General features: G+C 66.6%; 54 protein-coding genes and 4 riboswitches (1 of these 58 only partly in view). Of the genes, 11 read left to right on the forward strand and 43 right to left on the reverse strand.

Going from position 1 to position 56130, the window contains the following annotated elements; all coding sequences use genetic code 11:
• The 7 genes from cbpB to QMB55_RS01835 all read right to left on the reverse strand — a co-directional run.
• The coding region (cbpB, locus tag QMB55_RS01805; RefSeq protein WP_497586951.1) for a peptide-modifying radical SAM enzyme CbpB at positions 1-832 on the reverse strand (832 nt) is incomplete at its 3' end.
• A 147-nt stretch (positions 833-979) separates the two neighbouring features.
• On the reverse strand, positions 980-1132 hold the full coding sequence (cbpA, locus tag QMB55_RS01810) for a modified peptide precursor CbpA (RefSeq protein WP_497586952.1): 153 nt from the start codon (positions 1130-1132) through the stop codon (positions 980-982).
• A gap of 84 nt (positions 1133-1216) precedes the next feature.
• A riboswitch (cobalamin riboswitch) is annotated at positions 1217-1400 on the reverse strand.
• Between the two features lie 74 nt (positions 1401-1474).
• Positions 1475-2047: an NADPH-dependent FMN reductase gene (locus QMB55_RS01815; RefSeq protein ID WP_497586953.1), complete on the reverse strand. Its 573-nt coding sequence runs from the start codon at positions 2045-2047 to the stop codon at positions 1475-1477.
• 14 nt (positions 2048-2061) lie between these two features.
• Positions 2062-2700, reverse strand: coding sequence for an alpha/beta hydrolase (locus QMB55_RS01820; protein WP_497586954.1), 639 nt, complete (start codon positions 2698-2700; stop codon positions 2062-2064).
• A 7-nt stretch (positions 2701-2707) separates the two neighbouring features.
• Positions 2708-3016 carry a (2Fe-2S) ferredoxin domain-containing protein gene (locus tag QMB55_RS01825; protein WP_497586955.1) on the reverse strand — a complete coding sequence of 103 codons (309 nt, stop codon included), beginning with the start codon at positions 3014-3016 and terminating at the stop codon, positions 2708-2710.
• A gap of 92 nt (positions 3017-3108) precedes the next feature.
• Positions 3109-4194, reverse strand: a complete 1086-nt coding sequence (locus QMB55_RS01830) for a VanZ family protein (RefSeq protein ID WP_497586956.1) — start codon at positions 4192-4194, stop codon at positions 3109-3111.
• Between the two features lie 123 nt (positions 4195-4317).
• A complete protein-coding gene (locus QMB55_RS01835) occupies positions 4318-5757 on the reverse strand; it encodes a high affinity choline transporter 1 (protein WP_497586957.1) in 1440 nt (479 codons plus the stop codon).
• Between the two features lie 225 nt (positions 5758-5982).
• Positions 5983-6192: riboswitch (cobalamin riboswitch) on the forward strand.
• Between the two features lie 131 nt (positions 6193-6323).
• Here QMB55_RS01835 and QMB55_RS01840 point away from each other — a divergent pair.
• From QMB55_RS01840 to bluB, 6 genes are read left to right on the forward strand one after another with little or no spacing between them, the layout of a single operon-like run.
• Positions 6324-8183, forward strand: coding sequence for a TonB-dependent receptor domain-containing protein (locus tag QMB55_RS01840; RefSeq protein ID WP_497586958.1), 1860 nt, complete (start codon positions 6324-6326; stop codon positions 8181-8183).
• A gap of 12 nt (positions 8184-8195) precedes the next feature.
• Entirely contained in the window at positions 8196-9197 is a 1002-nt protein-coding gene (locus tag QMB55_RS01845) for a FecCD family ABC transporter permease (protein WP_497586959.1), read from the forward strand.
• Positions 9194-9988, forward strand: coding sequence for an ABC transporter ATP-binding protein (locus tag QMB55_RS01850; RefSeq protein ID WP_497586960.1), 795 nt, complete (start codon positions 9194-9196; stop codon positions 9986-9988). Before QMB55_RS01845 ends, QMB55_RS01850 begins: the two co-directional genes overlap by 4 nt.
• A gap of 46 nt (positions 9989-10034) precedes the next feature.
• Complete coding sequence (gene cobO / locus QMB55_RS01855; protein WP_497586961.1) at positions 10035-10655, forward strand: cob(I)yrinic acid a,c-diamide adenosyltransferase; 621 nt, start codon at positions 10035-10037, stop codon at positions 10653-10655.
• A gap of 5 nt (positions 10656-10660) precedes the next feature.
• Positions 10661-11950, forward strand: coding sequence for a cobyrinic acid a,c-diamide synthase CobB (locus tag QMB55_RS01860; protein ID WP_497586962.1), 1290 nt, complete (start codon positions 10661-10663; stop codon positions 11948-11950).
• Between the two features lie 10 nt (positions 11951-11960).
• Positions 11961-12665: a 5,6-dimethylbenzimidazole synthase gene (bluB, locus tag QMB55_RS01865; protein ID WP_497586963.1), complete on the forward strand. Its 705-nt coding sequence runs from the start codon at positions 11961-11963 to the stop codon at positions 12663-12665.
• A 4-nt stretch (positions 12666-12669) separates the two neighbouring features.
• Here the strand turns inward: bluB and QMB55_RS01870 are convergent, their stop codons facing one another.
• The 26 genes from QMB55_RS01870 to QMB55_RS01995 form a co-directional block, all read right to left on the reverse strand.
• Complete coding sequence (locus QMB55_RS01870) at positions 12670-13398, reverse strand: energy transducer TonB (RefSeq protein ID WP_497586964.1); 729 nt, start codon at positions 13396-13398, stop codon at positions 12670-12672.
• Positions 13395-14138, reverse strand: coding sequence for an ABC transporter ATP-binding protein (locus QMB55_RS01875; RefSeq protein ID WP_497586965.1), 744 nt, complete (start codon positions 14136-14138; stop codon positions 13395-13397). Before QMB55_RS01875 ends, QMB55_RS01870 begins: the two co-directional genes overlap by 4 nt.
• Positions 14135-15112, reverse strand: coding sequence for a FecCD family ABC transporter permease (locus QMB55_RS01880; protein ID WP_497586966.1), 978 nt, complete (start codon positions 15110-15112; stop codon positions 14135-14137). The genes QMB55_RS01875 and QMB55_RS01880 overlap by 4 nt, the downstream gene beginning before the upstream one ends.
• The gene (locus QMB55_RS01885; protein ID WP_497586967.1) at positions 15105-15923 is read right to left on the reverse strand and encodes an ABC transporter substrate-binding protein; all 819 of its coding nucleotides are present in this window, start codon (positions 15921-15923) and stop codon (positions 15105-15107) included. The genes QMB55_RS01880 and QMB55_RS01885 overlap by 8 nt, the downstream gene beginning before the upstream one ends.
• 116 nt (positions 15924-16039) lie before the next feature.
• A complete protein-coding gene (locus QMB55_RS01890) occupies positions 16040-18124 on the reverse strand; it encodes a TonB-dependent receptor (protein WP_497586968.1) in 2085 nt (694 codons plus the stop codon).
• 209 nt (positions 18125-18333) lie between these two features.
• A complete protein-coding gene (locus QMB55_RS01895; protein ID WP_497586969.1) occupies positions 18334-19167 on the reverse strand; it encodes a class I SAM-dependent methyltransferase in 834 nt (277 codons plus the stop codon).
• Positions 19168-19389: 222 nt separating this feature from the next.
• Positions 19390-19646, reverse strand: a riboswitch (cobalamin riboswitch).
• Between the two features lie 46 nt (positions 19647-19692).
• On the reverse strand, positions 19693-20694 hold the full coding sequence (gene cobJ, locus QMB55_RS01900; RefSeq protein ID WP_497586970.1) for a precorrin-3B C(17)-methyltransferase: 1002 nt from the start codon (positions 20692-20694) through the stop codon (positions 19693-19695).
• On the reverse strand, positions 20691-21095 hold the full coding sequence (locus QMB55_RS01905) for a cobalamin biosynthesis protein (RefSeq protein WP_497586971.1): 405 nt from the start codon (positions 21093-21095) through the stop codon (positions 20691-20693). Before QMB55_RS01905 ends, cobJ begins: the two co-directional genes overlap by 4 nt.
• Before the next feature lie 271 nt (positions 21096-21366).
• Positions 21367-22248 (reverse strand): cobalamin biosynthesis central domain-containing protein, encoded by an 882-nt coding sequence (locus QMB55_RS01910; protein WP_497586972.1) that lies wholly within the window; start codon positions 22246-22248, stop codon positions 21367-21369.
• Positions 22233-23042: a precorrin-2 C(20)-methyltransferase gene (gene cobI, locus QMB55_RS01915; RefSeq protein WP_497586973.1), complete on the reverse strand. Its 810-nt coding sequence runs from the start codon at positions 23040-23042 to the stop codon at positions 22233-22235. The genes QMB55_RS01910 and cobI overlap by 16 nt, the downstream gene beginning before the upstream one ends.
• Positions 23043-23064: 22 nt before the next feature.
• A complete protein-coding gene (locus tag QMB55_RS01920) occupies positions 23065-23622 on the reverse strand; it encodes a GNAT family N-acetyltransferase (protein WP_497586974.1) in 558 nt (185 codons plus the stop codon).
• Positions 23619-24935 (reverse strand): precorrin-6y C5,15-methyltransferase (decarboxylating) subunit CbiE, encoded by a 1317-nt coding sequence (gene cbiE, locus QMB55_RS01925; protein WP_497586975.1) that lies wholly within the window; start codon positions 24933-24935, stop codon positions 23619-23621. The genes QMB55_RS01920 and cbiE overlap by 4 nt, the downstream gene beginning before the upstream one ends.
• Complete coding sequence (locus QMB55_RS01930) at positions 24932-26071, reverse strand: cobalt-precorrin-5B (C(1))-methyltransferase (RefSeq protein WP_497586976.1); 1140 nt, start codon at positions 26069-26071, stop codon at positions 24932-24934. The genes cbiE and QMB55_RS01930 overlap by 4 nt, the downstream gene beginning before the upstream one ends.
• A gap of 40 nt (positions 26072-26111) precedes the next feature.
• Positions 26112-26780, reverse strand: a complete 669-nt coding sequence (locus tag QMB55_RS01935) for a precorrin-8X methylmutase (RefSeq protein WP_497586977.1) — start codon at positions 26778-26780, stop codon at positions 26112-26114.
• Positions 26781-26786: 6 nt separating this feature from the next.
• Positions 26787-27719 carry a sirohydrochlorin chelatase gene (locus QMB55_RS01940; protein ID WP_497586978.1) on the reverse strand — a complete coding sequence of 311 codons (933 nt, stop codon included), beginning with the start codon at positions 27717-27719 and terminating at the stop codon, positions 26787-26789.
• A complete protein-coding gene (gene cobM / locus QMB55_RS01945; protein ID WP_497586979.1) occupies positions 27712-28509 on the reverse strand; it encodes a precorrin-4 C(11)-methyltransferase in 798 nt (265 codons plus the stop codon). The genes QMB55_RS01940 and cobM overlap by 8 nt, the downstream gene beginning before the upstream one ends.
• On the reverse strand, positions 28499-29401 hold the full coding sequence (locus QMB55_RS01950; protein WP_497586980.1) for an energy-coupling factor ABC transporter ATP-binding protein: 903 nt from the start codon (positions 29399-29401) through the stop codon (positions 28499-28501). Before QMB55_RS01950 ends, cobM begins: the two co-directional genes overlap by 11 nt.
• Before the next feature lie 2 nt (positions 29402-29403).
• Complete coding sequence (gene cbiQ, locus QMB55_RS01955) at positions 29404-30147, reverse strand: cobalt ECF transporter T component CbiQ (RefSeq protein WP_497586981.1); 744 nt, start codon at positions 30145-30147, stop codon at positions 29404-29406.
• Entirely contained in the window at positions 30141-30527 is a 387-nt protein-coding gene (locus QMB55_RS01960; RefSeq protein ID WP_497586982.1) for an energy-coupling factor ABC transporter substrate-binding protein, read from the reverse strand. Before QMB55_RS01960 ends, cbiQ begins: the two co-directional genes overlap by 7 nt.
• A complete protein-coding gene (locus tag QMB55_RS01965; RefSeq protein WP_497586983.1) occupies positions 30524-31201 on the reverse strand; it encodes an energy-coupling factor ABC transporter permease in 678 nt (225 codons plus the stop codon). The genes QMB55_RS01960 and QMB55_RS01965 overlap by 4 nt, the downstream gene beginning before the upstream one ends.
• Before the next feature lie 127 nt (positions 31202-31328).
• Positions 31329-31536: riboswitch (cobalamin riboswitch) on the reverse strand.
• Positions 31537-31593: 57 nt separating this feature from the next.
• Entirely contained in the window at positions 31594-32265 is a 672-nt protein-coding gene (locus tag QMB55_RS01970) for a Crp/Fnr family transcriptional regulator (RefSeq protein WP_497586984.1), read from the reverse strand.
• 171 nt (positions 32266-32436) lie between these two features.
• Positions 32437-33942, reverse strand: coding sequence for a tripartite tricarboxylate transporter permease (locus tag QMB55_RS01975; RefSeq protein ID WP_497586985.1), 1506 nt, complete (start codon positions 33940-33942; stop codon positions 32437-32439).
• Positions 33943-33954: 12 nt separating this feature from the next.
• Positions 33955-34419, reverse strand: a complete 465-nt coding sequence (locus tag QMB55_RS01980; RefSeq protein ID WP_497586986.1) for a tripartite tricarboxylate transporter TctB family protein — start codon at positions 34417-34419, stop codon at positions 33955-33957.
• Between the two features lie 201 nt (positions 34420-34620).
• Positions 34621-35604 (reverse strand): Bug family tripartite tricarboxylate transporter substrate binding protein, encoded by a 984-nt coding sequence (locus tag QMB55_RS01985; RefSeq protein WP_497586987.1) that lies wholly within the window; start codon positions 35602-35604, stop codon positions 34621-34623.
• 160 nt (positions 35605-35764) lie between these two features.
• A complete protein-coding gene (locus QMB55_RS01990; protein WP_497586988.1) occupies positions 35765-36697 on the reverse strand; it encodes an NAD(P)-dependent oxidoreductase in 933 nt (310 codons plus the stop codon).
• Positions 36694-37392, reverse strand: a complete 699-nt coding sequence (locus tag QMB55_RS01995) for an RraA family protein (RefSeq protein WP_497586989.1) — start codon at positions 37390-37392, stop codon at positions 36694-36696. The genes QMB55_RS01990 and QMB55_RS01995 overlap by 4 nt, the downstream gene beginning before the upstream one ends.
• A 202-nt stretch (positions 37393-37594) precedes the next feature.
• On the opposite strand from QMB55_RS01995, the gene QMB55_RS02000 reads away from it, so the two are divergent.
• Entirely contained in the window at positions 37595-38539 is a 945-nt protein-coding gene (locus tag QMB55_RS02000) for a LysR substrate-binding domain-containing protein (RefSeq protein WP_497586990.1), read from the forward strand.
• 88 nt (positions 38540-38627) lie between these two features.
• Here the strand turns inward: QMB55_RS02000 and QMB55_RS02005 are convergent, their stop codons facing one another.
• From QMB55_RS02005 to aspA, 7 genes are all read right to left on the reverse strand, one after another.
• A complete protein-coding gene (locus QMB55_RS02005; protein ID WP_497586991.1) occupies positions 38628-39359 on the reverse strand; it encodes a nucleoside phosphorylase in 732 nt (243 codons plus the stop codon).
• A complete protein-coding gene (gene pnuC / locus QMB55_RS02010; protein ID WP_497586992.1) occupies positions 39356-40072 on the reverse strand; it encodes a nicotinamide riboside transporter PnuC in 717 nt (238 codons plus the stop codon). The genes QMB55_RS02005 and pnuC overlap by 4 nt, the downstream gene beginning before the upstream one ends.
• Before the next feature lie 102 nt (positions 40073-40174).
• The gene (locus QMB55_RS02015) at positions 40175-42178 is read right to left on the reverse strand and encodes a bifunctional metallophosphatase/5'-nucleotidase (RefSeq protein WP_497586993.1); all 2004 of its coding nucleotides are present in this window, start codon (positions 42176-42178) and stop codon (positions 40175-40177) included.
• Positions 42179-42412: 234 nt separating this feature from the next.
• A complete protein-coding gene (locus QMB55_RS02020) occupies positions 42413-43762 on the reverse strand; it encodes a sigma-54-dependent transcriptional regulator (RefSeq protein ID WP_497586994.1) in 1350 nt (449 codons plus the stop codon).
• A 2-nt stretch (positions 43763-43764) separates the two neighbouring features.
• Entirely contained in the window at positions 43765-45654 is a 1890-nt protein-coding gene (locus tag QMB55_RS02025; protein WP_497586995.1) for a sensor histidine kinase, read from the reverse strand.
• Between the two features lie 202 nt (positions 45655-45856).
• Positions 45857-47158, reverse strand: a complete 1302-nt coding sequence (locus QMB55_RS02030; RefSeq protein WP_497586996.1) for an anaerobic C4-dicarboxylate transporter — start codon at positions 47156-47158, stop codon at positions 45857-45859.
• An 89-nt stretch (positions 47159-47247) separates the two neighbouring features.
• Entirely contained in the window at positions 47248-48672 is a 1425-nt protein-coding gene (gene aspA, locus QMB55_RS02035) for an aspartate ammonia-lyase (protein WP_497586997.1), read from the reverse strand.
• A 725-nt stretch (positions 48673-49397) separates the two neighbouring features.
• Between aspA and QMB55_RS02040 the strand changes: the two genes are divergently transcribed.
• The 4 genes from QMB55_RS02040 to QMB55_RS02055 all read left to right on the forward strand — a co-directional run bounded on the left by QMB55_RS02040 (position 49398) and on the right by QMB55_RS02055 (position 53537).
• Entirely contained in the window at positions 49398-50513 is a 1116-nt protein-coding gene (locus QMB55_RS02040) for a polyamine ABC transporter substrate-binding protein (protein WP_497586998.1), read from the forward strand.
• 147 nt (positions 50514-50660) lie between these two features.
• Entirely contained in the window at positions 50661-51767 is a 1107-nt protein-coding gene (locus QMB55_RS02045) for an ABC transporter ATP-binding protein (RefSeq protein WP_497586999.1), read from the forward strand.
• 10 nt (positions 51768-51777) lie between these two features.
• Positions 51778-52698, forward strand: coding sequence for an ABC transporter permease (locus QMB55_RS02050; RefSeq protein WP_497587000.1), 921 nt, complete (start codon positions 51778-51780; stop codon positions 52696-52698).
• Positions 52695-53537 carry an ABC transporter permease subunit gene (locus QMB55_RS02055; RefSeq protein WP_497587001.1) on the forward strand — a complete coding sequence of 281 codons (843 nt, stop codon included), beginning with the start codon at positions 52695-52697 and terminating at the stop codon, positions 53535-53537. The genes QMB55_RS02050 and QMB55_RS02055 overlap by 4 nt, the downstream gene beginning before the upstream one ends.
• 31 nt (positions 53538-53568) lie before the next feature.
• Here QMB55_RS02055 and QMB55_RS02060 read toward each other — a convergent pair whose 3' ends face one another.
• The 3 genes from QMB55_RS02060 to QMB55_RS02070 form a co-directional block, all read right to left on the reverse strand.
• The gene (locus tag QMB55_RS02060; protein ID WP_497587002.1) at positions 53569-54009 is read right to left on the reverse strand and encodes a rhodanese-like domain-containing protein; all 441 of its coding nucleotides are present in this window, start codon (positions 54007-54009) and stop codon (positions 53569-53571) included.
• Between the two features lie 23 nt (positions 54010-54032).
• The gene (locus tag QMB55_RS02065) at positions 54033-55685 is read right to left on the reverse strand and encodes a phosphoethanolamine transferase (RefSeq protein ID WP_497587003.1); all 1653 of its coding nucleotides are present in this window, start codon (positions 55683-55685) and stop codon (positions 54033-54035) included.
• Between the two features lie 148 nt (positions 55686-55833).
• On the reverse strand, positions 55834-56130 hold the final stretch of the coding sequence (locus tag QMB55_RS02070) for an NADP-dependent malic enzyme (protein WP_497587048.1). It continues 1977 nt past the right edge of the window; the window shows 297 of its 2274 coding nt (coding positions 1978-2274); its start codon lies off the right edge, out of view; its stop codon occupies positions 55834-55836.

A 56130-nucleotide genomic window follows, 5' to 3' on the forward strand; every position in this document is an offset into this window, starting at 1 on the left:
CCATGTCGGCGTCGGCCGGCTTGACGCCACGCGCCCCGGGCAGCGTGCAGCGCAGCGTGTTGAGCATGCAGGTCGGCACCTCGAAGGCGTGGAACAGGTCGACCGTCTGGCTGAGGTAGGGCAGATTCTCGGTGGTGCAGGTGGTGATCACGCTCCACGAGCCGTAGCCGCGCAGCTTTTCCATCGCCAGGAGCACCTTGTTGTGCACGCTCTTGCCGCCCCAGGTCAGGCGCGTAGCGTCGGTCACGGCGGAGAGCGGGCCGTCCAGCGAGAGGCCGATACTGACGTTGCGCGAGGTGAGGAAGTCGACCGCCGCATCGTCGAGCAGGGTGCCGTTGGTCTGCACGCCGAAGGCGAAGTCGTCGCCGAAGGCGTCGATCGCCGCGAACACCGTTGCCTGATTCATCAGCGGCTCGGCACCGTGGAAGATGGCGCGCGGTTTGCGCCCCTCGGGCATCACCGAACGGAAGTAGGTTTTCAACGTTTCGAGCGACGCGAGCAGCGTCTCGGTCGACATGTGCTTGCCCTCGCTGCGCTGCTGGCTGGGCAGGTAACAATAGGTGCAGTTGAGGTTGCAGCGCTCGGTGGGGTTGAGATAGACGCCCGACGGCGTGAGTTCGAAACGCAGCGCGTGCAACTCGCGCGCAAACTCGTCGGCCTGGGCGCGGTAGCGCGTGAGCAATTCGCCGCCGGCGAGTTCATCGGCGACGCGGGTCTTGTCGACGAGGGCCCAGAAGGCGGTCTTGGGGTCGGTCAGGGCAGTGTAGGTGGAGTGACCGATGTCGACGCAGGTGAGGCCGCAAGCGGCCGGTTCAAGTACGGTGGAGGTCATGACAAATCCTTGGGCTCGGCCGCTCCGGAACGGTGCGCGCAAGGGCGCGCGAACGCCGGCAAACGCAGGCGCCTCGGGCGGAGCGGCGAATGAAATTCGAAAAGAAGAACCGCCCGCGGCGACGCGCGCCGCGGGGCGTTCAGGGCCTTACTTGGCGACCTTCTTGTCCATCAGCACGTAGTGCGACAGGCCGATGCCATCGGGATTGCAGCTCTTGCGGCTGGCGATGGTCGGCGCCACGGGACGGGCGGCGTTTTGGACGGGGGTTTGCGCGACGGTGGCTTGCTGGTTTTGCGACATGTTTCCTCTCCTCGGGAAAGACCAATAGAAAAGGGCTCCGGCTGAGCGCACGCGCAAGCATGCGTTCAGCCGGAGCCCTTGCCAAAGCTCCGCTTCACCCCGACACGTCTTCTGGCTCCCGGATCAGCCGAAGTGCAGCGCCTTCCCGGCGGGGTGGTCCCCGTCAGTGGCTGGCCTTACGGCCAAGCTGCCTTCGTCCCCGGATACAGCGGCGGGCCCGCCACGGAATTTCACCGTGTTCCGTTCCGTCGAGGCGAATGGAAACGTCATTCTCGCCGAGGCAGCGAAGCGCGGTCAAGCGCGCCCGCTACGCACGGGACGTGCGTGCCACCGAAAACCGCTTCAGGCGGGCTTGAAAGCGGTCAGCAAGGCCCCAACGACCTCACCCAGGGTTTTCTCCAGGCGCGCGTCGCGCAGGCTGCCGTCGTCGGCAAAGGCTTCGTGCGCCAGCGGCACCGCCAACTGGCCGGGCAGCACCAGCACTCCGAGGTTGCTGAGCAGGATGCGCAGCGCGGGCAGGCCGCGCACCCCGCCGAGCGCGCCCGGCGATGCGGCGAGCAGGGCCGCGAACTTGCCGGCGAAAGGCGAAGGCTGGCCGGGATCGGGACGGCTCGCCCAGTCGATGGCGTTCTTGAGCAGCGGGGTGAAAAAACAGTTGTACTCGGGCGAGGCGATGAGCAGGGCATCGTTCGCGCGCATCGCCTCGCGCAGGCGCTGCACGCCGGCGGGTGCACCGTGCGCGGCTTCGTCGTCGGCGTAGTAGAGCGGCAGATCGAGCGCGCCGAGGTCGAGCACGTCGACGTCGGCGCCGCGGGCGCGCAACAACTCGACCGCATGCGCCAGCAGGCGGACGTTATACGAGCCGGCGCGCGAACTGCCGGCAAAAGCGAGGATGCGGACGTTACGGGTGCTCATGCTGCCCCCTTCGATCAATGCCGCCAGGCGCGCGTCACGATGTCGCGGATGACGTGCAGGCGACGGTGGAAGAAATGGTCGGCGCCCGGAACCACGACCACCGGCAGGTCGAGCGGCTCGGCCCAGGCGAGAACGTTGGCCAGCGGTACGGTGGTGTCGACCGCGCCATGGATGACAATGGTATCGGCAGCGACGGCCTGGACGTCGTACTGGCGCGCGCCCTCGACGAAGCCGGCGGCCGTACCAACCAGCACCAGCCGTTGCGCCGGCTGTCCGGCAGCGGCCAGCGCCTGGGCGACGCGGGTCTGCACGTAGGCGCCGAAGGAGAAGCCGGCGAGCACCACCGGCAGGTCGCCGTAGGTCTGCCGCGCCGCATCGAGCACGGCGAGCATGTCCACAGCCTCGCCGCGCCCGTCGGCGTGCGTTCCGGCGCTGCCGCCGACGCCGCGGAAATTGGGGCGCAGGGCAACATAGCCCAGGCGGGTGAAGGTCCGCGCCAGCGTCTGCGCTACCTTGTTGGTGTTGGCGCCGCCGAACAGCGGGTGCGGGTGGCAGACGAGCGCAATGCCGCGCGGCGTGCCCGGGTCCTCGACGATGGTTTCGATGTCGCCGGCCTCGCCGGCAAAGCGGACGGTATGTTCCTCGATGCGCATGAAATCCTCAGAGCTTCAGGCGCTCGACGACGCGCCCGTGGATCAGGTGTTCCTGGATGATTTCCTCGATGTCGTCGTGATCGACGTAGGTGTACCAGGTTTCGTCGGGGTAGACGACGAGCACCGGGCCGTCGTCGCAGCGGTCGAGACAGCCGGCCTTGTTGATGCGGATGTTGCCCTTGCCCTTGAGCCCGAGTTGGCCGATGCGGTCCTTGGCGTAAGTCTGCGCCGCCGTCGCGCCGAGGTTGTTGCAACAGCCTTCGCCCTCGGCGCGCTGGTTGCAACAGAAGAAAACGTGGTGTTTGAAATAACTCATCGTGCGCCGTGCTCCAAAAAGGGAATGTCGGAAGGATCGCCCTCCCCATCGCGGTCAGACCGCGACCGCGCGGCGGAATTCCAGACGGGGCTTCAAGCCCGCCGCGCCAGCAGGATCAGCCCGGGCAGGGCGAGAAAGGGCCACAGGCTGGCGGTCAGCCGGGTCAGGCCGTTGAAGTTGAGGAAGTGCCCCTGGCGCCAGACCGCCAGCGCCGCGACCGAATAAGGATTGTAAGGCGTGAGGTTGACCAGCACCGTCCCGGCCATCAGCGCCAGCGCGGCGAGCGCGATGCGCCAGGGCCCGGGCAGCCACAGCGTCAGCGCCAGGGCGCCGCTGCCGGCCCCCAGCCCGAGCAGCGTGCCCGGGGTCAGCCAGCTGAAGGCGGCGGCGGGATTGACCAAAACCACCGCGGCCAGCGTGCGGATCGCCAGCGCGAGCAGGAAAAACACGGGCAGCACGAGAAAGGGCGAGCGCTGTCCGCCAAGCAGGGCGCGCACGATGAGGCCGATCGCCAGGGTATGGCAGGCGACGATCACCGTCTCCATCGCCGCGAAGGACGGCGGCCGGTAACTGAGCACGGGCGGGATCGGCAGCAGCTGGCGCAGGTCGCCGCCGGAGAAGAGGAAGATCTCGGGCGAAAGCAGGGTCAGCAGCCACAGGCCGATCAGGACCAGCCCGAGGTCAACGTGCGGCAACGGCGCGAGCAACTCGCGCTGGGCGCGTGCGGCCCGCAGCAGCACGCGGGCGCCGAACCAGAGGGTGAGGAAGGCGCCGAGCGCGCCGCCCAGGGCGTTGCTTGCCAGATCGAGGTTGGACGGCACGCGCGTCGGCAGCCACGATTGCGCGCACTCAAGGGCGAAACTGAGCGCCGCCGCGCTGAGCGCACCGCAGCACGCGGCCAGCCAAGCCGGAAGCAGCCCGCGCAGGGCGAGCGCGGCGAAAAAGCCGAGCGGCACGTAGGCCAGGGCATTGATCGCCAGGTCGAACCCGGTCCAGTAGCGCGGCCAGGCGGCGTCGAGAAAGACCCACGGCGGCAGGACCGGATCGCGCCAGCCGGTAAACGGATGCAGGCTGGCATAGACGACCAGAGCCGCGTACGCCAGCGCCAGATAGCCCGGCAAGCGGGTCTGGACGGCGTGCGGACGCACGGGCGCAGCGGAAGGAGCGTGAGCGGACATCGGTCGGGCACGGGCAAAGACGCACCATTCTAGCGCCCGGACGCCCGCCGCGGCAGAACGGGAGGCAGCGAAAGCCGCGCGCTCGAATCCACGGCCGCGGCAGGTGCCGCGGCCGTGGCCGGGTCAGTGCGTCGCCAGCGCCACGTCGGGCTGACGCAGGCCGATGCGCTGCGGTAGCAGCGAGCCGGCGACCATGCTGATGATGCTGACGCCGAGGCCGATCAGCTGCGGCGGCACGAGGCTCGCCTCGCCGACGAAGAACTCGATCGCCAGCCACGAGGACAAGCCGCCGAAGATGGCGAAGAGCGCGCCCTGCGTCGTCGCCCGCTTCCAGAACGCGCCGAAGAACAGCGGCACGAAGGCACCGGCGAGCGTGATCTTGTAGGCGTTTTCGACCATCTTGAAGATCGAGTGCTCGGTGTTGAGCGCGAACACCAGCACCATGCCGGTGAAGCCGACGATGCACAGACGCATCATGCGCAGGAAGGCGCGGTCGCTGATGTTCGGGTAGTAGTTGCGCACCACGTTCTCGGCGAAGGCCACCGAGGGCGCGAGCAGGGTCGCCGACGAGCAACTCATGATCGCCGAGAGCACCGCGCCGAAGAAGATCGTCTGCGCGAACACCGGGGTGTGCTGCAGGACGAGCGTCGGCAGCACCAGCTGGCTGTCGGTCTCGATCAGGCCGTTGAAGGTCTCCGGGTCGATCAGCGTCGCCGAGTAGGCGATGAACATCGGCACGAAGCAGAAGACGAAGTAGATCGAGCCGCCGGCCACCGAGGCCCAGATCGCGATCTTGGCCGACTTGGCCGAAGTCACGCGCTGGAAGACGTCCTGCTGCGGGATCGAGCCGAGCATCATCGTCACCCAGGCGCCGATGAAGGTCAGCCAGGCCGAGAGACCGTCGGTCGGGAAGAACTCGAGCTTGCCGGCATCGGCCGCGTGATTCACGACGACATCGACGCCGCCGGTCATGCCCGAGACGACGCTGGCGATGTAGAGCAGGCCGCCCATGACCACGCCCATCTGCACGAAGTCGAGGATGGCGACCGAGAACATGCCGCCGAAGACAGTGTAGGTCAGCACGATGGCGGCGCCGATGACCATGCCCATTTCCTGCGAGATCATGCCGTCGGTCACGACGCTGAACACGAGGCCCAACGCCTTGATCTGCGCCGAAACCCAGCCGAGGTAGGAGACCACAATGCACAGCGTGGTCAGCACTTCGACCGTGCGGTTGTAGCGCATGCGGAAGAAGTCGCCGAGGGTCAGGACGTTGAGCTTGTAGAGTTTCGAGCCGTAGAAGATGCCCGCGATGATCAGGCACAGGCTGGCGCCGAAGGGATCGGCAACGACACCGCCGAGGCCGTCCTTGACGAAGGTCGCCGACACGCCGAAAACCGCCTCCGCCCCGAACCAGGTGGCAAAAACGGTGGCCATCACCACGGGAAACGGCAGACTTCGTCCGGCGATGGCGAAGTCCTTGGCGTTATGTACGCGGGTCGCGGCGTACAGGCCGATACCGATGGAAATGAGTAGGTAGATTGCGATGGACCAGAGAAGCATGTCGGTAGGTTGATCAAAAGGTCAAAAAAAGGCGCGTGTTCGGCTCGGCCGGCGCCCGCGATTCGCTCTTACTCCAGGTTGTAAAAAAGCGGCGCAAAAGTACGACAAAAATCCGTTTCAAACAAGACCTTAAACCATTATTTTTTGGTATGCCGAGGATGCTGTCTGTTTTACGCACCCCGACCTCCCGAGGTACAATTGACCGTTCCGCCCGGCTTCGGGCGGAACACCGTACCAAGGTGCCGCAACCACGGGGTTTACGACCCCGTCGCGGTTAAACGGGAAGCAGGTGCGCGCCCTCCGGCGCAAGACCTGCGCTGCCCCCGCAACGGTAAGCGAGTGTGGGTCCGCCCTCATGCCACTGGGTGTTTCACCTGGGAAGGCGGCGGATCAAGACTCGCGAGCCCGGATACCGGCCTTGGCACACCACAATGGAAGTGCCGCGGGGAGGCGGTCACGAAATGTCACGTCCATCGAGACCGAAACCACTCTCCTTCCGGCGCTTCCGGTTTATCAACGCGGCCGAGGTGCGGGGACGCACACCGGCCAAAGGGAGAGTCCCGCACATGCATCCTCGCCACACCCTCGCCGCCGGCGCCCTCGCGCTGCTCGCGGCGTTCCCCGCTGCCGCCCAAACGGAACCCCAGGGCGAAGCGGTCGTCGTCACCGCCACCCGCCAGCCGGTGCGCGCCAACGAACTGCTCAACGACGTCGCAGTCATCACCCGTGACGACATCGAAAAAGCCGGCCCGCTGCAAACCCTGGGCGAACTGCTGACCCAGACCGGCGGCGTCGAATTCTCGAACGCTGGCGGCCGCGGCTCGGCGACCAGCGTCTACCTGCGCGGCGCCAACGCCGGCCACACCCTGGTGCTGATCGACGGCCAGCGCGTTGGCTCGGCGACGCTCGGCACGGCGTCGATCGAGAACATCCCGCTGGCACAGATCGAACGCGTCGAAATCCTCAAGGGCTCGGCTTCGGCGCTCTACGGCTCGGACGCCATCGGCGGCGTCATCCAGGTTTTCACCAAGCGCAGTGAAGGCCCGGCCCGCGTCTACGGCGACATCGGCTACGGCACCTACGGTACGACCGAGGCCAACGCCGGCCTCAGCGGCCAAAGCGGCGCCTGGCGCTACAGCCTGCGCGTCGGTGGCACCGACAGCGACGGGTTCAACGTCAACAGCAACCCGAAGAGCGCGGCGTACAACAAGGACAAGGACGGTTACGAAAACCTCAACGCTTCGGCCAAGCTCTCGTTCGACGTCGCGCCGGGCCACGAACTCGGCGTCCAGACCTTCTACAGCCGCAACAAAAACGAATACGACAGCACCGCCCCCTGGCCCGCCCCCGCCAACCCGGACTACAACTACCGCAGCACGTCCACGACCGAAAGCTACGCGGTTTACAGCAAGAACCGCATCACTACCGACTGGACGAGCTTAGTGCGCCTCGGGCGCAGCGTCGATGACAGCAAAAACCACAGCAGTCCGAAGGCGCGCGACGATTACCGCACCAATCAGGACCAATTCGTCTGGCAGAACGACATCCGCCTGCCGGTCGGTTCGCTGCTCCTCGCCGCCGAATCGCTGCGCCAGTCGGTCGACTCGAACAAGAAGTACACCGAGGACTCGCGCACGACCAACTCGTTGCTGGCCGGCTGGAACGGCTCCTTCGGCAACCACCGCCTGCAGGCCAACCTGCGCAGCGACGACGACTCGCAGTTCGGACACAAGAACACCGGCGGCCTGGCCTACGGTTACCAGATCAGCGACGCCTGGCGTGCCCGCGCGGCCGCTTCGACGGGCTTCAAGGCGCCGACCTTCAACGACCTCTACTGGCCCGGCGCCGGCAACCCCAACCTTCAACCCGAGGAATCGCGCAACCGTGAAATCGGCCTGAACTACGAGACGGCCTCGACCAGCGTCGCATTCACGCTCTACCGCAACGACGTCGACAACCTGATCGCCTGGGCGCCCGTCGATCCCAACAACATGTGGGGCGACTGGCTGCCGTACAACATCGGCAAGGCTCGTCTCGAAGGCGGTACGCTCAGCGGCAAGCACCGCATCGGCAACCTCACGCTGCGCGCCAGCCTCGACCTGCAGAATCCGAAGGACCGCGAAACCGGCAATTTCCTGACGCACCGCGCCCGTCAGCACGGCTCGCTCGGCTTCGACCACGTCTACGGGCGCCTGACCTGGGGCGGCGACGTGATCGCCTCGGGCATGCGCTACAACGACGCGGCCAACACGCAGGAGCTCGGCGGCTACGCCACCGTCAATCTGCGCGCCGACTACCGGCTGGAGAAAGACCTCTCGCTCTTCGCCCGCGTCGGCAACCTGTTCGACAAGGACTACGAGCTCAAGCGCGACTACGAGACGCCGGGCCGTACCGTCTTCGTCGGCATCCGCTACCAGCCGAAGTAAGCCCTCAGCCCCATGCCCACCCGCCGCCGCGCCCTGCTCATCCTCGCCGCCCTCGTCGGGCTGGCGATCCTGAGCCTGGCGCTGGCGCTCGCGGTGGGCAGCGTGGCAGTGCCCTTATCCTCGGTCTTCGCCGCGCTCTCCGGCGGCGATGCCGGGACGCACACCGACATCATCCTCAACCTGCGCCTGCCGCGCGCGCTCGCCGGTTTCGCCTGCGGCGGGCTGCTCGCCCTGGCCGGCGCCCTCCTGCAAGTTCTTTTGCGCAACCCGCTCGCCGACCCGTACGTGCTCGGCATCAGCGGCGGCGCCAGCGTCGGCGCCCTCTGCGCCATCCTCTTCGGTTTCGCCAGCGTCGGCATCCACGGCGCGGCCTTCGTCGGCGCCCTGGCCGCGATGTTCGTCGTCTTCGGCCTGGCGCACGGCGACGGCTCCTGGACGCAGACCCGCCTCTTGCTCACCGGCGTCATCGTCGCCGCCGGCTGCGGCGCGCTCGTCGCCCTGTTGCTCTCGATCGCGCCCGACCACAAGCTGCGCGGCATGATCTTCTGGCTGATGGGCGACCTCGCCCAGGCCGGCGACCCGCGCTTTGCACTCGCTGCGCTGGCTCTCGTTCTCGCCCTCGCGCTGCCCTTCGCGCGCGAACTCAACCTGCTCACCCGCGGCGCCGACCTCGCCCAGTCGCTCGGTGTCGAAGTCGGCCGCCTGCGCGCCGGCGTCTATCTCGGCGCCTCGCTGGCCACCGCCGCGGCGGTCACCCAGAGCGGCTCGGTCGGCTTCATCGGCCTGATCGTGCCGCACCTCGTCCGCCTCGCGCTCGGCAACGACCAGCGCCTGCTGCTGCCCGCCGCCGCGCTCGCCGGCGGCAGCCTGCTTTCGGTCGCCGACACCCTGGCACGCAGCGTCGTCGCGCCGCAGCAATTGCCGGTCGGCGTGCTCACCGCGCTGATCGGCGTCCCGGTCTTTCTCTTCCTGCTCGCCCGCGACGGGCGCACCCGCCCCGGAGAGCGCGCGTGAACGGCCTTCCAGCCAGCCTGCAGACCGCACCCCTGCTCGCGGTGCGGGGCCTGCACGTGGGCATCGGCGGGCGCAGCTTCTGCCGCAAGCTCGATTTCGAACTGCACCGCGGCCAGTCGCTGGCCATCGTCGGGCGCAACGGCGCCGGCAAATCGACGCTGCTCTCGACCCTTGCCGGCTTGCGTCCAGCGCAGGCCGGACAGATCGAGCTCGCCGGCCAGACCTACGCCCAGCTCGGCGCCCGGCAAAGCGCGCGCCTGCGCGGCTGGCTGCCGCAGACGCGCGTCGACGCTTTCAGTGCGACGGTGCTCGAAACCGCCCTCGTCGGCCGCCACCCGCACCTCGAACGCTGGGGCTGGGAGGGCGAGGCGGACGCGCGCATCGTGCGCGCCGCGCTCGCCGCGGTCGACCTCGCAGCGCTCGAGCAGCGCGACGTGCAAAGCCTCTCCGGCGGCGAACGCCAGCGCCTCGCCGTCGCCACCCTGCTCGCGCAGGACGCCCCGCTGATGCTGCTTGACGAGCCGCTCGCGCACCTCGACCTCAAACACCAGATCGCCGTGCTCGACCTCTTCGCCGCCGCCGTGCGGCGCGGCGCCGGCGTGGTCATGGTCCTGCACGACCCGGCGCTGGCCCGCCGCTACTGCGACCTGGCCCTGCTCGTCGACGGCGACGGCCATTGCGACTTCGGCCCGGTCGCCGAACGGCTCACCGCCGAACGCCTGTCGCAACTCTACGACTATCCGCTGCACGCCCTCGAAAGCGGCGGCCACGTCAGCTTCGTGCCGAAGTAAGCTCAACACCGCCTCACGCCGGCCCCGCTCCGAAGAAAGGCCCACGATGACCAGCCCCGACCAAGACGCCCGCCACACCGCCCGCATGGTCCGCAAGAAAGCCGTGATCGATGCGCGCATTGCCGCCGCACAGGACGCGCGCGGCGTACTGCTGGTCAACACCGGCAACGGCAAGGGCAAGTCCTCGGCCGCCTTCGGCGTCGTCGCGCGCGCGCTCGGGCACGGCCAGCGCGTCGCCGTGGTGCAGTTCGTCAAAGGCCGCACCGACACCGGCGAAGAAGCCTTCTTCCGCACCTTTGCCGAACGCGAACCCGGGCGCCTCGCCTGGCACGTCTCCGGCGAAGGCTTCACCTGGGAGACCCAGGACGCCGCGCGCGACGCCGCGGCGGCCCAGGCTGCGTGGGCCATCGCCGCGACCCATCTGGCCGACCCGGCGACCGACCTCGTGGTCCTCGACGAAATGACCTACGCCTTCAAGTATGGCTGGCTCGATCTGCCCGCCGTGCTCGCCGCCTTCGCCGCCCGCCCGCGCCCGCAGCATGTGATCGTCACCGGCCGCGCCGCGCCGGCGGCGCTGATCGAAACCGCCGACACAGTCACCGAGATGGCCATGGTCAAGCATGCCTTCCAGGCCGGCGTGCCGGCGATGCCCGGACTGGAGTGGTGAGCGCCATGGCCCAGGCTCAGCGCTGCCCCGCCCTGCTCGTCGCCGCCCCGGCCTCCGGCCAGGGCAAGACCACCATCGTCGCCGCGCTTGCCCGCCTGCACACCCGCCTCGGCCGGCGCGTGCGCGTGTTCAAGTGCGGCCCCGATTTTCTCGACCCGCAGATCCACGCCATCGCCAGCGGCGCCCCCTGCTACAACCTCGACCTCTGGATGTGCGGCGAGGACGACGCCCGCCGCCGCCTCGCCGAAGCCGCGGCCGACGCCGACCTGATCCTCGTCGAAGGCGTGATGGGCCTCTACGACGGCGAGCCGACGGCCGCCGACCTCGCCATTCGCCTGGGGTTGTCCATCCTGGCGGTGATCGACGGCGGCGCGATGGCCGGCACCTTCGGCGCCATCGCCCACGGCCTCAAGCACTACCGCCCCGGAACGCCGCTCACTGCGGTGCTCGCCAACCGCGTCGGCAGCGCGCGCCACGCCGAAATGCTCGCCGCCAGCCTGCCCGCGGGCATCGCCTGGTACGGCCACCTGCCGCGCTCGGCCGACGCCGCGCTGCCCGAGCGCCACCTGGGCCTGCTGCCCGCCGCCGAGATCGACGACCTCGTGCAGCGCATCGAGCGCATGGCCGACCTGCTGGCGCCGACCGCCGCGGCGCACCTGCCGCCGCCCGTCGACTTCTCCGCGCCCGCGCCCGCCGCCGTCGAACCGCTGCTGCGCGGGCGCACCATCGCGGTGGCGCGCGACGCCGCCTACTGCTTCCGCTACCCGGCCAACGAGGACTGCCTGCGCCAGCTTGGCGCCACCCTCGCCTTCTTCTCGCCGCTCGCCGGCGATGCCCTGCCGCCCTGCGACGCCGTGTGGCTGCCCGGCGGCTACCCCGAACTGCACGCCGAGCGCCTGGCCGCTCAACGGCCGTTGTGGGCCGCGCTCAAGGCCCACGTCGACGCCCACCGGCCGCTGCTCGCCGAATGCGGCGGGCTGATGAGCCTGTTCGAGACGCTGATCGACGGCGAAGGCCGCGAACACGCGCTCGCCGGCCTGCTGCCCGGCCAGGTGGTGATGCAAAAGCGCCTCGCCGGCCTCGGCCTGCAGGAGGTCGAGCTGCCCGAAGGCCGCCTGCGCGGCCACACCTTCCACTACTCGCGCAGCGAAACCCCGCTCGCGCCGCTGTGCATGTCCACGCATCCGGCCGGACGCGCGGGCGAAGCCGTCTATCGCCGCGCCCGCCTCACCGCCAGCTACCTGCACCTCTATTTTCCCTCCAACCCACAGGCGACCGCCCGCCTGTTCCTGTGAAGGACGCCCCATGAGCACGAGCACGCCCGATCCCCGCTACAGCGACGCCGAGATCGCCGCCCTCTGGCGGACCCTGCGCGAACGCCGCGACATGCGCCACTTCGTCCCCGCCGCCGAGGCCGAGCCGCTGCCCGAGGGCCTGCTCGAGCGCCTGGTCGAAGCCGCCCACCTCGCGCCCTCGGTCGGCTACATGCAGCCCTGGCGCTTCCTGCGCATCACCGATGCCGGGCTGCGCGAGCAGATGCATGCCCTGGTCGAGGCCGAACGCCTGGCCACCGCCGAAGCCCTGCCCTCGCGCAAGGAAGAATTTCTCGGGGTGAAGATCGAAGGCATCCGCGAATGCGCCGAGCTTTTGGTCGTGACGCTGATGCCGGGGCGCGAGAAACACCTCGTCGGCCGCCGCCTGCTGCCCGAGATGGACGTCGCCTCGGTCGGCTGCGCGATTCAGAACATGTGGCTCGCCGCGCGCGCCGAAGGCATTGGCCTCGGCTGGGTCTCGTTCTTCGCCCCCGAGCAACTCGCCGCCCTGCTCGCCTTGCCCGAGGGCGCCCGCCCCTTGGGCATCCTGTGCATCGGCCGCGTCCCGGCTTTCTACCCGCGCCCGATGTTCGAAGACGCCGGTTGGGGAAAACGCCTGCCGCTCGACCGGGTGCTGTTCGAGAACCGCTGGCCGGAAGACGCCGACGCCGCCGGCCCGACGCCAACGGCGTACTGAAAGCTCAATCCTCGAGCCGGAAGACGATCGGCACCTCGATGCGGCTGGCCAGTGCCACGCCGCCGTTTTTGGCTGGAACAAAACGCCAGCGACGCACGGCCTCGAGCGCGGCGCGATCCAGGCGCGTGCTGCCCGACCCCTGGCGCACGCTCACCTCGCCCGCGCGCCCGTCGGCTTCGACCCACACCGACAGCAGCACCGTTCCAGCCTCGCCGCGACGTCGCGCCACTGGCGGATACTCGGGCGGCGGGTTACGCAGGTAGGCGGCATCGTAACGCGCCGCCACCGCCGCACCGCCAACGTGCCCATCCGCCGCGCCACCGGCCCCATCCTGCATACCTGAGGAGGACTGGACGGCCTGCGCCCCGGGAGAGGCCGTTGCTCCGCTCAAGGGCCATTCCGCAGCGTGATCGAGCGACGTGTTCGCAATGCTCGCCGGCTCGGCCGCTGCGCTTGCCGCATTCGGCTGAGCGCGCGGCTGGGGGCGCGAGGCGGCAGGCCGTGCCGGCGGTGTTTTTGCAGGCGCCGCTGCGGTCAGCGCCAAAGCACCAGGGCCGGCCATAGCGCCGCCGGGCCACAATTCAACCGCCAGCGGCACGGCCTCGGTCGGGCGCGGCGCCCCCGTCCCGGCGGCGTGCAACAGGAAGAACAAGCCGGCGTGCGTCGCCAGCGCGGCGCACAGCGCCGGCCAGCGCAGCGTCGCCAGCGCACGGCGCAGGCCGGCGGCACTCATGGCAGCGAGAAATACGCCGTACCGTCGACGCGCAAGACCCGCACCGGTGCCGCGAAGGCCGGCCGCAGCACGTCCTCGCGCAACACTTCGGCGGGCGCGCCCGTAGCCACGCAACGCCCGCCGGCAAGCACACTGACGCTGTCGCAATAGCGCGCCGCCAGGTGCAGATCATGCAGGACCACCAGCACCGCACAGCTCACCGCCGTTTCCCGCAGCAGGCGCAACATGTCGTGCTGCTGCGCCAGGTCGAGGTGCGCCGCCGGTTCGTCGGCAAGGAGCAGACGCGGCGCGTGCGCCAAGGTCCGCGCGAGCGAAACGCGCGCCTGCTCACCGCCGGAAAGCGTGGAAAAGCGCCGCTCGAGCAAACTCCGGATGCGGCAGCGGGCAAAGAGGCCGGCAACGGCGGGAACCTCAGGATCGACGCGCAGATCGAGCATCTCGCGCACCGTCAGGTCCCAATGGCAGACGGGCTGCTGCGGCAGATAACCGAGGTGGGCGGCCAGAGCCCGCGGCGCCCACCCGGCGAGGGGACGGGCGCCGATTTCGATGCGCCCGCCGGACAAGGGCATGACCCCGAGCAGGGCCCGCAAAGCCGTGGATTTGCCCGCCCCGTTGGGGCCGATCAAGCCATGCACTCCGCATTCGGGAATGGCGAAGGAAACGTCGTCGAGCAGGCGGCACCCGCCCTCGACGGCAACGCGGATACCGAAGCATTGTGCCGCGAAAGCGCTCGCTTTCATCGCGCCCCCCGCAGCAGGAGAAAAAGAAAGAACGGGCCACCGAGCAAGGCGGTCAGCAGCCCGACGGGGATCTCGCTCGGCGCCAGCGCGCTGCGCGCCACGGCATCGACGCCGACCATCAGCACCGCGCCCCCCAGCGCGACCACCGGCGCCAGGCGGGCGTGCAGCGGCCCCACCCACCAGCGCGCGACGTGGGGCACCACCAGCCCGACGAAACCGATCAACCCGCCCCAGGCCACGGCGCAAGCCGTCGCCAACGCCGCGACGCCGAGGGTCGAGAACACCAGAGGGCGCAAGCGGTAGCCCATGCTGTGCGCAACCTCCTCGCCCAGGCCCAGAGCATCGAGTCCGGGCGCCAGACGCAGCGTCGCGACGAGGAGAGCCAGCGCGAACAGGAACAGCCCCCACCATTCGCCCCAGGTCGGCGTCTGGATTCCGCCCAACTGCCAGGAGACGAGCGCGCGCAGGTTGGTCGATTCGTCGCCGAAGAGCATCAGGAGCAGACTGCGCAAGGCCGACAGGATCGCCGCCAGCGCCACGCCCGCGAGGAGCAGGCGCGCAGGCGGCCCGCGCAGCCCGCCGACCGCCAGCACCAGGGCGCTGCTGGCAAGCGCGCCGATGAAGGCCAGTGCCGGCAGGCCGAGGGCTGGCGGCAAAGCTTCGGGCAAAAGAAAAACGAAAGCCGCACCGAGGCCCGCGCCGGCGGCACTGCCCAAGAGGTAAGGTTCAGCCAGCGGATTGCGGAAAACCCCTTGGCACAGCAGTCCGGAAAGTGCCAAACAGGCGCCGACGACCGCGGCGGCGGCCACCCGCGGGGCGCGCCAGACCCAGACCAGGGCGGCGGCGGCCGTCTCCCCGTCCCAGGCGCTCGGGAGAACCAAGGCCGCACCGCAGGCCAGGGCCAATCCCACGACTAGAATCAGCACCGCGAGGAGCACGCCCAGCGCAACGCCCGACGAAACGCGTTCAGACATCGAAAACCTCCGGATGGATGGCCCGGGCGTAGGCCCGCACCGCTTCGATCTGGCGCGGCCCGGGAATCAGCTTGTGGGCGCGCGGCAAAACCGCGACGCGCCCGGCGCGCACCGCGCGCAAGCTGGCCCAACCGGGACGGCACGCGATCTCGATGGAATCGCCCGGGCGTTTCTGCAGCGAAATGATGAGGTCCGGGTCGCGCGCAAAAATCGCCTCGCCGCTGACCTGCGCTGCGCCGGCCAGGTCGGCGAAGGCGTTTTCCCCGCCGGCCCAGGCCAAGGCATCGTGGGCGTAGTGTCCGCGACCGACGGTCTGGTAGACGCCGCGTGCCGCGGCTGCCGTTTCCAGATAGACGCGCGGCCGCGGCCGGCCGGCGACCTGCGCCGCCACGGCCGCAAGTTCGTCGCGCATGCCATCGACCACCGCCTGCGCCCTCGTCTCGCAGGCGGCGGCCTGACCGAGCAGGAGGATGTTGCGCAAGATCGAGGGCAGGTCGGGATGATGCAGCACCAGCACCGGAACGCCGATGCGGGCAAAAGGTTCGATCAGCCCCAGTGCGCTGCGATGCGAAGGCGTCACCACAATCAGGTCCGGCGCCAGGGCGGCGACGGCCTCGGCCGAATAGCCCAGCGGACCGCCCACCGAAGGCTTGTCCCGCGCCTCGGGCGGCCAGAAGACGCGCCCGCCAACCGCGGCGATGCGCGCTTCGAGCCCGAGGGCGAAGGCAATCTCGACGTTGCTCGGGAAGACCGCGACGATGCGTTGCGGCGCTTCCGCCAGGCGTACGCGCCGCCCGAGGGCGTCGTTCAAGGTCCGCGGGAATCCGCTCGCGGCCGCCGCCTGCGCCGTTCCCGGCCGGAGCGCAGCGGCCGCACCGGCGCAAACGCCGACCGCGAGGCCAGCAAAGACGCGACGCCGCAGCAGCTTCACAGGCTCAAGCGCACGCGCACGAACACGCTGCGCGGCGCCCCGGCGTTGCCGGCTTCCTGCGAGGACATGTCGTCGCCGATGTAGTACTCGTCGGTCAGGTTATTGACCCCGGCCTGCACGCTCAGCATCGACGACACCTGATAGCTGAGCGCGGTGTTGAGCAAGGTGTAGCTCGGCAGCTTCTGCGAATGGGCAACGTTGTCGCGCAGATAGCGGCTGCCGACGTAGTTGGCCGAAGTCGTCCACACCCAGCGTCCGTAGGCATAGGTCGCGCCCAGCCCGGCGATGTTGCGCGCCGACATGCGCACCCGGTTGCCACCGTAGTTCTGCGTCGGTTTGCCGGCGTTATCGTAGGTCTGAAAGTCGCGCAGCTTGGCGTCCTGGCGCGTGTAGTGCGCGTAGCCGCGCCAATGCTCGCCCAAGCGCCACCCTAACAGCGATTCGACCCCCTGGGTGCGCGAAGTGGCGTTGCTGAAGATGAAGCTGTCCGGCCCATTGCGGAAGGAACGCTGACCGTCGAGCTTGTCGGCCCGGAAGGCGCTCACCTGATAGGTCCAGCGCTGTTCCGGTCCTTCGCCCTTCACCCCGATTTCGAGACTGCGCGTCCGCTCCGGGCGCAGCAGGTCGGGCACCACCACGTTGTTGCGCGTATTGAGCGCCACCGCCTGGGGCCGGAAACCCTCGCTCCAGTTGAAGAAGGTCGAGTGCGCGCTGTCGCCGCGCCGGGCGTAGATCCAGTCGGCGCCGAAGCGCGGGCTGGTGCGGCTGTCTTCTTGGCGTGATTCGGCGTTCGTGTTCGAGCGCGTCAGACGCTGTTCGAAGGCGTCGTGGCGAATTCCGGCGACGAGGCCGAGATCGCCGATTTCGAGCCGGTCCTGCAGATAGAAGCTGCGCACCTCCTGGTCGAAGCGCGAGGCCACCGCCGGGCCGCGCACACCGCGCGGGTCGTTGTTCTTGTTGCTGACCGGCGTGTTGTAGTCCGGCCCGCGATAGGTCGGCGCATTACGGAAGGTCGGCGACACCTGATCCTGCCAGGCGTGTTCAAGATTGATGCCGAACTGCAGCGTATTGCTCCAACCCTTACCTTCATGCCGGTGGGTCAGGGCAAGATCGTGGAAGACGCCACGGTCGGAAGTGTCGGTCTCGGAATACCCCTTGCTCACCGCCGTCGGTCCGGGGACGATGGTCACGCCGCCCATGAACAGGCGGTCGTAGCACGCAAAGCTGGTGAGATGACGCAGCGACCACCCCTGAGCCAGGCGCAGCTCGTTCTTCCAGGCCACGGACTGGTAATCGCCGTCGATTTGCACGCCGGGAATCGCATAATTGTCGCGTGCGCTGATCCCGTACATCGGCTTGCCGTCCTTGAGCGGCACGATCGAGCCGCGCTCGGCGCGCACCTGGGTGTCGTAGATCTGCAGGCCGGTCGTCCAATCTGAACTCATCGCATGGTCGATGCCCAGCACGGTGGCCGGCTGGCGGCGCTCGGTATTTTTCTGGAAACCGTCGTTCTCGGCATGGGCAAGGCCGATGAAGACGTTGCCGCGCGCGTAGTCGAAACGCTGCCGGTAGCTGCCGTCGAGCCGCCCGAAGCTGCCGGCGGTGGCGGTGACGGTCGCCCCTTCCTTCTCCGGTCGCATGAAGAATTGGGCCACGCCACCGATGGCATTGCGCCCGTACAAGGCCGACGCCGGCCCCTTGACGAACTCGATGCGCTCGACCAGATCGGGTGCGATCAGGGTGACGTCGGCATTGCCTTGGAGCAGGCGCAAAGGCACGCCGTCGATCAGCACCAGGACGTCCTGCGTGTCGCGCAGGCCCCGCGTCTCGAAGCGCGTGTAGTAATTGCCCTGGGTGCCGTGCTGCAGGCCGGGAACGCTGCGCAGCGCCTCTTCGAGCGTGCGCGCGCCGCTGTTGTCCATCTCCTCGCGCGTCACCACTGCGGTGGAGAACGGCAGGCGCAGCGGATCCTCGTCGAGCCGGGTCGCGGTGCTGACGACGCGCGCCGCGCTCACCTCGACGCTGGGCAATCGAGGCGCTTCGTTTTCAGCCCGCAAGGTGGCGGGAAAGAGGCTGAACACGACCAGGGAGCACCAGGCCGCTGAGCGAGGGAAAGGCGGGGGAGAAAATTCGGAATGCATGGAAGTTAGCCTTGAAATGAGAAGAAAAAAGCCTCGCCGCCCGGGGTGACATCATTCGCCATGGGGGGAGAAAGACGGCGGAACGCTCATGGGGTAAGCGTGACGCAGCGCGACGAGGCGAAAAGGGAAATGGCGCAGCGGGCCAAGGTTCAGAACCTCCAGCGGAGCACTGCGCTGCGCTTGGCGCAGACGATACGGGCTTCCTCGCCGCCCGGCCCCAGGCGGTAGTCGAGGTAGTCGGCGACGGCCCGGCCGTGGGCACTGTCGGACGCCAGTTCGAGGCGCTCAAGAAAATGCCGGACGACCAATTCACGGGACTTGAACGTCAGGCGGCACTGCCAGTCGACGAAATCAATCGCCTGTGGCTGCTGTTCGCGCGCCAGGGCGGCCAGGGTGCGTTCGAACGCCGGCCCGGTGTCGGCGCCGTGCAATTCAGGCGGCAGGAAGCCGGCCAGGCAGAAGGTCGACGGGCCGTACTGCGCGGGCACCACCCAGACCATCTCGTGCCGGCAGCGCTCGACGAGGTCGTCAAAGAGCGCGCCGGCTTCGTGGTGCGTCGCACCGAGATTGAAGGCGAAGACGCTTTCGGCACAAAAGGACTCCGGCAGTCCCTGCCAGGTCGTCGCCAGGTGCGCCAAATCGACCCCGTCGCGTGCCAGTTGCGGCCGCAGTCGGGCCAGCGCCTCGCCCATCGCCACGTTCGGCTCGACCGCCAGCCAGCGTGCCGGACGGGCCAGGCAACGACGGCTCAGGGCGCCATTGCCGGCGCCGATGTCGAGCACGTCGCGATGATCGCCGCCGACCACCGGCGCCAAGCGCTCGGCGTAATCGGATTCTTCGAGGATTTCGAGGTAGAGACGGGCTTGCGCCTCAGGCGAAAGCGGGCCATGCCAGCCCGCTTCGCGCCGCGTGGCCGGTTGAACAGGGCGCGGCGCAAAAGCGGCCGGCGAATCGGGCCAGGACAGTGAAGAACGCTCGGACACTCGCGGCGCGGCACGCTGAGCGCGGCGCCCCACGGCGGGCGACGATGGCGCCGTTCCGAGGCGCGAGTCTACCGGAACAGGAGAAATGGGAAACGACATGCGAACCGCTCCTTCGTCAGGCCGTCCGCCACGGAACGACAGGCATGTGACCAAGGAATGATCGCCGCTTGCCGCCCTCCGCATCCCCGCAGACAGGCCATTGCAATCGCCGTCGCGCACGCGCGGCGGCACCGACGACAGGCCGGTCTCCGGGCTCGCAAGTCTTGGTGCATCGCCTTCCCGATACCGCCGTGCAAACTGCTGCGCACGGACGGACTTCAGTGGCTGGCGTTTCCGGGCGGAAACGCCGTGATGCACCCGCACTCGCTTACCGTTGCGGGGGCAGCCGGGGCATTGCGGTCGATTGAACCGCGCACCCCGTTCCCGTTTCACCCCGGCGTCTGGACGACGCCTGGGGCACCTGTCGTTGCTGTCCGGTACAACTCAAGCAGGGGACACCGGACCGTCCCGAATTCAAGATCTATTCTACTCGCATTCAGAATCCATGACGACGTCACTCTCCGTATCGGCGCTCTCAGCCAGCACGGCGGCAACGTAATCCTCGGGCAGCCGGTCGCGGCGGGCGATTTCGGCCAGCGACAACCCGGCGGCGTGGCGCGTGCGCACGTCCTCGAGCCAGCCCGTCAGGCCCGTCGACAGCGAACGCCCGGCCTGCTCGCCAAGGCGCGTGTTGCGCTCACCGTCTTCGACCGCGTATTTGTTGGCGTAACCGCGCGGGGTGATCATCAGCCCGTCGCGCACATAGGTGTTGGAGTTGCCGATCAGCACCGTCGACAGCATCCCGATCTCGGCTTCGCCCATCTTTTCCAGGGTGGTGAATTCGATCCGCTGCTTGGGCCGGAACGCCGACTTGACGACCGCGACCGGCGTCTGTGGATCGCGGTGGCGCAGGAAGATGCGCTGCGCTTCGAGCACCTGCCGGGTGCGGCGCCCGCTCTTGGGGTTGTAGAGGGCGACGACGAAGTCGGCGTAGGCCACCGCGTCGAGCCGGCGGGCGATGGTCGGCCACGGGGTGAGCAGGTCGGAGAGCGAGATGGCACAAAAATCGTGGGTCAGCGGCGCGCCGACCAGCGCGGCGCAGGTGTTGATCGCCGAGGCGCCGGGGACGATCTCGACCGCGATCTCCGACTCCGGCGTCCACCCGGCCTGAAAGAGGACTTCGAAGGTCGGTCCGGCCATCCCGTAGACGCCGGCATCGCCCGAGGAAATCAGCGCCACCGTCTTGCCCTCGCGGGCGCGGGCGTAGGCTTCGATGGCGCGGTCAAGCTCCTCGGTCATCGACTTCTTGATCACCTCCTTGCCGTCCAGCAGCTCGGCGACAAGGCGGATGTAGGTGACGTAGCCGATCACCGTGTCGGCCTCGGCGATCGCCGCGCGGGCGCGGTCGGTCAAGTGGTCGTGGCTGCCCGGGCCGAGGCCGACGAGCAGGATCTTGCCGGCTTTGACCGGCGTGGCGGGTGCATTCATGAGGGCATCCTGGCGATGGAGACGGTGGCGTTGCGGCCGTCCGGGCCGCGCAGCCGATGTTTTTCAATGAGGAGGTGCGAGAGGTCGGTCCCGGCCGCGAGCAGCGCCGCGGCCTCCGACACCGAGGGGGTGCCGGTGTGTTTGCGCACGGTTTCGGAGGGGTTGGGCACCGTCACCTGCGCCAGCTCGGCGGCAGCGTAAAAACGTAGCGTCCAGCCGCACGCGCGGGCGACTTCGAGCAGCCCGGCCTCGTCGGCCTTGAGGTCGATCGAGGCAACGGCTTCGACGTCGGCCAGCGTCGCGCCGGCCCGCGCCAGCGCTTCGTCGATGGCCTGGCGAATCGTCGCGGCCGGCGTGCCACGGTCGCAGCCGAGGCCCAGCGCGAGGCGAATGGGTTTCATGCCCGAACCTCATGACCAAGCCAGCGACGGAGCGCCCAACTCCCCCTCGCAAGCGCCGAGCAGCGCAGCCCGGGCGGGGTCCGTCGGCTGGCGTTGTCCGAGCCGCAGGCGAGTTTAGCCAGCCGCCCGGCCGGGCGAGCCGCGCAGGGGACCGGGCCGCAGGCCCGGCGCGAGCGCGGGGGGCGCCTTTCTTTGCTTCCTTTCTTTGGCGCAGCAAAGAAAGGAAGCCGCCGGTCAGCGGCGGAAAACAGCAGTCGAGGCAGGCTCAGACTCATCCCCCCACCCGATACACCACGCAGCGCCCCGCCAGCGCCGCCGCCAATTCACCCGGCATCTCGCGCTCGGCAATCCACAGCACCGCCGCGAAGCGCTCGAGCGGCACTTCTTCGAGCCGTGTAAACAGCGTCACGTTGCCCGGCAGCGGGCCGCTGCGCCCGTTGGCGTGGCCGGCCCACCACGCCGGGTTGCCGGTTTCCTGCACCAGCGCCACCGGCTCGTCGTTGACCATCGCCGCGCTGCAATGCACGAGCTCGGCATGCGTGGCCTCGAAACGCCAGCCCAGTTCGCGCCCGAGCAGGTCGACGGCGATCGTCTCGCGCGCGTCCGAGGCGGTAGTGAGTACCGGCGTCGCGCCGAGCGCCACGGCGAGGTGGCCGGCGAGCGCGTTGGCGCCGCCGAGGTGGCCCGAAAGAACTGGAATGGCGAAGCGCCCGGCCTCGTCGAGGACCACCACGCCGGGATCGACCTCCTTGCCCTTCAGGTGCGGCGCGATCAGGCGCACCAGCGCACCGAGCGAGACGATGGCGACGATGCCGTCGAAGGCCGCGAACAGTGCCGGCACCTGGTCGCCGACCTTGCCGACGTAAGTGTGCGCAGCGCCGGGCGCGGCGGCCTCGGCTTCGGCCTTGAATTTCTCCGGGCAGTAGAGCTGCGCCCCGGGCAGCGCGGCGACGACGCGCCCGGCCAGCGCGATGCCGTGCCGGGTGATCGCCACCACCGCGATGCCGCGCCGCGCCGGCGTCGGCGCCTCGCTCTGACCGCGCCAGGCGCGCAGCGAGGCCACGAGGCCGGGCACCGGCCGCTCGGCCGCTTCCCGGCTGGCCTGGGCGAGCGGCGCCGCGGCGTCGCGAATGGCTTTCAGGCGTTCACGCATGCGCCGCCCTCCTTTTCCGCCGCCGCGGCCTGACGCCGCCGGCAGCCGCGGCGCAGCTCGCCGCGCGCGCGCTTGGGGTTCTGCACCAGGAGCAGCGAGAGGTAGTTCACTTTTTCCCCGCGCAGCGTGGCGACGTCGCGCACGATGCGTTCCTCGGGCGCGCCGACCTTCTCGATGAAGCAGCTCGTCGCCAGCAGGCCGCGCCGCTCGAGCAGATCGAGGACGTCATCGAGCAGCGGTTTGACCTTGAGCAGCACCAGGGTGTCGAACTCGTCGAGCAGATGATCGATGACCGTCGTGCCATAGGCCGCCGGAACGATGGCCAGCGTTTCGTCCTCTTCGGCCAGCGACAGTTCGGCGCTCGCCGCCGCTGCGGCGAAGGACGAGACGCCGGGAATGGTCTCGACGACGACCCCGGGCGCCAGCTCGCAAACGACGCGCGCCAGATGGCGGAAGGTGGCGAAGGTCGAGGCGTCGCCCTCGACCAGGAAGACGAGATCGCGCCCTTCGGCGAGCAGCACGACGGTCTGCTGCGCCGCACGCAGCCAGGCCTTGGCGAGAATTTCCGGATCGCGCGTCATCGGGAAGACAAGCGCCACGGCGTCGGCCGGCGCGGGCAGTCCGCCGCGTTCGACGATGGACAGCGCATAGGACGACTCCTCGGCCTTCTTCACCGGGTAGAGCCAACGCGCGCCCGACTGGAGCGTGGCCCAGGCGCGGCGGGTAATGAGTTCGGGATCGCCGGGGCCGAGCGAGGCGCCGATCAGTTTTCCGTATTTTTTTTGTTCCGTCATGAAATCGATCCGATAAACGGGTTCAGCGTGAGGGAAAAGCCCGCCACTCGCCCCGGGCGAGGCGGTAAAGGCAGTGTTCGCGCAAAGGGTGGCCTTCCGGCAAGGCCGGGTGTTGAAAGTTCTCCGGGCTCCGGCGCATCCCGAGGCGCGCCATCACCGCCTGCGAACGCAGATTTCCGAGGCTCGTGAAGGCAACGATTTCCTCCAGATCCAGCTCGACGAAACCGAAGCGTAATGCGACCCGCGCCGCTTCACTGGCATAACCTTGATGCCAATATCCTTGTGCCAGGCGCCAGGCGATCTCGACACAGGGCGAAAACGGCAACTCGTCGCTCGGAATGTTCAAACCGACGAAACCGATGAATTCTCCACCGGCCTTACGCTCCAGCGCCCAAACACCCCAACCGCGGTCGTCGATCATGGCCTTAAAACGCAAGGCCAGCGCATCGCTGCGCTCTCGATCAAGCCGCGCGGGGAAGTGCTCCATCACGACCGGATCGGCCCCCATCTCGGCAAAGGCGGGCAAATCCGCCGCCTGCCATTGCCGTAGCCGCAAGCGGTCGCTTTCGAGCCTGCTCATTCGCACCCTCCTTCGACTGCGGCGAAGGCAGTCACCACCCACACCGGGTTCTGCGCCGCCATTCGATGCATGTCGAGGATGGGCTGGCTGCGGCTGGCCTGCAGTTGCACCACGTCCCAGGTCGCGCCGGCGGCCTTGAGCGCCGCCGTGGCGGTGGCCAGGTTCTCCAGGGTGACGAAGTTCATCACCAGCCGGCCGCCGGGTTTGAGGCGGGCGAGAACGAGTTCGATCAGCGCCGCCAGCTCGCCGCCCGAGCCGCCGATGAACACCGCATCGGGGTCCGGCCAGGTGTCGAGGTGCGCCGGCGCCTTGCCCTCGACCAGGGTGTAGTTGCCGGCCCGCAGGCGCAGCGCGTTGGCCCAGGCATTGGCCGCGTCCTCGGCGTTCTTCTCGATCGCGAAGACATGCCCCAGTGGCGCGAGGCGCGCGCATTCGAGCCCGACCGAGCCCGAGCCGGCGCCGATGTCCCAGACCACCGCGTCGGGCGCGAGGCGCAACTTGGCGAGCGACAGCGCGCGCGCTTCCTGCTTGGTGATCAGCCCTTTCTCGGGGGTGCGCTGGAGGTACTCGCGATCCTCGAAGCCGAAACACGGCGCCCGCGCCTCGAGCGCGCGTTCGTGGCACTCGAGGCGTTCGAGTCGTTCGATCAGCAGCACGCTGGGCGCGGCAAAATCCATGGCCGCGGCCTCGGCCGGGGTAAGGTCGCGGAAGATCGCTTCGTCGGGCAGGCACAGCCGGCAGGCGACCGAGATCCGGGTGTCGTCGGCGTAACCGGCGATGACGAGCGCCCGCGCAATCCGCGCCGGGCCGTTCTCCGGGCCGGTAAAGGCGAACACCCGCCGCTGGCGGGCAATGGCACGCAACAAAGGATAAAGCCCGTGCTCGGGCGTGGCACCGACCTGCCATTCGCCGGCATCCTTGCCGTGACACGAGGCGATCGTCACGTCCTGCCAAGGCTTGCGCCAGCGGGCAAACGCCAGTTGCAGCGTCGACGGCGCCGGCAGCACCTCGACCTCCGTGGCTTCGAACTTGCCGAGCAGAAAGCTGGCGATGCCGTGGCAGAGCGGATCGCCAGTCGCCAGCACGGCGACCGTGTCGCCGGCCGCACGCGCCGCGGCGATCCACGCCGGCAACTCGACGAGCGCGCCGTCCTGGGCGCGCAGTTCGGCCTGCGGCAGCTGCGTGCGCACCAGATCGAGCGTGCGCTGCGCGCCGATCACCAGCGCCGCCCCGGAGAGCACGCGGCGTGCCGCGTCGGACAGTCCGGCCCAGCCGTCGTCGAGAATGCCGACAATGTGGATCGATCCCTTCACAACACCTCCTCTTCATCGACGCGGCAGATGAACTGCCCTTCAAAATCGCAGACCAGCACCGCCAGGCGGTAATGGCCCGGGTATTGCCCTTTCAGGCTGCGGATCGCGCGCCGGGCGAGTTCGCGGTGGAAGTCGACGGTCAGCCCCAGCGCCGCCAAACGTTCAGCGGCAAAACGGGCGGTCTCGGCGGCGCGGATCTCTTCGACGAGATCGCGCGGCGCCCCGACCGCATCCGCCGCCGCGGCGAGCAGGTCGCGGTCGATCTCGGCCTTCCAGGCATGCGTCACCGTCAATCCCTGGCCCATCTTGGTCAGCTTGCCGACCATCGCGCCGACATACACCCGCGTCATTTTGCGCTTGATCGCGCTGGAGAAGGCCGCCTTGACGAAGTCGCCCATCTGCACGAAGCAGGCTTCGCCCAACTCGGGCAGGCTGCGCATGGCGAATTTCTCGGTCCGTCCGCCGGTGGTGAACACCACACTCGTCTGCCCCTGCCGGGCGGCGACGTCGACGGCCTGAACGACGCTGGCGCGGAAGGCGGCGGTCGAGTACGGACGGACAATGCCGGTGGTGCCGAGGATGGAGATGCCGCCGAGGATGCCGAGGCGGGCGTTGAGCGTCTTCTTCGCCATCTCCTCGCCACCGGGGACCGCGATCGTCACCTCCAGGCCATCATGCGCCAGCAGTTCGCAGGCGGCCTCGCGCACGTTGTCGGCGATGTTGCGGCGCGGCACCGGGTTGATCGCCGGACCGCCGACTTCCAACCCCAGCCCTTCCTTGGTCACCGTGCCGACGCCGGGCCCACCCTTGAGCACGATCTCGCCCGCGCGGTGCGGCAGCAGGCGCACGTCGGCGGTGAGGTGGGCGCCGTGCGTGGCGTCCGGATCGTCGCCGGCGTCCTTGATGATCACCGCGTGCGCGCTGCCGTCCTCGGCGACGCGGCCGTCGACGACGGCGAAGCTCACCGTCTGGCCGTTGGGCAGGCGGCAGGCCACTTCGGCCGGCACCTCGCCGGCGAGCAGCCCGAGCGCCGCCGCCTTGGCCGCCGCCGCGGCGCAGGCGCCGGTGGTAAAACCCGTGCGGTTGCCGCGCGCACGCCGGCCGTCGCCCTTGCGGACCTTGGATTCGCCGCTCATGCCTTCATGCCTCCACCGCGTCCGCACGCATGCTGGCGCCTCACCCGCGCTGCTGCGCTTCGGCCAACCCCAGCAGGGCGTGGATCGCGGCGACGACCAGGGTCGAACCGCCTTTGCGGCCGCGGATGGCGATCCAGGGCACCTCGGTAACCTGCATCATCTCGGCCTTCGACTCGGCCGCCGAGACGAAGCCCACCGGCATGGCGACGACCAGCGCCGGGCGGACACCTTCTTCGCGGATCAGGCGGATCACTTCGTAGAGCGCGGTCGGCGCGTTGCCGATCCCGACGATGGCGCCTTCGAGCGTGCCCTCGCGCCAGGCTTTGCGCATCGCCTGCACGGCGCGTGTGGTTTCTTCGGCGTGCGCGCGTTCGATGACGTCCGGGTCGGAGATGTAGTGGTGGGTGTGCATGCCGAAGTGCGCCAGACGCGGACGCGACAGGCCGACGCAGATCATTTCGACATCGGCGACCACCGGCGTGTTGCCGCGAAGCACGGCGGCCAGGCCCGCCTGCATGGCGTCGGAATGAAAGGCAGTGAGGCCGTTGAACTCGAAGTCGGCGTTGGCGTGGATCATCCGCCGCACCAGCGGCCACTGCTCGGGCGTGTAGTCGTGCGGCCCGGCCTCGGCGTCGATGATGGCGAAGGAATCGTGCTCGATCGCCCGCCCGGCGGCGGTGAGCTGTTCGGTGACGGTGTTGGCGTTCATCGCGTCCTAGGCGTGGTGGCAATGGGCATGAGCGTGGGCGTGACCGTTACCGTGCGCATGCCCGTGTGCACAGCCGCCTGCAGTGTGGCTGTGGTCGTGCAGGTGTTCGGCTTCGGCGAGTTCGCGGTACTTGCAGCCGTCGCATTCGAGCAGGCCGGCGGCGGCTGTGCCGGCCAGGGCATCGGCGACGCGCGTATCGAGGATGTGGAAGATGCCGGCATCGAAACCGAAGTACTCGGCCAGCGCGAACGCGATGTGCGGATACTGGCCGCGCAGGCGTTCGACCTGGGCCTCGATGCGTTCGATCAGCACCCCGGTGAACAGGTAAACCGGGACGATGCAGACCTGCGTCATCCCCAGCTTGGCCTGACGCTGGACCACGCTTTCGAGGCGCGGCCAGGTGACTCCGGTGAAGGCGAGGTCGACGAGCTCGTGTTCGTTGTCCTCGTAGATCCAGCGCGCCATCTTGGCCAGCTCGCCATTGGCGCCGGCGTCCGACGAGCCGCGCCCGAGCAGGATCACGCCGGTCGTTTGCGGGTCGGGCACGGCCAGTTCGCGCATCAAGCCGTCGAGGCGCGCCTGCAGCACGGTGCCGACATCGCGCCCCATGCCCAAGTGACGGGCGAGGACGAACTCGACCTCGGGATGCTCGGCGCGGGCGTGCTCGAGCGCTGCCGGGATTTCCATCTTGACGTGCCCGGCGGCGTTGAGGATGAAGGGCACGACGACGACCCGGCGGGCGCCCTGGGCGGCGCGTTCGAGACCGTCGGCAAGCAGGACGTCGGCGTACTCGATGAAACAGACGAGGATGCGCCAGTCGGGATGGCGCACGCGCCAGAGTTCGGCGAAGGCCTCGATCTCGGCGTTGCCCTCGCGCTTGCGCGAACCGTGGCCAACGAGGAGAACCGTGGCTGCGGCGGTGGGATGCAGTTCAATCATGGGAGACTCCTGATTCCGTGGCCCGGCGGAAACGGTGGCTGAACGCCGGATCGTACAGTTTTGAACGCGCCAGTTCGACCCAGTCGGCGGCACCTAAAGTCGGGCTGGCGACGATCATCGCCTGGCTGCCGATCTTCTCGGCCTGGCATTTTTTCTTGATGTCGGCGAGCGTGCCGCGAACGATCTTTTCCTCGCCCGGCCAGCTCGCCTTCTGCACCACCAGGATCGGTGCGTCCTCTGGCCAGCCGGCGGCGCGCAGCCCGTCCTGTACCTCGTGCAGCAGGGTGATCGAGAGGTAGATGCAAAGCGTGCAGCGGTGCGCGGCGAGCGCCGCCAGGTCTTCGCCCGGCGGCATCGGCGTGCGCCCGGCGACGCGGGTCAGGATCACCGTCTGCGTCACTTCGGGCAGGGTCAGCGTCTCGCCAGCCGCGGCCATCGAGGCCATCGCCGAGGAGACGCCGGGCACCACGCCCCATTCGATCCCGGCGGCGGTGAGCGGGCGCGTCATCTCGATCAACGCGCCATAGAGGCCAGGGTCGCCGGTTTGCAGGCGAACGACGCTGGCATGGCGGGCGCTCTGCTCGATCAGCCAGGCGGTCATGTCCTCCAGCGTCATGTCCTTCGAATCGCGGATGACGCTGCCCGGCGGCGCAAACTCGGCCGCCGCCCGGTCGACCAGCGAACCGGCGTAGAGCACCGCCCCGGCTTCGCCGAGCAGGCGCCGCCCCTTGAGTGTGAGCAACTCGGGATCGCCGGGGCCGGCGCCGACGAACCACACCTTACCCGGCATCGACCGCCTCCGTGTACGAACAAGGGATCATCAGGAACTCCTTCGGTGAACAGGCGGCCGGCGCCTCCGCCAGCAAGGACAGTAATTGGGCCTGCGAGCGCGGACACGCCTGCGGGGGCAACAGCCCGCGCGCCGCGAGCACGGCGGCGAGGCGCGCCACGGCCGGAACCGGCACGCCTGCGGCGGCCAGCGCCGCTTCGGCCTCGGGCAGTTGCGCCGCGTCGAGCGAGGCGACGCCGCGCCCGGCGGCCAGGAGATGGACCCGCTCGGCCCAGCGGTAGGCGAAATCGACGTCGTGGGTGGCGACAAGCAGGGTCACCCCACGCGCATTGAGCCGATCGAGCACGGCCAGCAAGTCCTCGCGCATGGCGTGGTCGAGGCCGGCCAGCGGTTCATCGAGCAGCAGCAGTTCGGGCTCCATCGCCAGCACGCCGGCGATGCAGACCCGTTTTTTCTGCCCGAAGCTCAGGTGATGCACGCATTTATCGGCGCACGCGGCCATGCCAACGGCGTCGAGCGCGGCGGCAACGCGCGCGCGAACGGTCGCCTCGTCGAGGCCCAGATTGAGGGGGCCGAAAGAGACGTCTTCGTACACACTAGCCGAAAAAAGCTGCCGGTCCGGGTTCTGGAACACCAGCCCGACTTTGCCGCGCAGTTCGCGCAGCCCGGCGCGCCCGTAATCGAGCGTCTGGCCGGCGTAACGTACGTGGCCGGCCTGCGGACGCAGAAGACCGTTGGCCAGTTGGAAAAGGGTCGTTTTGCCGGCGCCGTTGGCCCCGATCAGCACCTCGCGCGCGCCACGCCGCACCGCCAGCGTGCAGCCGTCGAGGCCGACACTGCCGTCGGGATAGGCAAAGCGCACGGTGTCGAGTTCGAGCAGGGGCACGGCCATCGTCAAAGCCCCCAACGGTGTGCGGCGACGCCCGCGAGCAGCGCGGCGGCGGCCAGGGCTGCGACGCGCACTTCCTGCTCGGCCCGCGGCCAGGCGCGCGCCAGGACACGCAGCCGCCCGTCGCCGCAACGCGCCCGCGCGGCGGATTCGAGTTCGGCGGCCCGGCGCCAGACCTCGACCGCCAGCGCCCCGAGCAGGACCCCGAGCGCGCGCCAGGCGTGCCGCGGCGAAGCGTAGCCGAGGCGCGCCGCCTGTGCGGCGGCAATGTCGCGCCGCGCCTCGGCGAAGACGAAAAGCATGCGGTAGCCGACGACTATCATCTCAAGCAGGGTTTCGGGAACGCGCAGCCGGCGCAACGCGGCAACAAGGTCGGCGAGCGGGGTACACAACGCAAGGAAGAGCAAGGCCCCGACGGCGGCCAGCGCACGTGCCGAGACGGTCGCCGCCGAGGCAAGGCCGTAGGGTGCAAACGAGACGCTCAGCGTCTGCGCATCGAAGGCCAGCGCCAGCGACAATGCGCTGAGTGCGAGGAATGCCAGCGGTGCGGCGAGAACGCGCAGGTAGAGCCCCGCCGGCACGCGCGCGCCGGCCAGCGTGGTGGCCGCACAGACGCCGGCCACGGCCAGCGCGGCCGCGGGCGTCGCCGCCAGGTAGGCGGCGATGAGGCCGGCGGCGGCAAACAGTGCCTTGGCTTGCGGGCAGACGCCGCGCCAGCGGTTGCGCTGCGCTGCCTCTTCGATCAGCACGCGCGCGCCGGTCCGGACGATGCGGCTGGGGCCGGGGCTGACACCAAGGCCTGCGCATCGACGCCCAGCTCGCGGCGCAGTTTTTCGCGCGCCCGGGCCGCCCCGATGTAGTAGCCGAGGAAACCGGCGCCGAGCGCGGCCTGGAGGGCGAAGAGCAGCGAGGCGATCTCGCCGCTCGGCGGCTCGAACAGCGGTTCGAACCACGGCGCGTAGTCGGGCGAGATCTCGCCAATGGCGTTCTTGGCCTTGTCGTCGGCGCCGAGGAAGATTTCCGGCGTGTTGCCTTGCGCGTCAGGCTCCGGCGTGTCGACGATCCACAAGGGCGCGACGGCAAGGACGATCACCGCAAGCAGGATCAGCAGATTTTGACGGGAGGTCATGCGCGCACCTCGTCCTTTCCGGCGCCCAGCAGGGCGCGCATTTCGGCGGGGTTGAAGCGCAGCACGGCGTTGATCACCAACACCGTGAGCAGGCCTTCGCTGATCGCCAGCGGCACCTGGGTCAGACCGAAAATGCCGGCGAACTTGGCGAATGAAGCGGCAAAGCCACCCGCCGGGTCGGGGAAGGCCAGCGCCAGCTGGAAGGCGGTGGTGAGGTAGGTCGCCAGGTCAGCGAGCGCCGCGGCGGCGAAGACCGAGAGCGAGAAGCCGGCCTTCATCCGACGCAGCATCTGGAACACCGCGTAAGCGACGAAGGGCCCGACGACGGCCATCGAGAAGACGTTGGCGCCGAGCGTCGTCAGCCCGCCGTGCGCCAGGAGCAGCGCCTGGAAGAGCAGAACCACGGCGCCGATCGGCGCCATCGCCGCCGGACCGAACATCAGCGCGCCGAGGCCGGTGCCGGTCGGATGCGAGCAACTGCCGGTCACCGACGGCAGCTTGAGCGCCGAAAGGACGAAGGAAAACGCGGTCGCGACGCCGAGCAGCATGCGCTGCTCGGGGTTCTCCCGCAGGTGTCTGTTGACGGAACGCAGCCCGTAGGCCACGAAAGGTGCCGCGGCCAAAGACCAGCCGACGGCGTGTTCAACGGGCAGAAAGCCCTCCATGATGTGCATCGTTCTCTCCCACAGCGAGACATGACCAACGTGCCTGTCGTGCAGGAAGCGCATGGAATTCGGGAGAAGGGCCGTCGGCAAGGCATGCGACGAGTCTTCAGAACCTTTCCGGACACCCCGTGGACAGGTACGACGTATGTTCCGGGCCGGTCTTCTGGCTCGCCATCATCCTTCTCCGGCGCCTTCCCGTGCGCAAGGCACAGTGGCATGGGTGCGGAGTCGTCAGGCTCACAGCAGCGGGGGCTGCGCCGGAATGGCCCAGAGGGCGTCACCGGCTTCCCGTTTCACCCCGGCGCGCGGAAAGCACCCGGGGAACCCGAAACGTGGTCGAGTATACCCGCGATCCGCGGTCGGCACTACCCGTCCGCACGGGCCAACGTGGGCCTCGAAGCTCAGAGGTTGAGGTAGTGCCGCAGTCGCTCGCGGTCGCGCACGACCAACTGGTGCCCCCGCTTTTCGACCAGGCCTTTCTCGATCAGCTCGCCGACGGCGCGCCGATACACGCGTTCGATCGTACCGAATCGGGCCGCTTCCAGGCTGCTTTGCCGCGAACCCAGCATCGGGGTGCGCTGATCGTCGCGCCACAGTTCGAGGGCAATGTTGTAGGCAATCGGATGCAACAAGCGGCTGGTGGCGATCTCGAGGGCGTCGACGTAATCGCTGGCCAGGGCGCAGCTGAAGAAGAGCAGCAGTTCGGGTTCGAGCTCCAGGGCGGCGCACAGCCGCTCGGCATCGATGACCTCGGCCTCGATCTCGCTGCGCGCCACGACGCTCCACTGGATGGGGTTGCTGCCGAACAACTCCATTTCGCCCAGCAACTGGTCGTGGCACTCCACCTCGCCGAGCTGGAACAATCGCCCGGAGGCGACGCCGGCGTGGAAGGCGATGCGCCCCTGCGGCACCAGCAGCAGCTCGTTGAGCGGCTCCCCCTGGACGAGCATCAGCTCTCCGGGCATGAAGCGGCGGGTGTGCAGCCGACAGGCGGCCAGTACGGCATCGAAACGGGGTTGCAGGCGAGCGAGCCGCTCACCGAAGCGCTGATTGGAATAGGGCGTGCGCTGCATGGCCTCCTCCTGAGGAAGGCGAAAGCGTAGCAGGGACACGCCCGCTGGCAAAGCCGGCGGGAAGTCGGTCGATTGCAGCGTCGAGTTTAGAAATATCCGCTGAGATGTCGTGCAAAGACTGACGTTGGACCCGCCGCAGCTACACTTCGCCTCCAACGCTCTGGTGTGCCCTCAATCCTCCTCAGCGAAAGCCTCTTCACGTTTCTTTCTCAATGCCGGGAGGATGACGGAGATCATGGCCAAGACCGCGATGAGCAACATCGTGGCACTGATCGGACGGCGGATGAAAACGGAAGGATCGCCTTTGGTCAACAATAACGCGCGCCGTAGAAATTCCTCCATCATCGGTCCCAGGATGAAGCCGAGCATCATCGGCGCGGGTTCGCACCCGAGCTTACGAAAGAGGTAGCCGAGCAAACCGAATACGGCCATGAAGTACACGTCGAACGTGGTGTTGGCCATGCTGAAAACACCGATCGCGCAAAAAACGATGATCGCAGGGAAAAGCAGGTGGTACGGTACCGAGATCATCTTTACCCACAGTCCGATCAGCGGCAGATTGAGAACAACAAGAAACACATTGCCGATCCACATCGAAACGATGATGCCCCAGAACAAGGCGGGTTGTTCGGTCATTACCGTCGGTCCGGGCTGAATGCCCTGCATGATCATTGCCCCGATCATCAGTGCCATAACGGTGTTGCCAGGGATGCCAAGCGTCAGCATCGGAATGAATGAAGCTTGTGCCCCTGCGTTGTTGGCTGATTCCGGGGCCGCTACGCCTTCGATCGCGCCTTGGCCAAAATTGGCGGCATTCTTCGAAATTTTCTTTTCCAGTGCGTAGGCAGCAAAGGATGAAAGCATTGCGCCGCCACCAGGCAGAACACCAAGAATTGAGCCGAGCAGGGTGCCGCGGAGGACCGGTGCGGCAATGGCTTTGTAATCCTCCTTGTCGAGCATCAAACCGGTTACTTTCTTGACCATCACGCTCCGCTCAGCTTCATTTTGCAGGTTGCCGATGATTTCCCCGATGCCGAATACTCCCATTGCAACCACGACAAAGCTGATCCCGTCTGTGAGTTCTGGAACGTCGAAACTAAAGCGCGCCACCCCGGAATTAACGTCGGTGCCAATCATCCCGAGCAGGAGACCAAGAATGATCATGCCGAAGGCGTGCAGTAGGGAGCCGTTGGCCAGTACAACTGACGCTACGAGGCCGAGAACCATCAACGAGAAATACTCCGCGGGGCCGAACTTAAGCGCCATTTCGGTTAGTGGTGGCGAGAACAGCGCGATCAGCAAGGTTGTTACGGTGCCGGCGAAGAAGGATCCCAGCGCAGCGGTTGCCAACGCTTTCCCGGCTTGGCCTCTCTTGGCCATCGCGTGGCCGTCAAGGGCTGTGATGACAGAGGAAGACTCACCCGGAAGATTGACCAGGATGGCCGTGGTCGATCCGCCGTACTGCGCGCCGTAGAAGATGCCTGCGAGCATGATCAGAGAAGAGACGGGCTCCAATCCAAAAGTAATCGGCAGCAGCATGGCGATGGTCGCAGCCGGGCCAAGTCCAGGCAATACGCCTATGGCTGTGCCGAGCGCGACGCCGACAAGGCAATACGCGAGGTTGGCAACGCTTCCGGCCGTCTGAAAACCAAGCAGGAGATTGGGAAAGAATTCCATGCCCCGGTCTCCTTATGCGCCGAACCAGGTGCCGAGCAAGGGCATCGGCAAACCGAGTCCCTTGACGAAGACAAGCACGCAGAAAGCGAGCAGCCCCAGCGCGAGTAATGTGGCGCGCCACTCGAAGCGGAAATGAGCGCTGGCGCTCGCGCTTCCGAAAATGAGCACGAACAGCCCGATGATCAGCCCGGCACGTGGCAGCAGGAAACCAAAAGCGACAATCGAGAGCAGCACGATGGCAGCTTGCTTCCAGGCAAAAGCGCCAAGGGCGGCACCGTGCTGGCGCACGCCACGTAGCAGAGTCAGGGCCCCGAAACTCATGAGCAAGCACGACAATACCGAGGGAAAATAACCTGGCCCCATACGCCCCGCAGAGCCGAAGGCATAATCGCGCGAAATCGCAAAGGCAATTCCACCAAAGCTCAGGAACATCACTCCGGTCCAAAAATCTTTCGGACTCTTGATTAACGCTGACACTGTTACCTCCTTGGCTGGCTGTAATCAGCCTTGTTCTGGTGAGATCCGGCTAACGCAGATTTCATTCCGCTGCCAGATCGATGCCGCGGGCGACACTGGCATTTGGGATACCTCCTCGTTCATCCATTTGGCGAAATCGTGCGTCAAACATCGGCTGCGGCTCCATTCCAGGAAATCAATACCTATTACACCTGACTTGGATTAGTCGATTTTGGCCCCTGACTCCTTGACCAGCCTGGCCCATTTCGGGGTTTCAGTGGTCAGCAAACGTGCAAATTCCTGAGGCGTCCCACCAATGGCCCCACCACCTTCAGCAGCGATCTTTTCCTTTACCTCGGGAAGAACAAGAATCTTGTTCACTTCAGTATTTATGCGCTCAACGACTGCAGCCGGAGTGCCGGCCGGTGCGAGAAGCCCAAACCACGTCACGGCATCAAATCCTGGGTAGCCAGACTCTTCAATCGTCGGTACGCCTTGCAGCGATTCGATGCGATTCTTTCCGGTCACTGCAAGCGCCCGCAGCTTTCCTCCCTTGACGTGCCCGATCACGGTGGTTGCCGAAGCCATGTAGGATTGGATACTGCTTCCCATCAGATCAGTGAGTGCCTGAGCGGCACCTTTATACGGAACGTTCTGGAATTTTGCGCCTGACGCGCTTTGAAACATCACGCTGGTCAGGTGAGCCACCGTACCATTGCCAGGGAAGCCCAGGCTGATGTCTTCGGGCTTTTGCTTGGCGGCCGAGACAATTTCCTTGACCGTCTTGTACGGCGATTCTGCAGGCACGACCAACGCCAATGCCGAATCGGCCACTAGGACAATCGGTGTCAAGTCCTTCTGCGGGTCATAAGGTAATTTCTTGTACAGCGTTGGACTGATGGTCAGATTGCTGGTTTGGCCGATAACGATCGTGTAGCCGTCTGGAGGCGACTTGGCTGCGGCATCGACGCCGATATTCCCACCTGCACCGGGTTTGTTATCGACGACGACGACCCATTTGAGGCGTTCGGTCAGTTTGTTGGCAATCAATCTTGCGTAGATATCGGTACCGCCACCGGCAGGAAATGGAACAATCAGTCGAATCGGCTTGTTGGGATAGTCAGTCTGAGCAATCGAACTGCCCGAAGCGATTGCCAAGGTAGAAAGCAGAACTGACAGTGCTAAGCGTTTTGTCGTGTTGGACATCTTGACCCTCCTGATTCTAAGAGACGGGCTACTTTACGGTGGCTAAGCTTGACCTGTGAGTCATAGTCAAGGCGCAAATCCATCACGTCCAATCGTTTTTTCCTTGGCAATGATAGATGTCAGTGATTGATTCGAATTCTGAGTTCAGCGATCTTTAACTTCAGCCTCCGCGCTGTTTTTCGATGACCAACAGCGCATTTCGCGCCGCTGCCAAGCCCATCTTGACGTAGGCATCGGCGGTCACGCCGCCGATGTGGGGGCTTAAGGTGATGTTGGGCTCGCCATGAAACGGATGCGGGACAGTCATCGGTTCGACGGCGAAGCTGTCGAGTCCGGCACTGGACACTTTTCCTGATCGTATTGCATCAAGGAAAGCCTCCTCGTCAATCAGCCCCCCGCGGGCGGTGTTGACGATAATTACTCCTTCCTTGCACGCCGCGAGCGTTTGTGAGTTCAGCAGCTTGCGATTGTCGTCCGTCAGCGGACAGTGCAGCGAAATCGCGTCGGACTCGCGCCAGATCACTTCCAGCTCAGCACGCTGGATGTATGGCGGCAGCTGCTCGACAAACGGGTCAAATCCAAGCACGCGCATTCCCATCGAATCGGCCATCTTTGCAAAGCGGAGGCCGATCGCACCCAGTCCGATCACACCGATGACCCGCCCCTCGAGCTCAATGCTCTTGTGTGTCGCTTTGTCCCAAAAGCCGGCGTGCATGCGCGCATTCAGAGCAACCACTGACTTTGCGCACGCCAATAGCAGTGCCATCGCCTGTTCCGCTACCGCCGCGGCATTCGCTCCAACGGCCGCGACGACTTCAATCCCTCGCTGTTTGGCTGCAACCTTGTCGATGGTGTCCGTACCGCTGCCATGTTTTGAAATGACTTTCAAGCTGGGGGCCGCATCCATCGCTGCCGCTCCGACCTTGCTGTAACGCACGATAATCGCCACCGGATCATGCTGCTTGCACAGCGCGACAATATCGTCCTCAGTCGGTGTCTTTCCGGCATAAACGATTTCGAAGTCATTAAGTAACGCCAGGGCCTGAGGCGCCAGATCCGCCGCAGTGACAAGGATCACGGGGCGGTTGGTCACAGTGTTTCTCCTTCCTTGATGACGCCGGCGGCACGCAAAGCGCCGTTCAGCCAGGCGGGGGCCAATGCCTGACGGCTCTTGATTTCGGTAATCCGCTTCGTCTCGGCAGCAACTTTTTGTGCCGCAAGAGGTAGCATTGCCGCGGCTTTCTCGCGTTCGATCACGGTTACGCCATCCGCGTCGCCGACGACCAAATCGCCTGGATTGACACTGACTCCGCCAATCGATATCGGGTGATTTAACCGGCCTGCGACGGACTTTGTCGGGCCGTTCGGGTTGAGTCCAGCCGCAAACATAGGAAAGCCGAGTTCACAGATCGCCTCGCTGTCCCGCACCGCGCCGTCAATGACGACAGCGGCAACGCCAAGCGCGACACATTGCTGTGACATGATTTCCCCCATCAGAGCGCTGCTCAGATCTCCCTTGCCATCGACGACAATCACATCGCCCGGCTTGGCAATGGCCAATGCCGCATGAATCATCAGATTGTCGCCTGGGCGAACCTCCACGGTGAGCGCAGGCCCGGCAAATTTCATCGATGGCGACAGCGGCGAGATTCGCCCGTGAAGGGCGCCGCGGCGACCGGCGACGTCTGCAAGAATCGAGGACGCGAATGTTGATGCCTTTTCAACGATTTCCGGACTGACACGCTCAAAATCGCGGATGACATCAGGCGTCGGGAATGCCGTGCTCATGTGTGTTCCCTCCAAAAGAGTCGGAGCGCACTCCGACGGTTTCATCGAATGCCGTGACAGATTTCATCTGATCCAAAGCTCCAGCGGCTGGTGTCGGATCATTGCTGGTGAAGGCAGGCATCACAGTGATGCTTGCGTCGAGATTGATTATTCCCATCACAAAACATAAACTCCAATCATTAGTTTTTTGAAATCAATCGCCATGACTTTTGCGGTCGACTTGCGAGACCTCCGTTACTTCGAGACGATTGCGGAGCTTGAACATGTCGGTCGGGCAGCCAATATCCTGCATCGCACGCAACCGGCGCTGACGGGTTGTATACGACGACTGGAGGACGCCTGTGGCGCACCACTGTTCGAAAAATCTGGACGCGGCATCCGTCTGACTGCAGCAGGAAAAGTGCTGCTTAGATGGGCGCGCAGCATGCGCACACAGGTTGAAGACGCCGAGCGCGAGATCAGGGAGTTGAGGGGCGGCGTTTCTGGTTACATTCGAATCGGCATTGTTCCGACCGCCGCACAGTTTCTGTTACCGCAGGCAGTCCGCCGATTGCTTGCCGAAACCCATGACGTGACATTACGAACCGTTGTCGGGCTGTCTGAGTCGCTGAGGAAGCAACTTCGAAGTGGCGATCTTGATCTGATGGTTGGAACAGAAAGCGCAGCCGAAGAAGGCTTGGTCAGCCAGACGCTGGCGGAGGATATGATCGTGGTCGCCGCGTCAAGAAACCACGAAATTTTTCGCAACCCAAAGCCGACACTGGAGGATCTTAGCCTCTATCCTTGGGCCCTTCAGGCGCCGGGTGCGCCTACGAGAGATTGGCTGGACCATACGTTTGACAGATTCCATCTGCCACGCCCCAAGGTTCAGGTCGAGACCACAACCCTGATGATGCTGCCGATACTCATTGCTGAAACGGGCTTGCTCAGCTTTATCTCGCGCCTCCACCTCGAATCAGACTCGAGTCATTCAAGGCTGAAAGAAGTCCCCGTTTCAGATGCCCACATGTGCCGACGCCTGGTTGTGACCTTCAGAGAGAATGGTTATTTGCCACTTGCAGCTCGACGCTTGATTGAGCTTTTTCCGCTCGGATTCACGGCGTCCCCGAGCATCGAGCACGTTAGCCCTTCTTTCAGCCGTATTTGACGGCAACACCGTGACGACGCTCGGTTCGGAGTTCTACCGTCCACCGGATATTTCTACTTTGCCTTGACTGGCCGCCGAGATCGATGCGTCAGCGCGTCAATGCGCTCAAGGCGGCGCGGATGGCGACGTGCTCGCCGACCCCGGCCAGCATCTGAGGCTCGGCCGCGGCGTAGTCGGCGACGCCCTCCTGTACGCCCTGCTGCCAGGCCACCACATTGCAAAGGACCGCAGCGACGCGAACACCGCGATAGCGCCCGACGGCGAGCAGCGCGCCGCTCTCCATGTCGGCGGCGAGGATGCCGCGCCGATGCCAGAGTGCGCAGACCGCGTCTTCGTCGTCGCGATAAAAGGCGTCGTGCGAGCGGATCAGCCCGTGATGCAACGGATGACCGGCACGACGGATCGCGTCGAGCAGCCCGTGCTGCAACGCGAGGTCGGCGCAGGCCGGATAACCCGCCGGCAGGTAGGCGAGCGAGGCGCCATCGTCGCGCACCGCGCCCTCCACAACCACCAGATCACCGAGCCCCACCTGCGGCTGCAGGCTGCCGGTCGAGCCGACCCGGATCAGCTGGCGGACGCCGCCCTGCACCAGTTCCTCAAGCGCGATGACGGCCGAGGGCGCACCGATGCCGGTGCTGCAGACGGTGATCGCTTGGCCATTGAAGTGGCCGTTGATCAGGCGAAACTCGCGGTTCTGCCCGAGCGGCACGACGTCTTCCAGTTGCTGGGCCACGCGCTCGACCCGGGCCGGATCGCCACAGACGACGACGCGTTCGGCGATCTGCTCCGGGCGGCACTGCAGATGAGGCAGCAGGCTCATGCCAGCGCCCCGCACTGAGCGCGACGCGCGGCGATCATCCACAGCCGGGTGCCGTTGGCGGCGATGAAGAGCAGGATCAAGTATTCGAGCGACATCGCGTAGACCCCTTGGGCAGCGTAAACGCCGACGCTGATGAGATTGACGACGACCCACAGGATCCAGTTCTCGACGTATTTTCGCGTCATCAGGATCTGGGCGACGACGGAAAGCACGGTCATGGTGGCGTCCCAGAAGGGGAAGGCATCGGGCTTGGGCTCGGGCAGGCTCAGGTTGGCGCCCAGGGCGTTCAGCGTGGCAACCGCGGCATTGGCCAGGGCGGCGAACACCGGGTCGATGAAGCAGGTGAGCAGCGCGATGGCGACCGCCGAGATGGCGGCGGTGACGATCAGCTTTTGGCGCGGCAGCCAGCGGATCGCCAGGCGATCGCCCTGATCATTGGCCGGACGCGACCAGGCGTACCAGCCGTAGACGTTGGCGCAGAAGAAGAAGAGCTGCAGCAGCAGCATGCCGTAGAGCTGGATCTGGAAGAAGATGACGGCGAACAGGCTGACGTTGATCAGGCCGAACAGGTAGTTGATGGTCTTCTCCTGGCTGGCGAGCCAGATGCAGAGCAAGCCGAACAGGGTGCCGACGGCCTCGATCCAGGACATGGCGTAGCCGCCTTCGCCCAAGGGGATCGTGACCAGCGTGTTGCCGATATCGAACCAAGACATGACGCGTTCCTCGCGTGTCGGGAGATGAGAAAAAAACGGCGTACTTCGCAGCGTTTCCCCTGCGCCGTACGCCGTGGTCTTTTCAGGCGGCCGTGCCTGCCCTCAGCGGCTGCGCTGCAGGGTCACCACCTCGTCCTTGAGCGGCACCAGCGGGTTGCGCGCTTCGCGCACGAACTCGGTGAACGCGGCGGCATCGGTGCTGCAATTGACGCCCTTGGCGGCGCAATCGAGCGTGGCGCCCTGATAGCTCACGTCGACCAGATCGCCGCGACGCGAGACCTTCTCGACCGGGAAGGCCTTCAGGGTGCCATCGACCCGGGCCAGATCGACGCGTTCGCTCGCCGCTTGTTGCTGAGCGCGGAACAGGGCATCCCAGCCGTCGTTGCCGTTGGCGCAGTAGGAATTCATGACCACCCGGTAGCGAGCGTCATCCTTGACCGGCTGCCACTGGCCGTTCGCGTCCTGCCAGTCGAGCTGGACGAGCTCACCCTGCTTGTTGGCCACGGTTTCCTGGAAGACATAGCGCAGGCGCGAGCCGTAGGGGAACTTGCCGGCATGCGAACCGGCCGGCAGCGTGGCGGTGACGGTTTCGCTGATCAGGGCGCGCACGTCGCTGCCGCGCAGGGTCAGCACCGTGAGCGGGTTCTTGAACGGCAGCAGCGTGAGGCCCGCCTCGCCTTCGCGCCATTCGCCGGCGGCGATCTCGGTGCGCACGCCGCCGACCGAGGTGAGGGCGAAATCGACAGGCTTGCCGAGCAGTTTCTGCACCGCGGCGCTGTTGGCCCACCAGAGCTGGGACTCGGAGACCAGCGGCGCGACGTCGGAACCGTGGCGGTCGCTCTTGTTGTCGCCGGGGCGGCGCGGATTGATCAGCGTCTCCGGCACGCTGGCGATCACCTGGCCGTAGGCCTTCTCCAGCGCCGGCTTGTAGCGGATATCGACGAAGGCGCGCAGGCGGATGTCTTCATTCACCCGTTGCAGGTTGCCCTGCCGGTCGACAAAGCGGACCACCGTGGCGCGCGCCTTGTCGCTGAGCGGCTCGCGGCGGGCGGCGTCGCGGTAGAACTCATCGCTGACGAGCAGGGTGGTCTTCCCTGCGCAGGCGCGGACCCGCCCGTCGCCGGCGAAGCTGACCTTCACCGTGCCCATGCTTTCCGAATTGGAGCCGGCCTGCACCACGCAGGTCCGCCCTTTGCCGTCCGGGTTGGCGACCATCTGGGCGTAACGGGTCGGGCTCTTGCCCATGCCGACATTGCTGAAATCGCCGAGCAGGCTGTGCGAGTGGCCGCCGACGATCACGTCGATGCCATTGACCTGGGCCGCGAGCTCGAGGTCGCGCTGGTTGCCGAGGTGGGTCAGCAGCACCACCTTGGTGACGCCTTTCGCTTTGAGCAGGTCAACGGTGGCTTGCGCCGAAGCGACTTCCTTGGCGAAGCGCAGCTTGCCGGTGGTCGGGGAAATGTCGCTCATGTCCTCCAGGATCAGGCCGACGACGGCGACCACGGGCTTGCCCTTCGGCAGGCGGTCGAGATCCGCGACGGCGGTCTTCTGGTTACCGTCGAAGGCGAACAGGACAAACGGCTTGAGGTTGGCCACGTCCTTCAGCACCGGCTCCTGGCTGGCGTCGAGGTTGACCGCCAGCAGGGGGAAATTCACCGCCTGGATGAAGCGGGCCAGCTTCTGGTTGTTGAGGTCGAACTCATGGTTGCCGAGGACCATAGCGTCGAAACCGAACTGGTTGAGCAGGTCGGCATTGGCCATGCCTTCGTTGAGCTTGAAGTAACCGCTCCCTTGCCAGGCGTCGCCCGCGTGCAGCGTCAGCAAGGCCTGGTTGTGCTGCCGCGCGTCGGCCTGCAGCGTCTTGGTCATGCCCAGCAGGCGCGGATAGCCGCCCAGGCGGGTGTACACGGTGCCGTTCTCGATGCCGCCGCCCGACAAGGCCGGATTGCGCAAGACGCCGTCGACCGGATCGAACTTGGAGTGGGTGTCGTTCATGTGCGCAATGTTGAGCACGAAGCCCGACTCGGCGCGGGCGAGCGGGCAGGCCAGCAGCGCGCTGCAAAGCGCCGCGATGAGCACGGGACGGGGCGTAAACGTGGAACGCATGGCGGATTTCCTCTCGGTCGGGGTAAAGCCAAAGGGACGGGGTCGAAGCAACCAAGCTACTCTAGAACGGAGTCGGGCCGGGTGGCAGGACTTTTGTCCGGCATGCGAGGATGCGTGTCGCATTTTTGCCAGCGGCACACAACAGCCCCGCGGCCGATGCCCTGCAAGCCCGGTTCGATGCGCCCTCCAGCCCGGCGGCAGGCCAATCCCCACGAGCTTTCCAGCCCGCCCCGGTTACGGCGTGTTGAGCCCGTACTTGCGGATCTTGTCGTGCAGCGTGGTCTTGGCGACGCCAAGCGCCTCGGCGCTGCGCGACAGGCTGCCCTGATGGCGGCGCAACGCGTCGACGATCAGGGCCCGCTCGAAGGCTTCGACGCTTTCGGCCAGCGGCCGCGAAGCGGCTTCGACGCCTTCGCCGAAGGGCGGCGCGCCGCATTCGATGCCGAGCACGCAGCGGTCGGCGGCGTTGCGCAGTTCGCGCACATTGCCCGGCCAGTGGTAACCGACCAGCTGCTGCACCCGCGCCGCGTCGCACTCGGGCACCGGGCGCTCGTGCCGCGCCGCGGCCTGGAGGAGGAAGTGCTGGAAGAGCAGTGGGATGTCCTCGCGCCGTTCGCGCAGTGGCGGCAGGTTCAGCGTCGCCACCGAGAGGCGGTAGTAGAGGTCGGCGCGGAAACGCCCCTGCTCGGAGAGCACGCGCAGGTCGTCCTTGGTCGCGGCGACGATGCGGCAATCGACCGGGATCGGGGTGTTCGAGCCGAGGCGTTCCAGCGTGCGCTCCTGCAGCACGCGCAGGAGCTTGATCTGCATCGCGATCGGCATCGACTCGATCTCGTCGAGGAAAAGCGTGCCGCCACTGGCGTACTCGATCTTGCCGATGCGCCGCTTGGCCGCGCCGGTGTAGGCGCCGGCCTCGTGGCCGAAGATCTCGCTCTCGAACAGCGTCTCGGGCAGGCCGCCGCAGTTGATGGCGACGAAGTTGCCGTTGCGACGGGCGCTGGCGTCGTGCAGACAGCGGGCGACGAGTTCCTTGCCGGTGCCCGTCTCGCCGTGGATCAGCACGTCGGCGGCGCTGGTGGCCAAGCCGGCGATCATCGCGCGCAGGCGCTCCATGCCGGGGTCGTTGCCGATCAGGCGTGCCGCCAACTGCTCGCGCCCGGCCAGTTGCGCCAGCTGCGCGCGCAGTTCGCGCACTTCGAGGCTCAGGCGGCGTTTTTCCAGCGCGCGACGGACGACGCCGACCAGATGATCGGGCGAAAACGGTTTCTGGATGAAATCGTGCGCGCCGTCTTTCATTGCCTGCACGGCCATCGACACGTCGCCGTGGCCGGTGATCAGCACCACCGGCAGTTCGGCGTCGACGGCCAGCAGCTCGCGCATGAAGCGCATGCCATCGACGCGCGGCAGGCGGATGTCGCTGACCACGACGCCGCGGAAATCGGCGTCGATCAAGGGCCGCGCGGCCTCGGCGCTGTCGGCGCTGAGTGTCGGGATGCCTTCGAGCTGCAGCGCCTGCTCGCAGCCCAGGCGGACGTCGGGATCGTCCTCGATGATCAGCACCTTGAGCGCTTGCGGATCGGCCATGCTCATTTCGTCGTGTCCTCGCATTCTTCGCCCTCCTCAGGCGCGACGGGCAGCTCGAGGGTAAACAGCGCGCCCCCGTCGGGATGGTTGGCCCCGGCCAGCGTACCGCCGTAATCGCTGACAATGCCGGCCGAGATGGCCAGCCCGAGGCCGAGGCCGACACCGGCCTCCTTGGTGGTGTAGAAGGGTTCGAACAGCCGGCTCTGCGCCTCGGCCGAGAGGCCGCTGCCGTAATCGCGCACCTCGATGCGCACCACGGCGCCGTGTGCGGCGCCGTGCACTTCGATGCGCGGCTGGTCGAGGTTGGCCATGGCGTCGAGCGCGTTGCCGAGCAGGTTGACCATCACCTGCTCGAGGCGATTGGCGTCGCAGCGCGCCCACAAGGGTGCCGGCGGAAAGTCGAGCACCACCCGTGCGCCGCCCACCCGCAGGCGCTGGCCGAGGATGCCGATGGCGTGATTGACGACGGCGCGCACGTCGACCGGGCGCGGCGCGCCGCTCGACTTGTGGGCGAAGACTTTGAGGTGGCCGGTGATCTGCCCCATGCGGTCGACAAGCTGCGCGACGCGTTCGAGGTTGGAGCGCGCGGTCGCCTCGTCGCCGCGTTCGAGAAAGCGGATGGCGTTGCTCGACAAGGTGCGCAGCGCGGCCAGCGGCTGGTTGAGCTCGTGCGCGATGCCGGCCGAGAGCTGGCCGATCACCGCCAGCTTGCCGGCCTGGATCAATTCGTCCTGCGCCTCGCGCAGGGTGCGTTCGGCGCGCGCGCGTTCGACCACTTCCTCCTGCAGTTGCTGGTTGGCGGCGGAGAGGTCGGCGGTCCGTTCTTCGACCTTCAGTTCCAGTTCGTCATAGGCCTTCTGCAGCGCCTCGCGCGCGGCCAGGCGTTCCCGCAGGTGGCGGCGCCGGTCGTTGAAGAGCATCGCCAGCAGCCCCAGGAGCAGGGCCGAGATGCCCGCCACGGCGGCGCGAACAGTGCTGATTTCGGCGACGGGCTCGATGTGCGAGAACACGGTCAGCGCCCACGGCGTTCCCGGCAGCGGCTGCGTCTGGGCCAGGAAAAGGCCGCTGATCGGATAGACCGCAGCGCTGGCGCTGGCTTCGTTCGGCGCCAGGCGCACCAGGCGCATGCCGTCGCCGAGGCGGCGGATCTCGCTCACTCCGAGCGGCTGCAGCGCGCGCCGGTTGTACTGCTGGCTGCGGTCAAAGGCGCTGCGTGTCAGTTCATCGACCGGGCGCAGCAAGGTGAATTTCCACTCCGGCACCGAACTCAGGATCAGGACGCCGTTCTCGTCGGCGACGAAGACCGGCGCCTCGACGGTAGCCCAGGATTTTTCCAGCTGTTCGAGGCTGACCTTGACCACCGCCACCCCCAGTTGCTCGTTGCCGTCGGCCAGCACCGAGGACAGGTAGTAGCCGGGCTCGCCGTGGGTGGTGCCGATGCCGAAGAAACGCCCGTGGCCGGTGTTCAGGGCGTCGCGAAAATAGGGGCGGAAGGCGAGATCCTCACCGAGAAAGCTGTCCGGACGGCGGAAGTTGCTCGCCGCCAAAACCTTGCCTTCGCGATTGAGAACGTAGATCGAAAGCGTTCCGGCGCGGGCGTTGAGGCGCTCCAGGTAGAGGTTGACCTTGTTCAGCAGGCGCGGGTCGCGCTGGGCATTGAGCAGGTCGATGACATCGCGTTCGAGGCCCAGGGTGGCCGGGAAGTAGGCGTACTTGCCGATCTCGCGCTCCAGGCTGGCGGCGTCGAGTTCGAGGCGATGACGGCCGGTGACCTGCAAGTCGGCCAGGCCCATCTGCTGGCTGATGCGATAGGTCGCGTAGGCCACGCCCATCACCAGCGCGGCGAGGGTCAGCGGCAGGACGAGAAAGCGGAGGGTCGGGCGAAAAGGCATACCGGTATCGGTTCGAAAGCCGGTCTAGTTTAGCAGCGCCGCCGAAGCAGTGCGGCACGGCGCAGCCAAGACGCCGGAATTACCGGAAAAACGAAACCAAAAACAAAAACCATCAAATCAGAAAAAAATGACAGGCCGGTTTCCGGCCGGCCTGTCGAAGCCACTGCCGACGTGCCTGCATGTCACGTCGGCAGCAACCGTCCTAGACGATCATGCCGCCAATCAAGAAGGCGAAGATCACGGACAGTGCGATGGCCACCACGCCCGGAATCACGAACGGGTGGTTGAAGACGTATTTGCCGATGCGCGTCGACCCGGTGTCGTCCATTTCGACGGCGGCGATCAGCGTCGGGTAGGTCGGCAGGATGAACAGCGCACTCACCGCAGCGAACGAGGCGGCAACGGTCAGCGGCGAGACGCCGAGCAGCAAGGCGGCGGGAATCAGCGCCCGGGTCGTCGCGGCCTGCGAGTAGAGCAGCGTGCTGGCCAGGAAGAGGACGATGGCGAGCATCCACGGATAGACGTTGAGCAGTTCGCCGGCCAGGCCCTTGATCTGTTCGATGTGGTTGGCAACGAAGGTATCGCCGAGCCAGGCCACGCCGAGCACGCAGATACAGGCGCTCATGCCGGACTTGAAGGTCGAGCTGTTGAGCACGCTGGCCGCGTCGATGCGGGTGAAGTAGGTGATGAAGGTCGCGGCGGCGAACATGAAGAGGATGATCGCTTCGTTACGCGGCACGATGGGCTTGGGAATCCAGCCGACCTTCGGGCTGATCATCGTGGCGTAGGAAACGACGGCGAGGATGGTGAACAGGAAGATGCCGACCGACAGCTTGGCGCCGGGCTTGATCTCGACCTGAGCGGTCGCACGCTTCTGCACCAGGCCTTTGGCCAGACGTTCCTGATAGACCGGATCGTCCTTGAGTTCCTTGCCCAGGAAGTTGGCGACGAAGGCCGCGCACAGACAGGCGAGGAAGGACGAGGGGATGCAGATGGCGAGCAGTTCGAGGTAGCCCATGCCCTGCTTCTCGAGGATGCCGCTCAGGAAGACCACCGCGGCCGAGATCGGCGAGGCGGTGATCGCCACCTGCGAGGCGACGACGGCGATCGACAGCGGCCGCGACGGGCGCACGCCCTGCTCCTTGGCCACTTCGGCGATGACCGGCAGGGTCGCGAAGGCAGTGTGGCCGGTGCCGGCGAGGAAGGTCATCACGTAGGTGACGACCGGCGCCAGGAAGGTGATCTGCTTCGGATTCCGGCGCAGGATGCGCTCGGCAATGCTCACCATGTAATCGAGGCCCCCGGCCACTTGCATGGCGGCGATGGCGGCGATGACCGACATGATGATCAGGATGACGTCGATCGGCATGGCGCCGAGCTTCAGGCCCATGCCCAGGGTCAGGATGAGAACGCCCAGTCCCCCGGCATAACCGATACCGATGCTCCCCAGTCGGGCGCCGAAAAAGATGGCGCCCAGTACGACAATGATCTCCAACCACAACATTGTTAGCTCCTCCGCTAGATCGGCGGCCCGGCTTCGTTGCCGGGCCGCCTTGGGTTAAACCCTTGCGGCCAGCGTTCTGCGACGCTTGTTTAGGCCGTTACGGGATGAATCGGCTCGAGTTCCTGCGGGCAGGTGAGCACTTCGGGGCGCAAGACCTCGTCGAGCCTTTCCTTGCTCATCAGGCCTTTGGCCAGAACGATTTCGGCGACGCCCTTGCCCGTGGCGTGCGCTTCGGCAGCGACCTCGGTGGCGTGGGCATAGCCGATGTAGGGGTTGAGCGCGGTGACGATGCCGATCGAGTTGCGGACGCTGTTCATCAGCAATTCGCGATTGGCGGTGATGCCGTCCACGCACAGGTCGGCCAACGTCACGCAGCCGCGGCGCAGGTGGTTCACGCTCTTGAACAGGCTGTGCGCGATGATCGGCTCGAAGGCGTTCAGCTGCAGCTGACCGGCTTCGGCGGCGAAGGTCACGGTCATGTCGTTGCCGATCACTTCGAAGGCGATCTGGTTCACCACTTCCGGGATCACCGGGTTGACCTTGCCGGGCATGATCGACGAGCCGGCCTGACGCGGCGGCAGGTTGATCTCGCCGAGGCCGGCGCGCGGACCGGACGACAGCAGGCGCAGGTCATTGCAGCTCTTCGAGAGCTTGACCGCGACGCGCTTCAGCACGCCCGAGAGCTGCACGAAGGCGCCGCAGTCCTGCGTCGCTTCGATCAGGTTGGGGGCGGTGATGACCGGGATGCCGCTGATCTCGGCGAGCTTGCGGCAGACCAGCGGGGTGTAGTCGGGGTCGGCGCAGATGCCGGTGCCGATGGCGGTGGCACCGAGGTTGATCTCGCGGATCAGCAGCGCGGCTTCCTTCAGGCGCTCCTCGTCCTCGCCGAGCATGATGGCGTAGGTCTGGAACTCCTGGCCGAGGGTCATCGGCACCGCGTCCTGCAGCTGGGTGCGGCCCATCTTGAGCACGTCGGAAAATTCCTCGGCCTTGCGCTCGAAGGCGCGGCGCAGGTAGGCCATCGAGTCGACCAGACCGAAAATGCCGACGTAGGTCGCCAGTTTCAGCGCCGTCGGATAGACGTCGTTGGTCGACTGGCTCATGTTCACGTGCTCGTTCGGGTGCAGGTACTGGTATTCGCCCCGCTGGTGGCCGAGCAGTTCGAGGGCGCGGTTGGCGATCACCTCGTTGGCGTTCATGTTGGTCGAGGTGCCGGCGCCGCCCTGAATGACGTCGACGATGAACTCATCGTGGTACTTGCCGGCGACGATCTCGTCGCACGCGGCGGCGATCGCCGTCGCCAGCTTGGGATCGAGCAGCCCGAGCTGCTGGTTGGCGAGCGCGGCGGCTTTCTTGATCTGCGCCAGGGCGCGGATCAGGTCGGGGTAGACGGCGATCGAGATGCCGGTGATGTCGAAGTTTTCTTTCGCGCGCAGGGTATGCACGCCGTAATAGGCGGCGGACGGAACGTTCTTGTCGCCGAGCAAGTCATGTTCATTACGGTAGGCAGACATTTTTTCTCCTGAAGTAGATTGCGGCCCGCGGCCGGATGCGCTGTGGCGCGACCCTCTTTCTTCAGCACGAAACGTTCCATGCCATACGCCTGCCCAATAAATTGATTTTTATGGCGGAATTATTCACGGCAAACCCAGGCGTTCGGAAATCCGAAAAAATCCCATCCGGCCGCATTCGGGTTTACGAATCAAATTGCACGTAAACAGATAAAAAAACATCGAACTTGTGTGCATCCATCACCGGAAACCGCCATCGCACGGGCACTTCCGCGCCTTGCCTGATCCCGGGATGAACAAAAACCCTCGTCCGGCACCGCGCACCGCAATGCGACGGGGCGCATCCTCATCGCAACAGTGGGCCATCATCGACGCCGAAGCGGCTGCTAAACACTTGGTCCAGACGCCGAGCTGCTCTATTCTCGGAAGCGTTTTCCGCGGTCCGAACCATCATGACCTTCGCTTAAAGGAGACGCCCCATGCAGCACGCCCCGTCTCGTCGCCTTCCGCCTTTCGTCTGGCGCGCGGCCCCTTTGGCGTCCGCCCCGCCGGGTTGGCATTCGCCGCGAACCATCTGCCGTTTCCGTTAGTCCTACCCCCGCCCGCAGCGTCAAGTGACCATCCCGTTCGCATCCGCGCCCGGGGCAACCGCTTGGCATCCATTTCCCATGGCTCCGGCGCGATCCGCAGGGATCCGGCGGAAAACAATCCCATCCGAGGAGGTCACCATGCAGCAACGCACTCCCCCCTGGCGGAAACTGGCCGCCAGCCTGGCCACCGTGTTCGTCACCGGCGCCGCCTGGGCGCAAGATGCCGGCGTCCTCAACATCTACAACTGGGCCGACTACATCGCCCCGGACACGATCCGGAATTTCGAGAAGGAAACCGGGATCAAGGTCCGCTACGACATGTTCGACAGCAATGAAGCGCTGCACGCCAAGCTGGTCGCCGGCAATTCGGGCTACGACATCGTCGTTCCCGGATCGCACTTCGCCAAACAGCAGATCGCCGCGGGACTCCTGCAAAAACTCGACAAGAGCAAGCTGCCCAACTTGAAGAACCTCGACCCGGCGATCCAGGCCCAACTGGCCAAGATGGACCCGGGTAACGACCATCTGGTCGACTGGCTGTGGGGGTACACCACGGTCGGGATCAACGTGGACAAGGTCAAGACGGCGCTTGGCGGCCCGCTGCCCGACAACGCCTGGGACCTCCTGTTCAAGCCCGAGAACATCGCCAAGCTCAAGAAGTGCGGGGTCGCCTTCCTCGATTCGGCCTCCGAAGTGCTGCCGATCGCGCTGCACTACCTGGGCAAGGACCCCTACAGCACCCAACAGGCGGATTACGATGCCGCCGCCAAGCTGCTCAAGTCGATTCGCCCCTCGGTGACGCGCTTCGTCGGCTCGGGTTCGGACTACATCGACCAGATGGCACGCGGCCAGATCTGCGCCGTGCTCGGCTGGTCGGGCGACATCATGATCGCCGCCAACCGCGCCAAGGAGAGCAAGACCGGACAGACCATCCAGGCGCTGGTGCCCAAGAGCGGCGGCCTGCTGTTCTTCGACGTGATGGCGATTCCCAAGGACGCCAAGAACGTCGCCAACGCGCACAAGTGGATCGACTACATCATGCGCCCCGAAGTGCACGCCGGCCTCAGCAACACGGTCTTCTACGCCAACCCGAACAAGGCCTCGCTGGCGCACGTGAAACCCGAGATCGCCAAGAACCCGGCCATCTTCCCGTCCGAGCAGGTGCTCGCGACGATGCTTCCCCCAGGCGTGCCCGACCAGGCGACGCGGCGCATCATCACCCGCACGTTCACCAACTTCAAGGCCAACCGCTAAGTGCTGGTGAATAAATCTACCGCGCGACCCGAGCGCCGCCTTGGTCGGTGCTCGCACCTCGCCTATTCATTCGATATGTCTCGTCGCTGCGCGCCGCCCGCCTTGCGCTCAGGCCGCTCGCTACGATTTCTTCACAAGCGCTGAACCATGAACGCCACCGTTCCCGAAGCCGACGCCCATTTCCTGCAGATCCACGAAGTCGTCAAAGACTTCGGCGAGACGCGGGCCGTCGATCACGTCAGCCTCGACATCGTTCGCGGCGAGATTTTCGGCCTGCTCGGCTCTTCCGGCTGCGGCAAGACGACCTTGCTGCGCATGCTCGCCGGCTTCGAGACGCCGAGTGCCGGCCGGATCGTGCTCAATGGGCGCGATCTGGCCGGGCTCGCGCCCTACGAACGGCCGATCAACATGATGTTCCAGTCCTACGCGCTGTTTCCCCACCTCACGGTGTGGGACAACATCGCCTTCGGACTGCGCCGCGACGGTCGTCCGAAAGACGAGATCGCCACGCGCGTCGAGGCCATGCTGCGCTTGGTGCAACTCGAGCGCTATGCCAGTCGCAAGCCGCACCAGCTCTCGGGCGGCCAGCAGCAGCGCGTGGCGCTCGCGCGCAGCCTGGTCAAGCGGCCGCAGCTCCTGCTGCTCGACGAGCCGCTCGGCGCGCTCGACAAGAAGCTGCGCGAGCAGACCCAGATCGAACTGGTGAACATCATCAAGGACGTCGGCGTCACCTGCGTCATGGTCACCCACGACCAGGAAGAAGCGATGACCATGGCCGACCGGATCGGCGTCATGAGCGAGGGCGTCCTGCTCCAGGTCGATCCGCCGCATCAGCTCTACGAAACGCCCAACTGCCGCTTCGTCGCCGACTTCGTCGGCAACGTCAACCTGATGGACGGCACGGTGACCGACGACCAGCCGAGCTCGGTCACCGTCGCCTGCCGCGACTGTACGCACTATGTCGGGCACGGCATCACCGGCCACGTCGACATGCCGGTCGTCGTCGCCCTGCGCCCGGAGAAAATCTTCCTTTCGCGCGACGAACCGCCCGGGCCGCACAACCGAGTGCGCGGGACGGTCAAGGAGATGTCCTACTACGGCAGCTTCAGCGTCTACTTCCTCGAACTCCCGAGCGGCGCGCTGCTCAAGGTCAGCGAGGAGCACGAGCGGCGCCACCGCGACGACATGCCGACCTGGGGCGATACGTTGTGGGCGAGTTGGCCGCCAACCGCCCAGGTTGTCCTGACTCACTGAGGACGCCGCGATGCGCTTTCCAAGAATCCGCAAGCCCCGGTCGCGCGACGCGGTCATCGGCGCGCCTTTCCTCTGGCTCGCCCTCTTCTTCCTGCTGCCCTTCATGCTCGTCCTGCGCATCAGCCTGGCGCAGATGGACGGCGCGCAGGTCAGCCCGCTGGTCACCCTCGCCGAAGGACAACTGACCTTCCGCTTTCACTTCGCCCCCTACCTGCAGCTGCTCTCCGACGACCTCTACCTGCATGCCTACCTCGTCTCGCTCAAGTACGCACTGGTCACCACGGTGCTCTGCCTGCTGATCGGCTACCCCTTTGCCTACTTCATGGCACGCAGCGAGCCGCGCTGGCAGCCTGCGCTGCTGATGGGCGTCATGCTGCCGTTCTGGACGAGCTTCCTGATCCGCGTCTACGCCTGGAAAGGCCTGCTCGAAGCCAACGGCTGGATCGGCGCCCCGATTCACGCCAGCGGGCTCGATCAGGTGCTCGCCGCGCTAGGCCTCATCCCCTCGCCCGAACAGCTGCTCTACAGCCCGTTCAGCCTGGTCCTGGGGATGGTCTACACCTACCTGCCGTTCATGGTCCTGCCGCTCTACGCGACGCTCTCGCGCATGGACCTGCGCCTGCTCGAAGCCGCGCTCGACCTCGGCGCAACGCCCTGGCAGGCGTTCTGGCACATCACCGTGCCGCTCTCGAAACCCGGGATCGTCGCCGGCTCGATGCTGGTGTTCATCCCCTGCGTCGGCGAGTACGTCATCCCCGAACTGCTCGGCGGGCCGGAAACGCTGATGATCGGCCGCGTCCTGTGGGACGAGTTCTTCGCCAACAACGACTGGCCGATGGCCTCGGCCGTCGCGGTGGTGATGATTCTGCTGCTCCTCGTCCCGCTCGCCCTCTTCGGGCGCAACCAGGCACAGGCCCGGGAGGGCGCATGAGAGTCTCGAGCGCCCTCGGTCCGGCCGCCCGCCTGTGGCTGATGCTGGTCTTCGCCTTCCTCTACCTGCCGATCGCCGCACTGGTCGTCTTCAGCTTCACCGACGCGACCATCCCCAACGTCTGGGCCGGCTTCAGCCTGCGCTGGTACCGCGCGCTGACCGTGGACGAAGACCTCAAATCGGCACTCACCCGCTCGCTCGAGATCGCCGCCCTCACCGCAACCGCCTCGGTCATCCTCGGCAGCCTCGCCGCCACGGCCTTGCAGCGCTACCCGCGCTTCTTCGGCCGGACGCTGTTCTCGGCGATGGTCGGCGCGCCGCTGGTGATGCCCGAGGTGATCGTCGGCCTGTCGCTACTCCTGATGCTGGTCTCGTTGCAGCAGTTGTTCGGTTTTCCCGAGCGCGGCCTCGTCACCATCTGGCTCGGCCACCTGCTGCTGGGGATGGCCTACGCCACCGTGGTCATCCAGGCCCGCCTGCGCGACTTGAACCCGCAGCTTGAGGAAGCCGCCCAAGACCTCGGCGCCAAACCCTGGCAGGTCTTTTTCCTGATCACCATCCCGATGATCTCGCAGGCCCTGCTCTCGGCCTGGCTGCTGACCTTCACCCTCTCGCTCGACGACGTGGTGCTGTCCGCCTTCCTCTCCGGCCCCGGATCGACGACCATGCCGTTGGTGGTCTTCTCGCGCGCGCGGCTGGGCCTCAACCCGACGATCAATGCCATCGCCACGGTGGTGGTGGTCGTCGTCGGGATCGGCGTCGCTTTCGCCAGCTACTTCATCGCCCGCCAGGAGCGGCGACGGGCGCGCGAAATCGCCGCGGCACGGCGGCGGGGCTGAAGCAGACTGAGGCGGCCGGGCAAAGCCCGGCCTAACAGCGCTCGCCGGCAAGGCAAGCGGACGTCGGGGCGACGAACGTGCGACCTTCTCCCGCCCAGCCCTGGACGCCACGACTGACATTATAGACCCGCCCGTAGCCCCCTTCGCGGCTGAGCACCTGCGCGGCCGCCCGGCTGCGGTTGCCGCTGCGGCAAATGAGAATGACCGGCTTTTCAGGCGGCGCGAAGGCTTGCGCGCGGCGCAGCCAGGACGCAGGATCGGCGCGGCCTTGGGCGTCGAAGAAGGTCAGTGCCCGACTCCCGGCCAAGACGCCGGTCGCCCGCCACTCCGGCTCGGTACGGATGTCGATGACCGGGACGCCCTGCGCCGCGAGTTGCTCGAGCTGGCGGGCATCGATGTCCACGACCTCGGCGCCGGCTGCGCCTGCAACCAGGAGCACGCTCGCGATCACGCCCCGCATGAATTTCTGCATCGCCGTCTCCTCTGGGCTCCGGCTCAGCGGCGGCACTGGGCCGCGACGTCGAGCCCGGCATCGTAGATCGAGGTGCGCACGTCGAGCATCCCGAGCAACGAATGGAACAGGTTGTCGTGCGTCGCCGGCTGCGCCGCGCGCTGGCGCAGGCAGTCGGTGTCGAGCGCGAAGCTTTGCGCGTAGCCCGGCGAAACCCACAGCGTCATCGGCACTTCGACCTGCACCTTGGGCGCGATCGAGTACGGCACGCCGTGCAGGTAGAGCCCGTTCTCGCCCAGCGATTCGCCGTGGTCGGAGACGTAAAGCATCGCCGTGTCGTAGGTGGCCGATTTGGCCTTCAGGAAATCGATGGTCTTGGCCAGCACGTGGTCGGTGTAGAGAATCGCATTGTCGTAGGCATTGACCACCGTCTCGCGCTCGCACTTGGCGAGGTCGGGCGTTTCGCACTCGGGGGTGTAGCGGCGGAAAGCCTCGGGATAGCGCTTGTAATACGCCGGGCCGTGGTTGCCGAGCTGGTGCATCACGATGACGAGGTTACCCTGGCGGTCGGCCAGCACCTGATCGAGGTCGTGGGTCAGAATCTCGTCGAAACAACGTTCGCCATCGCACAGCCCCGGCACCTTGGCGCTGTCGAGTTTTTGCGTCTCGACGCCGGTGCACACGCCCTTGCAGCCCGACTGGTTGTCGCGCCAAAGCACACGCAGACCGGCGCGCTCAAGGACGTTGAGCAAGGACTCGCTGCCGCGGATCTTGTCCTCGTCGTAATTGCGGCGCCCCTGCAGCGAGAACATGCAGGGCAAGGAAACCTCGGTGTTGGTGCCGCAACTCGTGACCTGGGCGAAATTGATCACGTCTCGCTCGGCGAGCTGCGGCGTCGTCTGCCGCGCGTAGCCGGAGAGGCCCCAGTTGGCGGCACGCGCCGTTTCGCCGACGACGACCACGAACAGCGTCGGCTTCTTGCGCGTCTGCCAGCTCGGGGCGAGCGTCGCGTCCAGCCCGATCTGCTGCCGTTCGCGGGTGGCCGCGCTGGCGTCGGAACCGAGCACGCGGGCCAGCGAATAGAGGTAGTTGGCCGGGGTGATGAGGTAGCGCACTTCCTTGTTGTTGCGCATCAAGGGCGCCATGTCCTGGAAGATCGCGACCAGCGCCCCGCCCAAGATCAGCACGCCGAGAACCAGGCTCAGCGCACGCCGCAGCAGCGCCGGACGCCAGGCGTCGCGCACCACGCGCACCCGGGTCAGCAGCAAGAGCGGCAACAGGCCATAGAGCACGAGGTGCGGCAGCATACCCAGGCTGAACAACTCACCCGCTTCCTTGACGTCGGTGCGCAGCACGTTGCGCAGCATGCTCGGATCAAGGAAGACGGTGTAGCTCGCCATGTAGTAGCTGGCAAAAGCCGTGGCGATGAGGATCACCGCCAGCAGCGGCTTGGCCGTCCAGCGGTTGCAGAGGACGAGCAGGATGAGGAAATGCAGCGCCGTCAGGGTGACGAACAGGCCGGCGGCAAACAGCCAGTCGCCGGCGCCAGCGAAGTCACGCTCGGCGAACGCGGCGCGCCAGAAGAGTCCGTTGCTGCTCAGGGTGAAGAACAGGCCGGCAAACAAGGCCAGCGTCTCGACGCGCAGGGCGGGAGTCCACCGGCGCCAGTGCCCGAGGGCGGCAGAAGCTGAAGTCATCAAAATCGAAAAATCGCTTGATAAAACAGATGGAAAAAGCAGGAAAGACAGGCATCCGCAGTATACCTGCGGACAAAAAAAGGCCGCCGGAGTTTTTCCGACGGCCTTGATTATCCTCCACCCGCCTTAACGCGGGCTTAACGCCGGATCAGCGCGAGGCGGCGTCGACCACCGCCAGCGCGGTCATGTTGACGATGCGGCGCACGGTGGCCGTGGTGGTCAGGACATGCACCGGCCGAGCCGCGCCGAGCAGCACCGGACCGATGGTCACGCCTTCGCCGCCGGTCATCTTGAGCAGGCTGTAGGAGATGTTGGCTGCATCGAGGTTGGGCATCACCAGCACGTTGGCCTCGCCCTGCAGACCGCCGTCGCTGACGAACTTGTTGCGAATTTCCTCGGACAGCGCACCGTCGCCGTGCATTTCGCCGTCGGCCGAGACATCGGG

The sequence above is a fragment of the Propionivibrio sp. genome, assembly GCF_041441355.1.
Taxonomy (GTDB): Bacteria; Pseudomonadota; Gammaproteobacteria; order Burkholderiales; family Rhodocyclaceae; genus Propionivibrio.

Excerpts from the sequence above, each read along its gene's own strand:
- cbpA (WP_497586952.1), bottom strand. The coding sequence starts at position 1,132 with ATGTCGCAAAACCAGCAAGCCACCGTCGCGCAAACCCCCGTCCAAAAC.
- QMB55_RS01815 (WP_497586953.1), bottom strand. The coding sequence starts at position 2,047 with ATGAGCACCCGTAACGTCCGCATCCTCGCTTTTGCCGGCAGTTCGCGC.
- QMB55_RS01820 (WP_497586954.1), bottom strand. The coding sequence starts at position 2,700 with ATGCGCATCGAGGAACATACCGTCCGCTTTGCCGGCGAGGCCGGCGAC.
- QMB55_RS01825 (WP_497586955.1), bottom strand. The coding sequence starts at position 3,016 with ATGAGTTATTTCAAACACCACGTTTTCTTCTGTTGCAACCAGCGCGCC.
- QMB55_RS01830 (WP_497586956.1), bottom strand. The coding sequence starts at position 4,194 with ATGTCCGCTCACGCTCCTTCCGCTGCGCCCGTGCGTCCGCACGCCGTC.
- QMB55_RS01835 (WP_497586957.1), bottom strand. The coding sequence starts at position 5,757 with ATGCTTCTCTGGTCCATCGCAATCTACCTACTCATTTCCATCGGTATC.
- QMB55_RS01840 (WP_497586958.1), top strand. The coding sequence starts at position 6,324 with ATGCATCCTCGCCACACCCTCGCCGCCGGCGCCCTCGCGCTGCTCGCG.
- QMB55_RS01845 (WP_497586959.1), top strand. The coding sequence starts at position 8,196 with ATGCCCACCCGCCGCCGCGCCCTGCTCATCCTCGCCGCCCTCGTCGGG.
- cobO (WP_497586961.1), top strand. The coding sequence starts at position 10,035 with ATGACCAGCCCCGACCAAGACGCCCGCCACACCGCCCGCATGGTCCGC.
- QMB55_RS01860 (WP_497586962.1), top strand. The coding sequence starts at position 10,661 with ATGGCCCAGGCTCAGCGCTGCCCCGCCCTGCTCGTCGCCGCCCCGGCC.
- bluB (WP_497586963.1), top strand. The coding sequence starts at position 11,961 with ATGAGCACGAGCACGCCCGATCCCCGCTACAGCGACGCCGAGATCGCC.
- QMB55_RS01870 (WP_497586964.1), bottom strand. The coding sequence starts at position 13,398 with ATGAGTGCCGCCGGCCTGCGCCGTGCGCTGGCGACGCTGCGCTGGCCG.
- QMB55_RS01875 (WP_497586965.1), bottom strand. The coding sequence starts at position 14,138 with ATGAAAGCGAGCGCTTTCGCGGCACAATGCTTCGGTATCCGCGTTGCC.
- QMB55_RS01880 (WP_497586966.1), bottom strand. The coding sequence starts at position 15,112 with ATGTCTGAACGCGTTTCGTCGGGCGTTGCGCTGGGCGTGCTCCTCGCG.
- cobJ (WP_497586970.1), bottom strand. The coding sequence starts at position 20,694 with ATGAATGCACCCGCCACGCCGGTCAAAGCCGGCAAGATCCTGCTCGTC.
- QMB55_RS01905 (WP_497586971.1), bottom strand. The coding sequence starts at position 21,095 with ATGAAACCCATTCGCCTCGCGCTGGGCCTCGGCTGCGACCGTGGCACG.
- QMB55_RS01910 (WP_497586972.1), bottom strand. The coding sequence starts at position 22,248 with ATGCGTGAACGCCTGAAAGCCATTCGCGACGCCGCGGCGCCGCTCGCC.
- cobI (WP_497586973.1), bottom strand. The coding sequence starts at position 23,042 with ATGACGGAACAAAAAAAATACGGAAAACTGATCGGCGCCTCGCTCGGC.
- QMB55_RS01920 (WP_497586974.1), bottom strand. The coding sequence starts at position 23,622 with ATGAGCAGGCTCGAAAGCGACCGCTTGCGGCTACGGCAATGGCAGGCG.
- QMB55_RS01930 (WP_497586976.1), bottom strand. The coding sequence starts at position 26,071 with ATGAGCGGCGAATCCAAGGTCCGCAAGGGCGACGGCCGGCGTGCGCGC.
- QMB55_RS01935 (WP_497586977.1), bottom strand. The coding sequence starts at position 26,780 with ATGAACGCCAACACCGTCACCGAACAGCTCACCGCCGCCGGGCGGGCG.
- QMB55_RS01940 (WP_497586978.1), bottom strand. The coding sequence starts at position 27,719 with ATGATTGAACTGCATCCCACCGCCGCAGCCACGGTTCTCCTCGTTGGC.
- cobM (WP_497586979.1), bottom strand. The coding sequence starts at position 28,509 with ATGCCGGGTAAGGTGTGGTTCGTCGGCGCCGGCCCCGGCGATCCCGAG.
- QMB55_RS01950 (WP_497586980.1), bottom strand. The coding sequence starts at position 29,401 with ATGGCCGTGCCCCTGCTCGAACTCGACACCGTGCGCTTTGCCTATCCC.
- QMB55_RS01960 (WP_497586982.1), bottom strand. The coding sequence starts at position 30,527 with ATGACCTCCCGTCAAAATCTGCTGATCCTGCTTGCGGTGATCGTCCTT.
- QMB55_RS01965 (WP_497586983.1), bottom strand. The coding sequence starts at position 31,201 with ATGCACATCATGGAGGGCTTTCTGCCCGTTGAACACGCCGTCGGCTGG.
- QMB55_RS01970 (WP_497586984.1), bottom strand. The coding sequence starts at position 32,265 with ATGCAGCGCACGCCCTATTCCAATCAGCGCTTCGGTGAGCGGCTCGCT.
- QMB55_RS01975 (WP_497586985.1), bottom strand. The coding sequence starts at position 33,942 with ATGGAATTCTTTCCCAATCTCCTGCTTGGTTTTCAGACGGCCGGAAGC.
- QMB55_RS01985 (WP_497586987.1), bottom strand. The coding sequence starts at position 35,604 with ATGTCCAACACGACAAAACGCTTAGCACTGTCAGTTCTGCTTTCTACC.
- QMB55_RS01995 (WP_497586989.1), bottom strand. The coding sequence starts at position 37,392 with ATGAGCACGGCATTCCCGACGCCTGATGTCATCCGCGATTTTGAGCGT.
- QMB55_RS02000 (WP_497586990.1), top strand. The coding sequence starts at position 37,595 with ATGACTTTTGCGGTCGACTTGCGAGACCTCCGTTACTTCGAGACGATT.
- QMB55_RS02005 (WP_497586991.1), bottom strand. The coding sequence starts at position 39,359 with ATGAGCCTGCTGCCTCATCTGCAGTGCCGCCCGGAGCAGATCGCCGAA.
- pnuC (WP_497586992.1), bottom strand. The coding sequence starts at position 40,072 with ATGTCTTGGTTCGATATCGGCAACACGCTGGTCACGATCCCCTTGGGC.
- QMB55_RS02015 (WP_497586993.1), bottom strand. The coding sequence starts at position 42,178 with ATGCGTTCCACGTTTACGCCCCGTCCCGTGCTCATCGCGGCGCTTTGC.
- QMB55_RS02020 (WP_497586994.1), bottom strand. The coding sequence starts at position 43,762 with ATGGCCGATCCGCAAGCGCTCAAGGTGCTGATCATCGAGGACGATCCC.
- QMB55_RS02025 (WP_497586995.1), bottom strand. The coding sequence starts at position 45,654 with ATGCCTTTTCGCCCGACCCTCCGCTTTCTCGTCCTGCCGCTGACCCTC.
- QMB55_RS02030 (WP_497586996.1), bottom strand. The coding sequence starts at position 47,158 with ATGTTGTGGTTGGAGATCATTGTCGTACTGGGCGCCATCTTTTTCGGC.
- aspA (WP_497586997.1), bottom strand. The coding sequence starts at position 48,672 with ATGTCTGCCTACCGTAATGAACATGACTTGCTCGGCGACAAGAACGTT.
- QMB55_RS02040 (WP_497586998.1), top strand. The coding sequence starts at position 49,398 with ATGCAGCAACGCACTCCCCCCTGGCGGAAACTGGCCGCCAGCCTGGCC.
- QMB55_RS02045 (WP_497586999.1), top strand. The coding sequence starts at position 50,661 with ATGAACGCCACCGTTCCCGAAGCCGACGCCCATTTCCTGCAGATCCAC.
- QMB55_RS02050 (WP_497587000.1), top strand. The coding sequence starts at position 51,778 with ATGCGCTTTCCAAGAATCCGCAAGCCCCGGTCGCGCGACGCGGTCATC.
- QMB55_RS02055 (WP_497587001.1), top strand. The coding sequence starts at position 52,695 with ATGAGAGTCTCGAGCGCCCTCGGTCCGGCCGCCCGCCTGTGGCTGATG.
- QMB55_RS02060 (WP_497587002.1), bottom strand. The coding sequence starts at position 54,009 with ATGCAGAAATTCATGCGGGGCGTGATCGCGAGCGTGCTCCTGGTTGCA.
- QMB55_RS02065 (WP_497587003.1), bottom strand. The coding sequence starts at position 55,685 with ATGACTTCAGCTTCTGCCGCCCTCGGGCACTGGCGCCGGTGGACTCCC.